The sequence below is a fragment of the Pseudomonas sp. AC242 genome, from assembly GCF_979258655.1.
The window spans coordinates 5,242,806-5,297,352 of sequence record NZ_OZ409873.1 but is presented as its reverse complement, the minus strand read 5'-3'; the positions used below and the strand labels follow the sequence as shown (position 1 = coordinate 5,297,352).

Genomic DNA, 54,547 nt, shown 5'->3' with positions numbered 1-54,547 from the left:
CCAGCGCCACCCACTCCGGCACCAGGCCGAACACGGTTTCGACGTAGCGGTTGAGGCCTTCAGCATCACGGGCAGCTGAGTCGTTCTTGAACAGGATACCGCTTGGCTTGAGCACTTGGGTCAGGGCCGCGATCACGTCATCTTTATGCGCTTCCATGGTCGCCGAGGCGATCTGCACCACAAGAATGTCGCCGAAACGGTCAACGACCAGGCCTGGCAACAGGTCGGAATCACCGTAGACCAGGCGGTAGAACGGTTTGTCGAACAGGCGCTCGCGCAGCGACAAGGCCACGTTCAGACGGTGCACCAGCAGCGATTTGTCCAGCGCAACTTTGGTGTCGCGCGACAGCAGGCGGGCGCAGATCAGGTTGTTCGGGCTCATCGCCACGATGCCCAGCGGCTTGCCGCCAGCGGCTTCGAGGATGGCCTGGTCGCCGGCATTGAAGCCGTGCAGAGGGGTGGCGGCAACATCGATTTCGTTGCTGTAGACCCACAGGTGGCCGGCGCGCAGGCGACGGTCGGCGTTGGCTTTGAGGCGCAAGCTAGGCAGGGACATGACGTCGCTCCGGAAAAAAGAGCGGGAGTATAGCGTGTTGCGACTTGTGCCGGGTTTGGAGTGCGATGAAACGCTAATGGCCTTTTCGCGAGCAGGCTCGCTCCCACAGGGGATTTGTGGCGGACACAAGACCAGTGTGGGAGCGACGGTGCGACGATTCGACTTGCTCGCGAAGGCGGTTTTGACTTCTACGCAGACAGTGCGTCGATCAGCTCTTTGTTGAACGCCGGAATATCATCAGGCTGACGGCTGCTGATCAGGTGACCATCCTTGACCACTTCTTTATCGACCCAATTGGCCCCGGCATTCACCAGGTCATCCTTGAGCGTCTTGTAACTGGTCATGGTCTTGCCGTTGACCAGCCCCGCCGAGATCAGCAGCCAGCCACCATGGCAGATCACCGCAATCGGTTTGCCGGCCGAGGCGCCGGTCTTGACCAGATGCTGGGCATCCTGATCGATGCGGATGGTGTCGGAGTTCTGCACGCCGCCCGGCAGGACGATTGCGTCGTACTGCTCGCTGCTGGCGCTCTGGAATGTCTGGTCGACCTTGAAGTCGTCCGCCGGTTTGTCGTGGTTCCAGCCTTTGACCTTGCCGGCCTCGGCGGAAAGGATGTCGACTTGCGCGCCGGCTTGCTCCAGTGCCTGCTTGGGACCGGTCAGTTCGACCTGTTCGAAACCGTCTGTTACCAAAATGGCGACGCGTTTGCCGTTGAGGGAGGTGGCCATCGATAAGCTCCTGAGTCTGTGGGAGTTTGCCGCCGTAATGGACCGGAGTGATCCGTTGGGCATTACAGATTCCGAAGCCGTGGCCTGAATGAAAGTTCCTGACAATTGCCCACTGGTGTGTCGTCGTGCGGTTTTTAGAGGTTAGAATCGCCGCCTGTCCCAGAGTGTGTACTTATGTCCCAAGAGCTGACCACCGAACAGATTCAACAATCGCTGCAAGGCATCAGTGTGCCGGCGCAACCGCAGATCATGGTGGATCTGCAAATGGAGCAGTACATGCCCGACCCGGATCTGGAGGTGATCGCCAAGCTGATCTCCCAGGATCCCGGCCTGTCCGGTTCGCTGCTGAAAATCGTCAACTCGCCGTATTACGGCCTGAGCAACAAGATCACTTCGATCCAGCGTGCGGTGAACCTGCTGGGCAGCCGTTCGATCATCAACCTGATCAACGCGCAGTCGATCAAGGGCGAGATGAATGACGACACCATCGTTACGCTCAACCGTTTCTGGGACACTGCCCAGGATGTGGCGATGACGTGCCTGACGCTGGCCAAGCGTATTGGCACTCAGGCGGGCGATGAGGCTTACGCCTTGGGCCTGTTCCACGATTGCGGCGTACCTTTGATGTTGCAGCGCTTCCCCAATTACATGACGGTTCTGGAAAAGGCTTACGCCAACGCCAGCGCCGAATGTCGCGTAGTGGACACTGAAAACAGCGAGTTCAATACCAACCATGCAGTGGTTGGTTACTACACGGCCAAGTCCTGGCGTCTGCCGGAGCATGTCAGCGCGGCCATCGCCAATCACCACAACGCCCTGGCGATTTTCAGCGATGAGACGTCACGCAACAGTCAGCTGAAAAACCTGCTGGCGATCCTGAAAATGGCCGAGCATATCTGCGCGTCGTATCGCGTGCTGGGCAACCAGACCGAAGATTTCGAATGGAACGCCGTCGGGCCGTTGGTACTCGATTACGTAGGGCTGTCGGATTACGACTTCGAAACCCTCAAACAGACGATCCGCGACCTCGGCGCGCATTGATTCGAGGACGCTATGCCTGAACTGCCGGAAGTCGAAACCACTCGTCGCGGGATTGCCCCGCACCTGGAAGGCCAGCGTGTCAGCCGGGTGATCGTGCGGGACCGGCGGTTGCGCTGGCCGATCCCCGAAGACCTCGATGTGCGTCTGTCGGGGCAGCGAATCGTGCTGGTCGAACGACGGGCCAAGTACCTGTTGATCAATGCCGAGGTTGGTACGCTGATCAGTCACTTGGGCATGTCGGGCAATTTGCGTCTGGTCGAAGTCGGTTTGCCGGCGCTCAAGCATGAACACGTCGATATTGAACTGGAGTCGGGGCTGGCGCTGCGCTACACCGATCCGCGACGGTTCGGCGCGATGTTGTGGAGCAATGATCCGCTCAATCATGAATTGCTGATTCGTCTCGGCCCGGAGCCACTGACCGATCTGTTCGATGGCGAGCGTTTGTTTCAGCTGTCGCGCGGGCGTTCGATGGCGGTCAAACCGTTCATCATGGACAACGCGGTGGTGGTCGGGGTCGGCAATATTTATGCGACCGAAGCGCTGTTCGCTGCCGGGATTGATCCGCGTCGTCAAGCCGGGGGCATTTCCCGGGGGCGCTATCTGAAGCTGGCCATCGAGATCAAACGCATTCTAGCCGCTGCCATTGAGCGTGGCGGGACGACGTTGCGCGATTTCATCGGCGGTGACGGTCAGCCGGGCTATTTCCAACAGGAACTGTTTGTCTATGGCCGTGGCGGTGAACACTGCAAGGTCTGTGGCACCGGCTTGCGTGAAGTGAAGCTGGGCCAGCGTGCCAGTGTGTTCTGCCCGCGCTGCCAGAGCTGAGGCAAACGACTGAAAAAGTCCTACGGTCTATAGTGAGTTGTCTCACTGTTAAGCCCGAAGGATCGTGCCATGAAATCCTTGCAAGTCCTCTTTGTTACGCTGCTGCTGTGTTCCAGTCTGGCTGTTCAAGCCGCGGAAAATGGCAGTGGCGATCCGCGTTACACCATCCAGAATCCCCCGGCCTACGCGATGATCGGCGACTTGCTGATTGCCCGACCTTTATTGGTGGTGGCGACGGTGATTGGTGCGGGGGCGTTTGTCGTGTCGTTGCCGTTTACCGCACTGGGTGGCGGGGTGGGCGATGCGGGGCAGGCGTTGGTGGTGGATCCGGCGAAAGCCGCTTTTGTGCGGTGCCTGGGGTGTATCGGGGAGGGGTTTGAGCAGCGCGAGTAAGCTGATCAGGGATTTCCTGTGTGGCTGACGGCCTCATCGCGAGCAGGCTCACTCCTACAGTTGAAATGCGTTCCAATGTAGGAGTGAGCCTGCTCGCGATGGCGTCTGTACAGGCGCTGGAAGACTCAAGCCTTGCCGGTAATCTTGCGGTATTTCTCCATCAACTGTTCTTCAGTCTCCGGATGCGCTTCGTCCAGCGGAATGCAATCCACCGGGCAAACCTGTTGGCATTGCGGTTCGTCGTAGTGGCCGACGCACTGGGTGCACAGGTTCGGGTCGATCACATAGATCTCTTCGCCTTGGGAGATGGCGGCGTTCGGGCACTCGGGTTCGCAGACGTCGCAGTTGATGCAATCGTCGGTGATGATCAGGGACATGCTAACTCCAGCCAGGGCGGCAGGCCCGGGCGCTATAAATCAATGCGCGCAATTGTGCCGCATTGGCGCGCGCAGTGCACGCTGCTGCGATCAAGGGCTGTAATCAACAGCCAGGATCGCAGTCCGAGCCTTCGGCAGCGCCTACTTTTTGAAGCGCAGGGTCAGCGCATCGGCCACAGCGGGGTGGACGAACTTGCTGATATCGCCACCCAACGCGGCAATTTCCCGCACCAGCGTCGAGGAAATGAACGAATAACGCTCGGACGGGGTGAGAAACAGACTCTCCACATCCGGAGCCAACTGGCGATTCATGTTGGCCAGCTGGAATTCGTATTCGAAGTCCGACACCGCGCGCAAACCACGCAGGAACACATTGGCGTTCTGCTCTTTGGCGAAATGCGCCAGCAGCGTCGAGAAGCCGACCACTTCCACGTTCGGCAGGTGTTTGGTGACCTCGCGAGCCAGTTCGACCCGTTGTTCCAGCGGGAACAGCGGGTTCTTTTTCGGGCTGGCAGCAACCGCAATGATCACGTGGTCGAACAGGCGCGAGGCGCGTTCGACCAGATCGCCATGGCCCTTGGTAATAGGGTCGAAGGTACCTGGGTACAACACTCGGTTCATCGCGTCGTCCTGGCGGGAGTCCGTTGGGGAGTCGGATGGTATCGCAGCCGTCCCGGTCGGCCAAGTCGCCTGTTGGGTAAGAAAGCACTATAGACGATGGCAATAATCGGTTTTTTCACGGGTTTCTCAGCCGATCGGCGAGGGATGTTGCCAGTTGCGCGGTCAGGCCATACACCGACAGCTGCGGGTTGGCGCCGATGCTGGTGGGGAACAGTGAGCCGTCATGGATCGACAGATTAGCCAGTTGATGATGCCGGCCGAGACTGTCGGTGACCGCACTTTTCGGGTCTTCGCCCATCGCGCAGCCGCCCATGACGTGAGCGCTGCCCAACCGAGTGCGGTACAGCTCAAGGCTCAAACCATCGATCAGCGTGCGCGCTTCGGCCAAGGTTTTCGCGTATCGGGCGTCGGCGTGCATCGGCATTACCGATTTCGCACCGCCGGCGAACTGGATTTCGGCCATGACATGAAAGGCCCGGCGCAGGCCGTCCCAGGCGTAGGGCGAAACCTGGTAGTCGAGCACCGGCGAACCATCGCCCCGTAATTCGACTGCGCCACCCGTGCTGTCCGGGTGAAAACCGTCGCGCAGCAACGCCAGCATGGCGTGGGTGTGCGGCAGGTCCGCCATGTGTTGCGCACTCTCCTCGCCAAAGCCGCCGAGCAGGGTGGCCGCCAGTGCCGGATGCAACGGTGGTACTTCAAGTTTGAAAGCCATCGGCCCGGTGGTGCCGTCCTTCCATTGGAAATGGTCGGAATAGATCGACTGCGGCGCCCCGTAGAACGGGTTGATGACTTCGTCGAAGCGCGCGGCGGACATGTTCACCGGGTGCAGGAAGGTGCGTTTCCCGAGGTTTTTATGCGGATCCGGGGCATCCGAACGCAGCAACAGCGCCGGGCTGTTGATGCCGCCGCCGGCGAGCACGTAATGCCTCGCGTTGACGGTGATTTTGCGGCCGGTCGGTTCAACGCAGCGCTCATCCATCGCCACGCATTGCAGGCCAGTGACTTTGTTGCCGCTGATCAGCAGTTTCTCCGCTCGGGCCAGATAAAGCAGCTCGCCGCCCTTTTCCAGCGTCGCCGGAATAGTCGTGACCATCATTGATTGCTTGGCGTTGGTCGGGCAGCCCATGCCGCAGTAACCAAGGTTCCAGCAGCCGCGCACATTGCGCGGGATCACGTGCCAGCTGTAGCCGAGTTGCTCACAGCCTTTGCGGATTACGTCGTTGTTGGCGTTGGGCGGGACCATCCACGGCGCTACGCCGAGGCGCTGTTCCATTTTCTCGAACCACGGCGCCATCTCGGTGGGGCTATGGCCTTTGACGTTGTGTTCTTTGGCCCAGTGTTCGAGGGTCGGCTCCGGCGTGCGAAAGCTCGAGGTCCAGTTGATCAGCGTTGTGCCGCCAACCGCGCGGCCTTGCAGAATGGTGATCGCGCCGTCCTTGCTCATGCGGCCGATGCCCTCCTGATAGAGGCTGCTGTAGGCCTGGTCTTCGAGCATTTTGAAATCTGAACTGGTTTTCAGCGGGCCTTCTTCGATCAGCAGGACTTTGTAGCCGGCAGCGCTGAGGATTTCCGCAGTGGTGCCGCCACCGGCGCCGCTGCCGATGATAGCGACGTCGGCTTCAAGGGTGAGGTCGTCGCTCAGTTGTGCGCCGTTGTAGGTTTTCCAGCCTCGGGCGAGGCCTTCGCGGAACGGGTCGGGTACGGGCATCGATCAGGTTCTCTTGTTTTTGTTGTTCTGGCGGGCCTCATCGCGAGCAGGCTCACTCCTACATTTGGAATGCAACCCCCTGTAGGAGTGAGCCTGCTCGCGATAGGTGCGACTCGGTCTCAGACCGAAGGCGGCCCTGGATAGCCGCAATGCGCCCACGATTCGGGGCGGGTGTACCAGGCCATCATCACCATCTGCTGCAACGAGCTATGCCCCATGCGTAACAGACTCAACGAGCTGTTTTCCCAGCGATCAAGGAAATGCCGCATCGCCTCGGCACTGGCGTTTTCCCAACTGCCCCAGATCCCGGTGAGTGGCCCGCGCGTCACCGCCATGCCGAGCACGTCGAACAACTGCCGGATGAGTTTGAGCATTTCCGGCGACAGGTGATCGAGGCTGTAGTCCAGCGACTTGAGCGTGCCTTCAACAGCGACCGGCATTTTCTCGGCCGCCAAGGCGCCGTCGAGCATCACCGGAATCAGCGCGCGCAGAAACAGCAGGTCGCCGTCGCGCAGCGAGACAAAACCGTTGGCCGCGACGCTCGACGAGCAGCCGCTAAGGCTGGCGCCGAGTCCGGCGGTGGCGAGGAACGCCGTAGCGCCGAGGCTGAATTTCAGCAGGCCACGGCGGGACAGTGCAGGTGTTTCGGTCAGGCTTGGGTGCATTATTTTTATTACCCGGCGGTGACGAAGGTTTAGCGAATGAACAGCTTCTGGATCAGTTTCTGAATCGATTTGCCGTAGGGTGGATAAATCAGCCTGGCCGCGTTGAACCGCTGTTTGATCAGCACGCCTTTGGCTTTGCTGAAGGTCAAAAAGCCTTCGTGACCGTGGTAGTGGCCCATGCCGGAAGCACCGATGCCGCCGAACGGCATGTCGTCCTGAGCCACATGCAGCAACGTGTCGTTCAGGCACACGCCGCCGGAATGGGTTTCGTGCAGCACACGGTTCTGTTCGCGTTTGTCGTAGCCAAAGTAGTAAAGAGCCAGAGGACGTGGCCGCTGATTGATGTAAGCGAATGCCTGCTCCAGATCCTGATACGGCACGATCGGCAGCAGCGGCCCGAAGATTTCGTCCTGCATCACCGTCATCTCGTCGCTGACATTCAGCAGCACGCTGTGCGGCATGCGCCGGCCCTGGCCCTGCTCGAACAGCGGAATCAACAGCGCACCCTTGCTGGTGGCGTCGCTGACGTAGCCGTTGAGCCGTGCCAATTGGCGTTCGTTGATGATCGCCGTGTAGTCCGGATTGTCAGTGAGTGTCGGATAGAAACCCTGCACGGCCTGGCGATAGGCTTCGACAAAAGCACCGACCCGGTCTTCCGGCACCAGCACGTAATCCGGGGCAACGCAGGTCTGGCCGGCGTTGAGGGTTTTACCGAAGGCGATGCGCTCGGCAGCATCCTTGAGCGGCACATCGTGGGAGACGATAGCCGGCGACTTGCCGCCCAGTTCCAGGGTGACCGGGGTCAGGTTTTCGGCGGCGGCGCGCATCACGTGTTTGCCGATGCTGGTGGCGCCGGTAAACAGCAAGTGGTCGAAGCGCAAGCGCGAGAACGCCACGCCGATGTCGGCTTCACCGAGCACCACGCAGACCAGGTCTTCGGGGAAAATTCTCGCCAGCAACTCTTTCATCAACAAGCCGGTGGCCGGGGTCGATTCACTGAGTTTGAGCATCACCCGGTTACCCGCTGCCAGGGCGCCGACCAGCGGGCCGACGGCCAGATACAGCGGGTAATTCCACGGCACGATGACGCCGACTACGCCCAGAGGCTGATACACCACTTTTGCCGAAGCAGGCTGGAACGCGATGCCGACCTTGCGTCGCGAAGCTTTCATCCAGCCTTTGAGATGACGGCTGGCGTAATGAATGCCGTGCAGGCTTGGCATCAGCTCGGCGAGCAGGGTTTCATCGGCGCTGCGATGGCTGAAATCGGAGCTGATTGCCTCGATCAATGCCTGACGCTCGTTGCTCAGCAAATCACTCAGCGCCTTGAGCCATTGCTGGCGTTGGGCGGCGGGTGGCATCGGGTTCGCGGCATACGCAGCCCGCTGCGCCTCGAACAACCGGTCCAGCTCGGCCAGCGGTTGTTGCAGCGTTTGCAGGTAGGCAATGTCGGCAGTCATGGTCTGCTCCGGATTTATTGTAATGATGAACTTTTTAGAGTCTATGCTCTAGAAAGTCAAATGACTTCCTTGCACAGCATTGTTTTATCCATTTCCGGTTAGGTCGTAAGATGCCCCCCAACGCACTCTGAATTAAAGCTCAAGCCATGGCCCCACGAATAAAAACCAGCGAGCGTATCGTGCTGAACAGCCTTGAGCTGTTCAATCAACAGGGCGAGCGCAGCATCAGCACTAATCACATTGCCGCCCACATGGAGATTTCTCCCGGCAATCTGTACTACCACTTCCCCAACAAGCAGGCGATCATCGCCGTGTTGTTCAGTGAGTACGAAAGCCTCGTGGACAGCTTTCTGCGTCCGCCGCAGGGGCGTGCGGCGACGGTCGAGGACAAGCGTTTCTATCTCAAGGAATTGCTCTCGGCGATGTGGCGCTACCGCTTTCTGCACCGCGATCTGGAGCATCTGCTCGACAGCGATCCGGAACTGGCCGCCCGCTATCGGCGCTTCTCGCAACGCTGTGTGATTCAGGGCGCGGCGATCTACGAAGGTTTTGTCGCCGCCGGGATTCTCGATATGGACCGCGTGCAAATCGAATCCCTGACCCTCAATGCCTGGATCATCCTGACGTCGTGGGTGCGCTTCCTGTGCACCACCCGCGAGAATTCCAACCACCTCAGTGAACAAGCCATTAAACGTGGCGTGTATCAGGTGCTGGTGCTGGAAGCCGGGTTTGTCACCGAGCAGGCGCGAGACGAGGTCAATGCGTTGTTCGAGGAGTTCTACGTGCCGCTGGCCCAGGCCCTCGAAGACGTGAAATAAACCGTTCTGTTGAAATCCCCCAGGAGCCTGTTATGCCGATTGCGCAACTGATCAGCCCCGAAGCACTGGATGCCCGCAGGGCGCAGCCGGGACTGGTGATTCTCGATTGTCGTTTTGCTCTCGAAGACCCGGACTACGGCCAGCGCAGCTATGCCGAAGGGCACATTGCCGGGGCGAGCTTCGCCGATCTTGAGCGTGACCTCAGCGGTAAAGTGGTGAAAGGCGTGACTGGCCGTCATCCGTTGCCCGAGCCGGCGGCGTTGATCGAGCGGCTGCAGGCCTGGGGCATCAACAACGACAGCGATGTGATTTTGTACGATGACGGTCCCGGTGCCTACGCGGCGCGGGCGTGGTGGTTGCTGGCGTGGCTGGGCAAGCGCGATGGTGTGTTCATTCTCGATGGCGGGCTCAAGGCGTGGCATGCGGCGGGGCTGCCGCTGAGCCTGGATGCGCCGACGGTCAGTCGCGGTAGTTTCAGTGCTCAGGCGGATATGAGCCTGCTGATCAGCGCCGAAAAATTGCAAAAGCGCCTTGGCCAACCTGCGTTGACCTTGATTGATGCTCGGGCGTTGCCGCGATTCAAGGGGGAGGTCGAACCAATTGATCCGATTGCCGGACATATTCCCGGCGCGCAATGCGCGGCGTTCACCGACAACCTCGGCAACGACGGGCGATTCCTGCCGGCGGATCAGCTCAAACAACGTTTTGCCGCCAAGCTCGGCGAGCGCTCGCCAGCGGATCTGGTGGCGTATTGCGGTTCCGGCGTGACGGCGTGTCACAACCTGTTTGCGTTGTGCCTGGCGGGTTATCCGTTGGGGTCGTTGTACGCTGGATCATGGAGCGAGTGGATCAACGAGCCTTCGCGCGGTATCGCCACCGGCGAATAAGATCAAAAGATCGCAGCCTTCGGCGGCTCCTGCATTGGAATGCATTTCCCTGTAGGAGCTGCCGAAGGCTGCGATCTTTTAGCTTTCCATCCGGGCGCTACGGTAGGCGGCGGGCCCGACGCCATAAGCCTGCTTGAACTGCCGGCTCAAATGGCTCTGGTCGGCAAACCCCAATTGTGTGGCGACCTCCACCGGCAGGCAGCCGTGCTGCAGAAGTGCGCGCGCCTGAGCGATACGTTGCTGCATCAGCCAGGTGTGCGGCGGCATACCAGTAGCGCGGCGAAACACTCGGGCGAAATGGAACGGCGACAGATTGACCGCCGCCGCGAGCTCTTCAAGTGACGGTGGCGCCGCCAGTTGCGCGTGCAGCAATTCTTTGCCCAACAGCACTGCGCGGTGTTCCTTGCCGGCTCGACCGGGCACCGGCACCGCTGCATGGCGCTGCAACAGCCGCAACATCATCTCGCGCCACAGCGTTTGCTGTTGCAGCGCGGTCGCTGGGCTTTCCAGCAAGCGGTGCAATTGCGCAAAGCCGTTGACCAGATCCGCATCGCGATACAGCGTGGCGCCGAACGCCGGCAGACTCGTGGTGGACAGCTCCAGCTCATCCAGCAACGAAACGATCTGTGAAGTATCGGGATAAAACGCCCGATACAGCCAGCCGTCCTCGGTGCCTTTGTGCCCGGTGTGCAATTCGTCCGGATTGATCAACACCAGTGTGCCGCTGCCGGCCAGATGTTCGGCGCCGCGATAGCGATAACGCTGGGCACCGGCCATGATCATGCCGATCACGAATCCGTCGTGCACATGCGGGGCGAAGCGATGCTCGATGTAGCGCGCCGACAACAACTCGACCCCGGCCAGCGGCGCGGTTTGCCAGAAGCGGATCGACTCGCCCTGATCGCTCATGCGGGCACGCTGGCCAGCCACTGCGGGATGCGTCGTTCCAGGTAATAACCAGGCTGACGTAGCGAGCCGTCGACAAAGCCGACATGCCCGCCGCGTGCCTGCAATTCGAAGGCAATCGAGGCCGACAGCTCACTGGCTTGCGGCAAGCTGTGCGGGAACACGAACGGATCGTCCGCCGCCTGAATGATCAGGGTCGGCGTGCGGATCTCACCGAGGAAGTAGCGGCTTGAAGCGCGGCGATAGTAATCCTCGGCATCATTGAAACCGTGCAACGGCGCGGTTACCCGGCCATCGAAATCCCAGAACGTGCGCATGTTTTCCAGCGAGCCGAGGGCTGCCAGCGCGGCGAGTCCGTCTTCGCGACCGTCATGCTGAAACTGCCGTTGCTTGTTCTTGATGTAAGCGACCATCTCGCGCATGAAGTGCGCCTGATAGACCTTGGAAAATCCCTGGCCGATGCGGTCGGCGCATTGGTCGAGGCGAAACGGCACCGACACTGCGACTGCACCGAGCACACCGCTGGCGCTGCCGGTTTCCCCAAGATGTTTGAGCAGCACGTTGCCGCCCAGGGAGTAGCCGACGGCAAACAACGGTGCCAATGGTCGTTTGGCGCGCAGGTGCTTGATAGTCTCGGCGAGATCTTCGCTGGCGCCGGAGTGATAACTGCGCGGGAGCAGATTCGGTTCACCGGAACAGCCACGCCAGTTCAGCGCCACGCTGGCCCAGCCTTGATCGGCCAGCGCCTTCTGGATACCGGCGACGTAAGGCGAATTGGAGGAGCCGGTCAGGCCGTGCAGTACCAACACCAGGGGCGCATCGGCGGTGTGCGGGCCGTGCCAGTCGAGGTCAAGGAAGTCGCCATCCTCGAGCCACAGGCGTTCACGTTCACGCTCGATATGTACGGTTTTGCGCCACAGCGGCCCCCACAAGGTTTGCAGGTGCGGATTGCCGAGGCCGAGGGCGGGGGTGAAGCGTTCTGAAGAGGTGGACACGATGATTCTCGATGCAGAGCGGCGACCCTGTTGGAAGGGGCGCCGCCTATTCAGACCGGTCGATTAACCGGCGATCTCTGCCGTACGTTGCCACAGCGCGTAGTAAACCCGGCCGGATTTCTGTTCGCGGTGCAGGCGCCAGTTGCCCGGCAGGCCCAGCGTCGATGGCGCCGTTTCGCTTTCAGTGTAGATCCACGAGTCCGGCGCCAGCCACTGACGCTCTTCGAGCAAGGTGCAGACGGCAGGCAGCAGGTTCTGGTTGAACGGCGGATCGAGGAACACCAGGTCGTACGCGCTGGCGGTCTGGGTTTCCAGATAACGCAGGGCGTCGGCAGTCTGCACCTGGCCGTTGGCGCAGCGCAGGGTACCGAGGTGTTCTTTCAGGCTGGACACCGCAATGTTGCTGGCATCCAGTGCCTGGCCCATGGCCGCGCCACGGGACAGCGCTTCGAGAAACAGCGCGCCGCTGCCGGCGAACGGATCGAGTACCTTGGCCCCTTCAACATACGGCGCGAGCCAGTTGAACAGGGTTTCACGCACGCGGTCCGGCGTCGGGCGCAGGCCCGGCGCATCGGGGAAGCTCAGCTTGCGGCTGCGCCATTGGCCGCCAATGATGCGCAACTGGTTCACACCGTTGTGGACGTTGTGCGCAGGCTTTTTAGGGGAACGAGTTGCCATTAATGCTCCGGAACCCCGAGCGGTTGCTCGGTAGGTTTATCAGATGGGGCCGGTAACGGCTTTTGCGGCACGGTCGGGCCAGCGGTGACGATGACCATTTTGTCCGTGCTCAGATGTTTGTTCAGGGCGTCGCGGACTTGTTCCACGGTCAGGCTTTGCGACTGACGCATGAAATCGTCGAGATAGCTCAGCGGCAGATTATAGAAGCCCATCGCGCCGAGTTGGCCGACGATATCGGCATTGCTCGCGGTGGACAGCGGGAAGCTGCCGGCCAGTTCGCGTTTGGCGTCATCGAGCTCTTTCTGCGTCGGCCCGGTTTTCAGATAGTCGGCGAGCACGTCCTGCACCAGTTTCAGGGTGCCTTCGCTCATTTCTGCGCGGGTCTGCAGGTTGATCATGAACGGGCCACGTGCCTGCATCGGGCTGAATGCCGAGTACACGCCGTAGGTCAGGCCGCGTTTCTCACGCACTTCGCTCATCAGGCGCGTGCCGAAACCGCCACCACCGAGGATCTGGTTGCCCATCGACAGCGCCGCGTAATCCGGATCGTCACGGTCGATGCCCAGTTGCGCGAGCATCAGGTTGGTTTGCTTCGACGGGAACTCGATGTGGTTGACGCTGGCTTTCGGTTCCTGCGGCTGAGCGATTTTCGCCAGCGCCGGGCCTTTGGGCAGGGCCGAGGAGACCTGATTGGCAATCGCCTCGGCTTCCGCGCGCGACAGATCACCGACCAGCGCGATGACCACGTTGCCAGCGGCGTAGGCCTTGGCGTGGAACTCACGCAACTGCGCAAGGGTAATCTTCGGCACGCTCTGTGGATTGCCGTCACTCGAATGCGCGTACGGGTGGTCGCCATACAGACGCTTCATCAGCTCAAGGCTGGCGAGTTTGCCGGGGTTCTGTTTCTGGTATTCGAAACCGGCGAGCATCTGGTTCTTGATACGCGCGAAGGAGTCGGCCGGGAAGGTCGGTTTACCGACCACTTCCGAGAACAGATTCAAGGCCGGTTCGCGTTTGTCGGCAGCACTCAGGCTGCGCAGCGAGGCCAACGCCATGTCCTTGAACGCACCGTTGCCGAAATCCGCCCCCAGACCTTCAAAGCCCTGAGCGATGGCGCCGACGTCTTTACCGGCAACACCTTCGTTGAGCATCGCGTTGGTCAGTACCGCCAGACCCGATGCGCTGCCGTCCTGGCTGCTGCCGGCGGCGAAGATCAGGCGCATGTCGAACATCGGCAGCTCATGGGCTTCGACGAACAGCACTTTGGCGCCTGCGGCGGTGTTCCAGGTTTGCACGTCGAGTTTGCGGCTGGCCGGGGCCTTGCCGTCGAGTTCGGCCAGCGATTGCAGCTTCTGGCTGGACTTGGCGTTGTCGAGGGCTTCGCTGGCATTGCTGTCAGCGCCCGGCGACAGGTAGAACGCGGCAGAGCCGATCACCGCCACGGCGATCAGGCCGAGCAGCAGGCGTGGGGATTTGCGCTTACTCATGAGTCGTCTCCAGTGGCAGGACGTGGGCGACGCTGAGACGTTCGCGGGTGAAATACAGCTTGGCGGCGTTCTGGATGTCTTGCGGGGTCACGCTTTCCAGATCGGCGAGTTCGGTGTCCATCAGTTTCCACGACAGGCCTACGGTCTCGAGTTGACCGATGGCGGTGGCCTGGCTGGTGATCGAATCACGTTCGAACACCAGACCGGCGATCACTTGTGCACGTACGCGCTCGAGTTCTTCGGCGGACGGCGCGGTGGTTTTCAGCTGCTCCAGCAACTTCCACAGACCGGCCTCGGCTTGCGCCATGGTCTTTTTCTTCTGCGTGTTCGGCGTTGCCGAGAGGGTGAACAGGCTGTCGCCACGGGTGTAGGCGTCGTAGCTCGACGAACCGCCGGAGACCAGTTCTTCGCCGCGCTCCAGTTGTGTCGGGATGCGGCCGCTGTAACCGCCGTCGAGCAGGGCCGAGATCAGGCGCAAAGCGTTGACCGAGCGTTTGTCATCAGCCGTCGCAATGCTTGGCACGTTGAAACCGAGCATCAAGCTAGGCAACTGAGTCTGCACGTGCAGGGTGATCTGGCGTTCGCCGGGCTCGGCCAGTTCCAGTGGTTTTTTCGCCGGTGGCACGTCGCGCTTGGCGATCGGGCCGAAATAGCGCTGGGCGAGGGTTTTCACTTCGTCTGGAGTGACGTCGCCGACCACCACCAGTGTGGCGTTGTTCGGCACGTACCAGGATTGGTACCAGTGGCGCAGCTCTTCGACCTTCATGCGGTCGAGGTCGGCCATCCAGCCAATGGTCGGCGTGTGGTAGCCGCTGGCCGGGTAGGCCATGGCCTTGTAGCGCTCGTAGGCTTTGGACATCGGCTTGTCATCGGTGCGCAAGCGGCGCTCTTCCTTGATGACTTCGATTTCCTTGGCGAACTCGTCGGCCGGCAGGCGCAGATTGGCCATGCGGTCGGCTTCCAGTTCGAAGGCTACGCCCAGACGGTCGCGAGCCAGCACCTGGTAATAAGCAGTGAAGTCGTCGCTGGTGAAGGCGTTCTCTTCTGCGCCCAGATCACGCAGGATCAAAGAGGCTTCGCCGGGACCGACTTTCTCGCTGCCCTTGAACATCATGTGTTCAAGCGCGTGGGACAAACCGGTCTGGCCCGGGGTTTCGTAGCTGGAGCCGACCTTGTACCAGACCTGCGAGACCACCACGGGCGCGCGATGGTCTTCGCGCACGACGACCTTGAGGCCGTTGTCGAGGGTGAATTCGTGGGTCGGTTGCGGGTCGGCCGCCAGGGCCGAAAGGGGCAGGCAGACTGTGCTGAGCAGCAGGCCTGCAGCGCGGCGGGCTAGAGCATTCATTCGTTTTTTAACCTGTTGGGCTGCCCGCTTGGTCTTAGCCTAGGCGGGCGAGGAGGTGCTAGGATACTGATCCGTTTTACTGGCGGCCACGCCTATCAAGCCACTGTTCGGTCGATAGGTTGTATGGGTTCCCGGAAGAAGCTTTGAGTTTGTCAGCTAAACTCTGCGTTTTCGCCGACGATGCCGTTCCAGTCCTTCGTATTAATCGACCTTTGAGGTGCCTGTGGTGCCTCGACAAAATGTTGCGCGTGAACAAGCTGGATGAAACACAGTCTGTTCTGCATCGAATATTTATTTGCCGGGGCGCCCTTATGGCGCGTCGCTACCGTGAGATAGCCGTCCTCCATGTTTGGTTCCAACGACGACAAGAAGACCCCAGCTGCGGCTGGCGAGAAGAAAAGCCTGTTCGGATGGCTGCGTAAGAAACCGCAGGAACCCGTCGTCGAACAGCCGCCCGCGATTCCTGAGCCTGCACCGGAACCTGCTCCGGTTATAGACGAAGAGCCGGCACCGATCGTTCTGCCGATTGCCGAGCCGGTGCTGCAACCGGTCGAGCCAGAACCCGAGCCTGAAGCGCCTGTAGCGGCGGAATTGCCGCTGACCCCGGCGGCTGAGCCATGGCTGACTTTGCCAGTGGCGGAAGAGCCAGTGGCATTGGTTGAAGAGGCAGCGCCGCACATCACCCCAGACATTCCTGCGCCTGCTGCATTCGTTGCAGAGGTTGCTCCGGCGCCGGTGGTTGAGCCGGTAGTTGAGCCTGCGCCGGTTGTTGTCGAGCCCGTTGCGCCCGTGTTTGTTGCGCCAGTTGTCCAACAGCCCGAGCCTGCACCTGCACCTGCACCTGCACCTGCACCTGCACCTGCACCTGCACCTGCACCGGTTGTCGCTGCTCCTGTTACTCCAGTCGAAGTGGTTGCCGAGGCCCCGGTCGAAGCCCCGCGCACCGAAGAAACCAAAGCCGGTTTCTTCGCCCGCCTCAAGCAAGGTTTGTCGAAAACCAGCGCCAGCATCGGCGAGGGCATGGCCAGCCTGTTCCTCGGCCGCAAAACCATCGATGACGATCTGCTCGATGACCTCGAAACCCGTCTGCTCACCGCCGACGTGGGTGTCGAAGCCACCACGCAAATCATCCAGCGTCTGACCCAGAAGGTCGCGCGCAAAGAGCTGGCCGACGCCGACGCGCTGTACAAATCCCTGCAGGCCGAACTGGCCGCGATGCTCAAACCGGTCGAACAACCGCTGAAAATCGCCTCGCAGAACAAGCCTTTCGTGATTCTGGTAGTCGGCGTCAACGGCGCCGGCAAGACCACCACCATCGGCAAACTGGCGAAGAAGCTGCAACTGGAAGGCAAGAAAGTCATGCTTGCCGCCGGTGACACCTTCCGCGCCGCCGCTGTGGAACAATTGCAGGTCTGGGGCGAGCGCAACAAGATTCCGGTGATCGCCCAGCACACCGGCGCCGACTCGGCTTCGGTGATCTTCGACGCCGTGCAGGCTGCCAAGGCCCGCGGCATCGACGTTTTGATCGCTGACACCGCCGGTCGTCTGCACACCAAAGACAACCTGATGGAAGAGCTGAAGAAGGTTCGTCGTGTGATTGGCAAGCTCGACGCTGACGCGCCGCACGAAGTGCTGCTGGTGCTCGACGCCGGTACTGGCCAGAACGCCATCAATCAGGCCAAGCAATTCAACCAGACCGTCGAACTGACCGGCCTGGCGCTGACCAAGCTCGACGGTACCGCCAAGGGCGGGGTGATCTTCGCCCTGGCCAAGCAGTTTGGCCTGCCGATCCGCTACATCGGCGTCGGTGAAGGCATCGACGATTTGCGTACCTTTGAAGCCGAACCCTTTGTCCAGGCACTGTTTGCCGAGCGGGAGCGTTCATGATTCGTTTCGAACAGGTCGGTAAACGCTACCCGAACGGTCACGTCGGCTTGCATGAGCTGAGCTTTCGAGTCCGTCGTGGCGAGTTCTTGTTTGTCACCGGCCACTCCGGTGCCGGTAAATCCACGTTGTTGCGCCTGTTGCTGGCGATGGAACGTCCGACCAGTGGCAAACTGCTGCTGGCCGGGCAAGACCTGAGCACCATCAGCAACGCGCAGATTCCGTTCCTGCGCCGGCAGATCGGTGTGGTATTCCAGAATCACCAGTTGCTGTTCGATCGCACGGTGTTCAACAACGTCGCCTTGCCGCTGCAGATTCTTGGCTTGTCCAAGGCCGAAATCGCCAAGCGTGTCGATTCGGCGCTGGAACGCGTGGCGCTGTCGGATAAAACCGATCTGTACCCGGGCGACCTGTCCACCGGTCAGCAACAGCGCGTCGGCATTGCCCGCGCCATCGTGCACCGCCCGGCCTTGCTGCTGGCGGACGAACCGACCGGTAACCTCGACCCGCGTCTGGCGGCCGAAATCATGGGCGTGTTCGAAGACATCAACCGTCTGGGCACCAGCGTGCTGATCGCCAGTCACGACCTGGCGCTGATCGCGCGCATGCGTCACCGCATGTTGACCCTGCAACGTGGCCGATTGATCGGCGACGGGGAGGCCGGGGTATGAGTGCGACACGTAGCCCAAAGGTTTCCGAGCGCGTGGCCCCGAAGGCCGCCGATCCGCAGCCGCCGAAGAAGAAAAAGCACGACGAAGACGATGGCCCGGATTTCGCCACGTTGTTCCGTGCCTGGGTCGAAAGCCATCGCGCCAGTCTGCTCGACAGCCTGCGTCGCCTCGGCAAGCAGCCGATTGGCAGTTTCTTCACCTGCATGGTGATGGCCGTGGCGCTGAGCCTGCCGATGGGGCTTTCGCTGTTGCTCAACAACGTCGAACGTCTTGGTGGTTCGTGGCAGCGGGCGGCGCAGATCTCGCTGTATCTGCAACTCGACACCAGCCCGGAACAGGGCGAGTCGTTGCGCGAACAGATCAAAGGCATGCCCGGCGTAGCTGATGCTGAATATGTCGGCCGTGATCAGGCGCTGGAAGAGTTCCAGCAACAGTCCGGACTGGGTGAAGCCCTGCGCGAGCTGCCGGAGAACCCGTTGCCGGGCGTGGTACTGGTCACTCCGAATGAAGTCGACAAGCCAACCCTGGAAGCATTAAGACAAAAACTTTCCGAGCTGCCCAAGGTACAACAGGCGCAACTTGATCTAGTCTGGGTCGAGCGTCTGGCCGCCATCCTCAAGCTTGGCGATCGTTTTGTCTTCGGTCTGACAGTGCTGCTGGTTTCTGCATTACTTTTGGTGATAGGCAATACCATTCGTCTTCATATTGAAAACCGCCGCACCGAGATAGAAGTGATTAAACTCGTCGGCGGCACTGACAGTTATGTGCGTCGCCCTTTCCTTTATATGGGCGCGTTGTATGGCTTCGGTGCGGGGCTACTGTCCTGGGGCGTATTGGCGTTTGGCTTGAACTGGCTGAACGATGCGGTGGTTGGGCTGGCCGGCTTGTACGGCAGTGATTTCGCGCTGGCCGGAGTGCCAGTTGCCGACGGTCTGTCGCTCTTGCTTGGCGCGGTGCTGTTGGGTTATATCGGTGCATGGATTGCAGTCGCACGCCATCTCAGGGAGCTGGCGCCGAAGTAGAATCTTTTTTGCGCGTGATTGACCTCGCGGTTTTTTTGGGAACTTGCACTTGAATTCCCGGTCAATTTTTCGCAGTGCCGAGAGGCACGAGTATGTAAGTGGGAGGTTTTTTCGTATGACCAATTCTTTGCAACCTGCGTATGCGTTGGTTCCGGGTGCGAACCTGGAAGCTTACGTGCACACCGTCAACAGCATTCCATTGCTGACGCCGGAGCAGGAGCGTGAACTGGCCGAGAGTCTCTACTATGAGCAGGATTTGGGGGCGGCTCGGCAGATGGTGCTCGCCCACCTGCGTTTTGTCGTACATATCGCCCGTAGCTATTCCGGCTACGGTCTGGCTCAGGCTGACCTGATCCAGGAAGGTAACGTCGGCCTGATGAAGGCCGTGAAGCGCTTCAACCCGGAAATGGGTGTGCGTCTGGTGTCGTTCGCCGTGCACTGGATCAAGGCGGAAATTCACGAGTTCATCCTGCGCAACTGGCGCATTGTGAAAGTCGCGACCACCAAGGCCCAGCGCAAGCTGTTCTTCAACCTGCGCAGCCAGAAGAAACGTCTGGCGTGGCTGAACAACGAGGAAGTCCACCGTGTGGCGGAAAGCCTCGGCGTTGAACCGCGGGAAGTGCGCGAGATGGAAAGTCGCCTGACCGGCCATGACATGGCCTTCGACCCGGCTGCTGAAGCTGACGACGACAGCGCTTTCCAGTCGCCGGCCAACTATCTGGAAGACCACCGGTACGACCCGGCGCGTCAACTGGAAGATGCCGACTGGAGCGACAACTCCAACAGCAACCTGCACGAAGCACTGGAAGTGCTGGACGAACGCAGCCGTGACATCCTCTACCAGCGCTGGCTGGCAGAAGAGAAAGCCACGCTGCACGACTTGGCGCAGAAGTACAACGTGTCGGCCGAGCGGATCCGTCAGCTCGAGAAGAGCGCGATGAACAAGCTCAAGTTGTCGATCGCCGCATAACCGGCGAGCAGGCAATAAAAAACGCCCCGATCAGCGATGATCGGGGCGTTTTTTTATGCGCATATGTCAGGGCAGCATCAATCCCTGTGGGAGCTGGCTTGCCAGCGATGGCGTCGGGTCAGTCATGTAGATGGTTGCTGAACTACCGCTATCGCGGGCAAGCCCGCTCCCACAGGGATCTTTAGGATTTGGAAGAATCTTGACTGGCTATCGAGACCACGGTGCGCGGCGCGAATCGTTGAGCCCCAACAGATAACTATCCCCACCCAACTGGCTCATCTGCTGCCGAATCCACCCGGCCCGGCGCGACACATAAGCGGTTGGATGACTCGCACTCCAGACACGCGGATTGGGTAGAACGGCCGCCAGATAACTCGCCTGCTGCCGCGACAACGACTTCGCGCTCACGCCAAAGTGATGGCGGGCCGCAGCTTCGGCGCCAAACACCCCGTCATCCCACTCGACGCTGTTCAGGTACACCTCAAGAATCCGCTGCTTGGGCCAGAACACCTCGATCAGCGCGGTAAACCAGGCCTCCAGGCCTTTACGCAGATAGCTGCGGCCGGCCCACAGAAACAGGTTCTTCGACACTTGCTGGCTCAAGGTGCTGGCGCCGCGAATCGAGCCGCCGAGTTCGTTGTGCGCCAGTGCGGCCTGGATCGCACTGAAGTCAAAACCCCAATGCTCGGGAAACTTCTGATCCTCACCGGCCATGACCGCCACTTTGAGATCGTCGGAGATCTCGTCCCACGGCTTCCACGTGCGTTGCAGGTCAATCGGCTCACCGTCGACCCAGGATTCGACCTTGCGTTCGACCATCAGCGCTGTGCCCGGCGGCGGCACGAAGCGAAACACCAGCACCAGCAAGACGCTGCCACCGGCGAACCAGAGCAGGGCCTTCGTGAGACGACGGAAAATAGTACGCAGCATAGAGATGGCTTGGCCGAACCGGTGGAGCGGGCCATTATACAGACCCTGCCGATCGCGTCTGACTGGAGTTCCCAATGCTGCGTGGCTTTTTGATGCTGGCCGCTTTTTTCGGTTTCACCGGTGTTGCGTTGGGCGCATTCGCCGCCCATGGCCTGAAAAGCCGACTGACGCCTGAATATCTGTCTATTTTCCACACCGGCGTCACTTATCAACTGGTGCACACCCTGGCACTGTTCGGAGTGGCGCTGTTGGCCACGCAGATTCAGGGGCGGCTGGTCGCTTGGGCCGGCGTGTCGTTCACCGTGGGCATTCTGCTGTTCTCCGGTAGCCTGTACGTGCTGACCATCACCGGTATCAGCAAACTCGGCATCATCACTCCGTTCGGCGGTCTGGCATTTCTGGCCGGTTGGGTTTGCCTGGGCCTCGCCGCCTGGCGCCTGCAACCAACCGCTTGACGCTTGGTGCTGACCTTTAGGTCATGATCGGGCTAGAATGCCAGCCCCTAAAAATGATGGCGGCGTTGCGCATGCGCATTCAGTTGAACGGTGAATCCCTTGAACTGCCCGACGGCGAGACTGTTGCGGCCCTGATCACCCGTCTGGAACTGACCGGACGCCGGGTGGCAGTCGAACTCAATCTGGATATCGTCCCGCGCAGCCAGCATGCCAGCACCACGCTCAATGACGGTGACAACGTCGAAGTGGTGCACGCCATCGGCGGCGGCTGATCGCCCGGCCCGCAAGGGTACAGAATTCTGCAAGACCCTCACCCCTAAAGAGGATTCCCCATGAGCATCGTTCGTAGCGACAAGCCTTTTGTTCTGGCCGGTCGTACTTACCAGTCGCGTTTGCTGGTCGGTACCGGCAAGTACCGTGACATGGAAGAAACCCGTCAGGCCATCGAAGCCTCGGGTGCCGAGATCGTCACCTTCGCCGTACGCCGCACTAACCTGGGCCAGATCGAAGGCGAGCCGAACCTGCTCGACGTGCTGTCGCCGGAGCGCTACACCTTCCTGCCGAACACTGCGGGCTGCTACGACGCCATCGAAGCCGTGCGCACCTGCCGCCTGGCGCGTGAACTGCTCGATGGTCACAACCTGGTGAAGCTGGAAGTACTGGCCGACCAGAAAACCCTGTTTCCTAACGTGATCGAAACCCTCAAGGCCGCGGAAACGCTGGTCAAGGAAGGTTTCGACGTGATGGTGTACACCAGCGATGACCCGATCATCGCCCGTCAACTGGCAGAAATCGGCTGCATCGCGGTCATGCCGCTGGCCGGTCTGATCGGTTCCGGTCTGGGGATCTGCAACCCGTACAACCTGCAGATCATCCTCGAAGAAGCCAAGATTCCCGTGTTGGTCGATGCCGGTGTCGGCACTGCGTCCGACGCGACCATCGCCATGGAACTGGGTTGCGATGCAGTGCTGATGAACTCGGCCATCGCCCACGCCCAGCAGCCGGTGATGATGGCTGAAGCCATGAAACACGCCATCGTTGCAGGCCGCCTGGCCTACCTTGCTGGCCGTATGCCGAAAAAACTCTATGCCAGCGCCTCTTCGCCGCTGGATGGTCTGATCAAGTAAGAGCCATTGATGACTGAATCGAACGACACGCCTATCCAGACGGAAGAGGGCGACGAGCGCCAACACCGCCGCATCAAGAGTTTCGTGATGCGCGCCGGGCGCATGACCGAAGGCCAGCAACGCGGTCTGGATCAGGGCGCGCCGCTGTACGTGCTGCCGCTGGCTGACGCGCCGGTCGATTACGATCAAGTGTTCGGCCGTTCGGCACCGCGCTCGCTGGAGATCGGTTTCGGCATGGGCCACTCGCTGCTGGAAATGGCCGCGGCGGCGCCGGAGCAGGATTTCATCGGTGTTGAAGTGCACCGTCCGGGTGTTGGCGCGCTGCTCAATGGCGTGCTGACCCAGGGTCTGACCAACCTGCGCGTCTACGATTGCGACGCGATCGAGGTGCTCAACCGCTGCATCGCCGACAATAGCCTTGACCGCCTGATGCTGTTCTTCCCGGATCCGTGGCACAAGAGCCGTCACCACAAACGTCGTATCGTTCAGGCGTCGTTCGCTGAACTGGTGCGCAGCAAGTTGAAGGTTGGCGGCATTCTGCACATGGCTACCGACTGGGAACCGTACGCCGAATACATGCTGGAAGTGATGAACGTCGCCCCGGGCTACCGCAATCTCGCCGAAGACGGCAAGTGCGTGCCACGCCCGGCCGAACGCCCGATCACCAAGTTCGAACGCCGCGGCGAACGTCTTGGCCATGGCGTCTGGGACCTGAAGTTCGAAAAACTCGCCTAAGCATCACGCAATGATCGTTCCCACGCTCTGCGTGGGAATGCTGCCCGGGACGCTCTGCGTCCCACAGCGGACGCAGAGCGTCCATTGAGGCATTCCCACGCGGAGCATGGGAACGATCAAAAGCGGCCGAAAGATCAGCGGCGGTCGGCGACCACGCCGATGAGGACAAGGACTACCAGCAGGACTGGCGCCAGGCTGTAGTTGTTGAACTGGCTCAAACCCTTGATAACCCACGGCGTGGCGTAAATCAGCGCTGCACCGCTGCCGATCACGCACAGCAGCGCCATCAGCGGTACGCGCAGGGCGCCGGCGATGCTGCCCAGGCGTTGCTCGACCCAGCCTTTGAAGTCGGCGCCGAACAGCACCAGCAGGCAGCCGACCAGCGCCAGGGCGATTTCCGAGAGGTTGCTGCGGCTCCAGCGGGAGACGGTGGCGAGCAGGTCGAGTATCAAATCCATGCGTTTTCCCTTAGGACAGAAGTTGAGGGCTGGGCTCAGTTCAGAAATTGTTGCAGCAAGTCGTTGAGAAACAGTTGTCCGCGCTCGGTGGCCGCCAGACGTGACGGTTCGACCTGCAACAGACCGCTTTGTTCTGCCGCGGCCCGGCCTTCGGCGAGGCTTTCCAGCGACAGCCCGGTGCGCTCCGGATACAGGCGCGATTCGACGCCAGCGGTCAGGCGCAAAGCGTTCATCAGAAACTCGAACGGCATCTCGTCATTGGTCAGGGCTTTTTCGCCAGCCTGGAAGCTTTTTGCCGGGTTGAGATAGTCCTTCGGCAGACGGGTCTTCCAGGTACGCACGATGCGTCCGTCAGGATGACTCAACTTGCCGTGCGCACCCGCGCCGATGCCGATGAAGTCGCCGAAGCTCCAGTAATTGAGGTTATGCCGCGCTGGCCGACCGGCCTGGGCATAAGCCGAGACTTCGTACTGCGCGTAACCGTGCTCGGCCAAAAGCGCCTGCCCGGCTTCCTGAATGTCCCACAGCGTGTCGTCCTCCGGCAGCACCGGCGGCTGGTTCCAGAACACGGTGTTCGGTTCCAATGTCAGTTGATACCAGGAGATGTGCGTCGGATTCAGTTCGATAGCCTGGCGCAAATCGCTCAAGGCATCGTCTAGCGACTGATCCGGCAAGCCGTGCATCAAGTCGAGGTTGAAGTTATCGAACCCGGCCTGCCGCGCCATACCGGCAGCACGCACCGCTTCGTCACCGTTGTGAATCCGGCCCAGCGCCTTGAGTCTTTCCTGCTGGAAACTCTGGATGCCAATCGACAGGCGATTGATCCCCAGCTTGCGGTACGCGACGAACTTCTCTTGCTCGAAGGTGCCGGGATTGGCTTCCAGAGTGATTTCGATGTCATGAGCAAATGGAATGCGCTGCTCGACGCCTTCCAGCAGTCGCCCGAGGGCTTCGGCGCTGAACAGGCTCGGCGTACCACCGCCAAAGAAAATCGAGCTGATTTCACGCCCGTAAACCGCGTGCAGGTCCTGATCGAGATCGGCCAGCAAGGCGTCGACGTACTCCTGCTCCGGCAACACCGGGCTGGCAGTGTGCGAGTTGAAGTCGCAATACGGGCATTTGCGCACACACCACGGGATGTGGATGTACAGCGCCAGGGGCGGCAGCGTCGGCAGCGGCGCCCGAGGCGAAGAGGCGGCGCCGCCGACAATCAGCGACGACGCGGAAGAATCACCGGTCATTTCAAGCCCAGACGCTGGCGCAGCAGATCCATTGCACGGGCGCGGTGGCTGATCTGGTTCTTGTCGGCCGGGCTCAATTCGGCGCTGGAGACGTCACGCTCCGGCACCCAGAACAGCGGGTCATAACCGAAACCGTGTTCGCCGCTGGCAGCGGTGAGGATGCGCCCGTGCCACAAGCCTTCGCAGAGGATCGGCAATGGATCATCGGCGTGACGTACCAGCGCCAGTACGCAAACGAACTGCGCGCCGCGCTCGGCTTGCGGCACGTCCTTCAGCGCATCGAGCAGTTTGGCGTTGTTCGCCGCATCGCCCTTGCCATCGGCATAGCGCGCCGAATAGATGCCCGGTGCACCGCCAAGGAAATCCACCGCCAGCCCTGAGTCGTCGGCCAGCGCCGGCAGCCCGGAAATACGTGCGGCGTTGCGTGCCTTGAGAATGGCGTTCTCGACGAACGACAGACCGGTTTCTTCCGGCTCGACCTTGCTCCACTCGCCAATCGAGCGCAGTTGCACCGATTCGCCGAGCATGGCCTGGAGTTCTTTGAGTTTGCCGGCGTTATGGCTGGCCAGTACGAGCTGCTTGATGTTCATCATTCGCCGGGAAAGAGTTCTTGGTTGAAATTGATGGTGTTGATCTTGTCGCCGTTCTGCACCTTGATCTCAAAGGTGCGGGTTTCCTGCTGCTCAACCGGATACTGGGCGATGTAGTAGATCGCGCCCTGTTCGGTGATCTGGCGGAAATTCAGCGGCACGCTCTGGCTGGTCAGGTCTTTGACCGTGCCGGTGACGTTGGCGACCAGCGGTTTGCCGTCCTTGATCACCGAGACATTGATCACGCCCTGATTCTTGCTGCGCACCAGTTCCGCAGCCTTGGCGATGTCCGGCGTCAGAAACGTCGAGTTGAAAGTGTTGTAGTGCACCGTGACGTCGCCGAAGGTTTCCTTGCGTTCGCCCTTGATGACGTCGGCCGCCATAGCGCTGGCGCTCAGGCAGGCAGTCAATAACAACAACGCTAAACGACCCATGATCGTGCTCCTCGAAATGACGGGATTCAGACCGCGACTTTGTGGTCTGCAAGCTGCGGGCTGCTGACGCGGTAGATACCGATCTCACCTAACAGATTAGGCCATAGCTTACTGGCCCACCCGTGACGGTGCTGTTGATCCACGGCAAGCCGATCAATGACCTTCGCATCACGTTCGCGGCAAAGTTCTTCAAAGTCTTCGAAGGTGCAGAAGTGAATGTTCGGTGTGTTGTACCAGGTGTACGGCAAAAACTCGGAGACCGGCATGCGCCCCTTGCTCGCCAGGTACCAGCGGCAGCGCCAGTGACCAAAATTCGGGAAGGTGATGATGCATTGGCGACCGACCCGGAGCATTTCGTCGAGGATCTTGTCTGGGTAGTGCACGGCTTGCAGGGCCTGGGTCATGACGACGATGTCGAAACTGTTGCTGGCAAAGTTGCCCAGCCCCTTGTCCAGATCCTGCTCGATAACGTTGACGCCTTTGGCCACGCACTGGGCAATGTTGTCAGCGTCGTTTTCCAGGCCATAACCGGTGACGTTCTTGTTGTCGCGCAGCCAGGTCAGCAGCTCGCCGTCACCGCAACCGAGGTCGAGGACGCGGCTGCCGGCGGGGATCCATTCCTGGATGATTTCCAGATCAGCTCTCATGGCTTTCTCACAACGTGATGCGGTTCATGTAATTGCCGAACGCCTGCAAGTAGCGCGGGATCGGAATCAGGAAGGCGTCGTGGCCCTGCGGTGCGTCGATTTCCAGATAACTGACGTCTTTGCGCGCCGCCATCAACGCATCCACCAGTTCCCGCGAGCGGGCCGGAGAGAAGCGCCAGTCGGTGGTGAACGACATCACGCAGAACTTGGCCGTGGCGTTCTCGAAGGTTTTCGCCAGGTTGTCGTCGAAGTTCGCCGCCGGATCGAAGTAATCCAGTGCCTTGGTCATCAACAGATAGGTGTTGGCGTCGAAGCGTCCGGAGAACTCTTCGCCCTGATAACGCAGGTAGCTTTCGACCTGAAACTCGACGCTGTGGAAGTCGTAGTTGAGCTTCTCGCTCTTGAGGCCACGGCCGAATTTCTCGCCCATGGAATCGTCGGACAGATAAGTGATGTGCCCGACCATGCGCGCTAGCATTAGCCCGCGCTTGGGGATCACACCCGCTTCCTGGAACGAACCGCCGTGGAATTCCGGGTCCGTGAGGATCGCCTGACGCGCCACTTCGTTGAAGGCGATGTTCTGCGCCGACAGCTTCGGTGCCGAGGCGATGGCCAGGCAATGACGCACGCGATCCGGGTAAGTGATGGTCCATTGCAGCGCCTGCATGCCGCCGAGGCTGCCGCCGATCACGGCTGCCCACTGGCCGATGCCGAGCAGATCAGCGAGACGCGCCTGGCTGTGCACCCAGTCTTCCACGGTGAGTACCGGGAAATCGGCGCCGAACGGTTTGCCGGTCTCAGGGTTGATGCTGCTCGGGCCGGTGGATCCATTGCAGCCGCCCAGATTATTCAGGCTGACCACGAAGAACTTGTTGGTGTCGATCGGTTTGCCGGGGCCGATGCAGCTGTCCCACCAACCGGGTTTGCGGTCGTCGACGCTGTGGTAGCCGGCGGCGTGATGATGGCCGGACAAGGCGTGGCAAATCAGCACGGCGTTGCTCGCTTGCGCGTTCAGCGTGCCGTAGGTTTCGTAGATCAGGTCATAGGCGGCCAGCGAGCGGCCACAGGCCAGCGCCAGCGGATCGCTGAAGTGCGCGGTTTGCGGCGTCACCAGACCAACAGAATCGGGGGGAAAGGCAGTTGGCATCGACCCTGCTCTCGTTGAAATGAGGCGTAAGTCTAAAGACCGGGGGGGTTAGCGGCAAGCGGCCCTCACCCTAGCCCTCTCCCAGAGGTAGAGGGGACCGACCGAGGTGTTCTTTTGAGCTACGCCGACCTGATCTATCCGGGCTGAACTCAGGTTCCGAAAACACCCTGGATCGGCTCCCTCTCCAGGGGGAGAGGGCTGGGGTGAGGGGCGCAGGCGCTGCAAAACTCAAGACAAGCGCCCAACCAACCCAGGCAAATCCGGCAACTTCTTCGGCGAGCAGATCTTCACCCGCTTTTGCCGGTTCAACTCACCACTGAGCAAACTGACCTGGCTCTTCGAAACGCCAAACGCCTTGGCCAGAAAACCCATCAGATAAGCATTGGCCTTGCCCTCGACCGGCGGCGCAGTCAGGCGAATCTTCAAGCGATCCCCATGCAGCCCGGCGAAGTCATCGCTACGGGCTGCCGGTTGCAGGTGACACTCGAGGATCAAGTCGTCACCGTCCCAACGGAACCAGCTCACATCAGCAAGCGCAGGATTTCCGGCATCATCGTCATCGCCGCCAGATTGTTGATCACCAGCATGTCGATCAGCTTCAACGCGAGGAAGGCGAAGATTGGCGACAGGTCCAGACCGCCAAGATTCGGCAGGAAGCGGCGGAACGGCGCCAGCGCCGGCTCGCAGATCTGGTTGACCAGTTCAGCACCCGGATTGTGGCTGCCCGGCGCGACCCACGAGAGGATCACGCTGATGATCAGGGCGAAGAAGAAGATCTTCAGGAACAGCGCGGTCACGCCGATCAGCGACCAGATAAACAGTTGCAGCGGGTTGCCGGTGGTGCCGTAAGTCAGCAGCAGGGTCAGCGCCATCAGCGCCAGTTGCACCAGAATCGCCAGCACCAGCGACGACATGTCCAGACCGAACAGGCTCGGAATGATCCGGCGCAGTGGCTTGAGCAGTGGCTGGGTCGCTTTGACGATGAACTGGCACAGCGGGTTGTAGAAGTTCGCCCGTACCAGTTGCAGTACGAAGCGCAGCAGCACGATCAGCAGGTACAGACTGCCGAGGGTTTGCAGCACGTAAACCGCTGCGGTGTTCAATCCAATCATGTAAGGCTCCTTATTTGCCCAGTTGTTCGGCCATTTCGGCCGAGCGGTGCGCGGCGGCGCCGAGTGCGGTTTCGACCAGGGCTTCAAAGCCATTGGCCTGGAATGATTTGATTGCAGCTTCCGTGGTGCCGTTTGGCGAGGTCACGCGACGGCGCAGTTCGGCGGCGTCGACATCGCTGGAAACCGCCATGTGCGCTGCGCCCAGCGCCGTTTGCAGGGTCAGTTGTTCTGCGACGTCTTTCGGCAGGCCGAGTTTGACGCCGGCGGCAGTCATGGCTTCGATCAGCAGGAAGAAGTAGGCAGGGCCGGAACCGGACACGGCGGTGACGGCGTCCAGTTGCTGTTCTTCATTCAGCCACAGGGCGATGCCGACGGCGGACAGCAGCTCTTCGGCTTGCTGACGCTGCTCGGCAGTCACTTCGCTGGTCGCGTACAAGCCGCTGACGCCCTGGCGCAGCAGCGCCGGGGTATTGGGCATGCAGCGCACGATCGGCTGCTCGCCGAGCCACGCGGTCATGCTGGCACAGGTGATACCGGCAGCAATCGACACCACCAATTGATTGGGTTTCAGGCTTGGGCGAATGGCTTCGCACACGGCTTTCATAGCCTGCGGCTTGACCGCCAGCACGATCACATCGACGCCGTCGATGGCCTGAGCATTGTCGGCGAAAGTTTCGATGCCGTGTTCGGCACTGACCTTGGCGCGGGTTTCTTCACCCGGGTCGCTGGCGCGGATCTGTCCGGCTTCCAGACCCTTGGCGCGCAGGCCGCCAATCAGACTGGCCGCCATGTTGCCCGCACCGATAAACGCAATACGTGTGTTGCTCATGTGTGGTCCTTATCTGGAATGGTTCAAGACTGGGAATAATCACGGGCGCCAAACAGGGCGGTACCGATACGCACCCAAGTGGCGCCTTGGGCAATGGCCGACTCGAGGTCGTGGCTCATGCCCATGGACAGTGTGTCGAGCGGCAGATCGAGGCTGGCCTGCAATTTCTGTACAGCGGCGAAGGCCGCGTCTTGCTCGGCGCGATCTTCGGTCGGCTCGGGAATCGCCATCAGGCCACGCAATTTCAGGCGCGGTAATGCGTTGATGGCCTCGGCCAATGCCGGCAGATCAGCCGGGGTGCAGCCGGATTTACTGGCTTCACCGCTGACGTTGACCTGAATGCAGATGTTCAGCGGCGGCAGCTCGGCCGGGCGCTGTTCGGACAGACGTTGAGCGATTTTCAGGCGATCCACGGAATGCACCCAATCGAAATGCTCGGCAATCGCCCGAGTCTTGTTCGATTGAATGGGGCCGATGAAGTGCCAGATCAAGGGCAGGTCGGCCAGTTCGAGCTGTTTGCCCAAGGCTTCCTGCAGGTAGTTCTCGCCAACGTCACGCAGGCCGGCGGCATACGCCTCGCGCAGGGCTGCGGCGGGCTTGGTCTTGCTCACGGCGAGCAACTGGACGCTGTTTTCAGGACGGTGTGCGGCTTGGATCGCGGTCTGGATGCGCGAACCAACCTGAAGAATGTTGTCTGCTATCGTGGACATCAAGAGGCGCCGGCGGTCTGAAGGTTCGCGGCATTCTACTGGAATTGAGGAGCGCTATGGATATCACTGAACTGCTGGCCTTCAGCGCCAAACAGGGAGCTTCCGACCTGCACCTGTCGGCCGGTCTGCCGCCGATGATCCGCGTCGATGGCGATGTGCGGCGGATCAATCTGCCGGCGCTGGATCACAAGCAAGTGCACGAACTGATCTACGACATCATGAACGACACCCAGCGGGTCGACTTCGAGAAACATCTGGAAACCGACTTTTCCTTCGAGGTGCCGGGTGTCGCGCGTTTCCGGGTTAACGCCTTCAACCAGAACCGTGGCGCCGGAGCGGTATTTCGTACCATTCCGTCGAAAGTGCTGAGCATGGAAGATCTGGCCATGGGCGATGTCTTTCGCAAGATCACCGATGCCCCGCGTGGGCTGGTGCTGGTCACCGGGCCGACCGGTTCAGGCAAATCAACCACGTTGGCGGCGATGATCGATTACCTCAACACCCACCGTCATCACCATATTCTGACCATTGAAGACCCGATCGAATTTGTTCACGAATCGCGCAAATGCCTGATCAATCAGCGTGAAGTTCACCGTGATACCCGCAGTTTCGCCACCGCTTTGCGCTCGGCGCTACGTGAAGACCCGGATGTGATCCTGGTCGGCGAGATGCGTGACCTGGAAACCATTCGCCTGGCACTGACCGCTGCGGAAACCGGGCATCTGGTATTTGGCACCTTGCACACCACATCCGCAGCGAAAACCATCGACCGTGTCGTGGATGTTTTCCCGGGTGACGAGAAGTCGATGGTGCGTTCGATGTTGTCGGAGTCGTTACTGGCGGTGGTCTCGCAGACGTTGATCAAGAAGATCGGCGGCGGACGGGTGGCGGCGCACGAGATCATGCTGGGCACGTCGGCGATCCGTAACCTGATTCGTGAGGACAAGGTCGCGCAGATGTATTCGGCGATTCAGACCGGTGGGTCGTTGGGGATGCAGACACTGGACATGTGCCTGAAGGATCTGGTGACCAAGGGCTTGATCAGCCGCGAGCATGCGCGGGAGAAGGCGCGCACGCCGGATAATTTCTGAGAGAGTGATCGTTCCCACGCTCTGCGTGGGAATGCAGCCCGGGACGCTCTGCGTCCTTGCCGAGGCGGACGCGGAGCGTCCATTGAGGCATTCCCACGCGGAGCGTGGGAATGATCGGTATGGTGTTAGCGCTGAACCACGCGCATCTGCTGCTGTTCTTTCGGCAACACACGCTTGGCAACTACGTAATGCTGCTGCCAGTACGGCTTGTTCAGAGTATCGATGCTCACCGCTTTGCCACGACGCGGTGCGTGGATGAAGCGGTCGTTGCCCAGGTAGATGGCAACATGGTTGACCCGGCGGCTCTTGATGTTGAAGAAAATCAGGTCGCCCGGCTTCAGATCCTTGCGCTCGACTTTCTCGCCGTGGCCGCTGGCCATGGCATTCGAGGTACGTGGCAGGTCGAACGTAGCGTCGTTGAACGCGTATTTCACCAGACCGCTGCAATCGAAGCCTTTACTTGGGCTGCTGCCGCCCCAACGATAAGGTGTACCGAGGACGTTCACCGCACGGCTCAGCACATTGCTGCTTTCCTTGCTCGCCATCGGTGGCACCAGCTTGCTGTGGCTCTTGCTGCTCAGCGTGGTGGTTTTGCTTTTGCTGCTTTTGCTCGAAGGAGCCGAAGCATGGGATTTAGGGGTGAAGCCGTTAACGTTAGGAAGACGTTGCTCACGATTGGTGGCGTGGGCGGCCAGTGGCATTAATAGGCAGATGGTTAGCCATGTCTTGAAAAATGGTCGCATTAGGCGTGGCTCTTTAGTGATAGCGCGCAACTTTATAACAGAGTTTTTTTTCATTCCGAGTCCGTTGGTCGATTCAGTTGGCGGCCAACGGAACCAAATAAGCGGCAAATGGACGCAATTGTCGGACAGAAGTCAGGTGCTATAAGGCTTTGACGGTAGCAACGGTAACATTTGCCGTACGTCGGCTACCTGTAAAAAAGTCACAAAGAATTCAAGAATATTTATCTATCGTGTGAATCGAGGTCTTCATGAACCCCTATCAACAATTTGTTCAGCAGCAAGATACGCACAGCAAAATCATCGGTTATCTGCTGTGGATTTTCGGTTTTACCGGTGCTCACCGCTTCTATTACGGCAAGCCGGTGACCGGGACGATCTGGTTTTTTACCTTCGGATTGCTGGGCATTGGCTGGCTGATCGACCTGTTCCTGATCCCGGCGATGGATCGCGAGGCGGATCTGCGTTTTACCGCCGGGCCGATCGAGTACAACGTAGCGTGGATTCTGCTGACGTTCCTCGGAGCATTGGGTGTGCACCGGATGTATCAGGGCAAATGGATCAGTGGGCTGATCTATCTGCTGACGGGCGGGTTGTTCTTTCTGGGGGTGCTGTATGACTTCTGGACGCTGAATGATCAGGTGTCCGTACGCAACGCCGAAGGCAGAGGCGCCTTCCAGTAAGCCATCGCTGGCAAGCCAGCTCCCACAGGTTTTTGCGCTAACCCAAAGATAGCGCAAGACCTTGTGGGAGCTGGCTTGCCAGCGATTGGGGGCAACCCGGTATCAAGCCTGGTGACTGATCCGCCCATCCACCAAGGTGTAGCGAACCACACCCGGCAAAGTGTGCCCAATGAACGGGCAGTTCTCACCCTTCGACAACCAGCCTTCACCGGCCACCGTCGAAGCCTGCGGATCGAACAGCACGATATCCGCCGCACCACCCACTGCCAGTTTGCCTGCCGGCAGTCGCAGCGCTTCAGCCGGGCCAGCGCTCAAACGCGCCAGCAAGGTAGGCAGATCCAGCAACCCATCCTCAACCAGCGTCATCGCCAGCGGCAGCAGCAACTCAACACTGCTGATGCCAGGCTCTGTCGCGCCGAACGGCGCCAGTTTGGCGTCACGCTCGTGCGGCTGGTGATGGCTGGAAATCGCCGACACAACGCCGGACTTCACCGCTTCACGCAGGCCATCACGGTCGGCACGCGTACGCAGCGGCGGCTGCACGTGATACAGGCTGCTGAAGTCGATCAGCGCTTCGTCGGTCAGAATCAGCTGATACAACGCCACGTCCGCCGTCACCTTCAAACCACGGGCCTGAGCCTGAGCAATCAGGGCAACACCGCGAGCGCTGGTCAACTGACTGAAATGCGCACGCACGCCAGTCTGCTCGACCAGCAGCAGATCACGGGCCAATGCCACGGTTTCAGCGGTTTCCGGAATCCCCGGCAAGCCGAGGAAACTGGCGACGGCGCCTTCGTGGGCCAAGCCACCTTCAGCCAGATCATGATCCTGCGAGTTGAAAATCACCGTCAGGTCGAAGGTCGCTGCGTATTCCAGCGCCCGGCACAAGGTGCGAGTGTTGCGGAAACTCTCCAGACCGTTGCCAAACGCCACGCAACCAGCGTCGCGCAACGCCACCAGCTCAGCCAGTTGCTCGCCGTCCAGGCCTTTGCTCAGCGCGCCAATCGGAAACACCTTGGTGTTGCCGGCTTCGCGGGCGCGGTCGAGGATCAGTTCGGCCACGGCGGAGGTGTCGAGCACCGGTTTGGTTTTCGGCGGGCAGCACAGGCTGGTCACACCGCCGGCCGCTGCCGCGCGGGTTTCGCTGATGATCGAGCCTTTGCGGCTGTAGCCCGGCTCGCGCAGGGCAACGTTCAGATCGACGAGGCCCGGAGCGGCAACAAGGCCTTGGGCATCAATGGTTTCTACGGCCGTGAAACCCGCCGGGGCCGCGCCGAGGGCGACGATCTTGCAGGCTTCAACGTGAATGTCGGTGACTTGATCCAGGCCGCTGCTTGGATCGATGACGCGTGCGCCGAGAATGCTGAGCTTCACTGGGCGTTCTCCTGCTCGAATTGACGCTGCGCGGTTTGTCCGCTCATGGCCATGGACAGCACAGCCATACGAATCGCGATGCCGTAGGTGACCTGATTGAGGATCACCGAGTGCGGGCCGTCGGCCACTGCTGACTCGATTTCCACGCCACGGTTGATCGGCCCCGGGTGCATGACGATGCAATCGGGTTTGGCCCCGGCCAGACGCGCGGTGGTCAGGCCGAACAGGCGGTAGAACTCGCCTTCGCTCGGCAACAGGCCGCCGGTCATGCGTTCACGCTGCAGGCGCAGCATGATCACCACGTCGACATCCTTCAGGCCTTCGGTCATGTCGGTGTAAACCTTCACGCCGTATTGCTCGATGCCGATTGGCAGCAGGGTTTTCGGCGCGATCACGCGGATGTCCGGGCAACCGAGGGTTTTCAGCGCGAGCATGTTCGAGCGCGCGACCCGCGAGTGCAGGATGTCGCCAACGATGGCTACCGAGAGGTTTTCGAAACCGCCCTTGTGCCGACGGATGGTGAGCATGTCGAGCATGCCCTGCGTCGGGTGGGCGTGACGGCCGTCGCCGCCGTTGATGATCGCCACTTGCGGGCAAACATGTTCGGCGATGAAGTGCGCGGCGCCGGAATCACCGTGGCGTACGACGAACATGTCGGCGGCCATGGCTTCAAGGTTGCGCAGGGTGTCGAGCAGGGTTTCACCCTTGCTTGCCGACGAGGTCGACACGTTCAGGGTGATCACGTCCGCCGACAGTCGCTGGGCCGCCAGTTCGAAGGTGGTGCGGGTGCGCGTGGAGTTTTCGAAGAACACGTTGCACACGGTCTTGCCGCGCAGCAACGGGACTTTCTTCACCGCCCGGGCACCGACTTCGAGGAACGAGTCGGCAGTGTCGAGGATTTCCGTCAGCAACTCGCGGCGCAGGCCGTCGAGCGAGAGGAAGTGGCGCAGCTGGCCCTGATCATTGAGCTGCAGCGGGCGCTTGGTATCTAGAGGCGTCATCGCGAAGGGGACTCTCAATAGGGCGGATTAAAGGTTGAAGTCTTGCAGTTCGAGCGTCAGCGGTTCGGGGCCGGACAGCTTCACCCGTTCGTGAGCGGCCAGCGACAGCGTCGCGCCCACGACATTCGGGCGGATCGGCAGCTCACCGGCGTCGAGGTCCAGCAGGCAGACCAGTGTCACGCTGGCCGGGCGGCCGTAGTCGAACAATTCGTTCATGGCGGCGCGGATGGTGCGGCCGCTCATCAATACATCGTCGATCAGCACCAGATGCTGGCCTTCGATCTCGAAGGGCAGGGCGGACGGGCGCACTTGCGGGTGCAGGCCGTTCTGGCTGAAGTCGTCACGGTAGAAGGACACGTCCAGCGTGCCCAGTGGCGCGTCGCTGCCCAATTCCTTGAGCAAGGCCTGCGCGACCCAGATGCCGCCGGTGCGGATGCCGATGTAACGCGGTTCGGTGATTTCACGCTGGGCAAGGTGCGCCTTGAGGCGGGTCGCCATCTGGCTGATCAGATCGGCGGGATTTGGCAGGCTCATGGTTGCTCCTTGTTGGGGGCGAATCGGGTCCTTGGACACGACTCGGTTTTTCACTCAAAAGAAAAGCGCCGAAGCGCTTGTCAGGATTCAAACAATGCAGTGTTTTCATCGAGCCAGCCCTGCAACAGCAGAGCGGCGGCGATGGCGTCCACCGGGTTGTCGCGGTAACTGCCCTTTTGGCCGCCTCGAACCAGTCGCTCGCCTTTGGCCTCGAAGGTGGTCAGACGTTCGTCGTGGGTATAGAAGGGCACATTGAAACGGCCGTTGAGGCGGCGGGCGAATTTCTCCGCGCGCAGGCACATTTCACTCGGCGTACCATCCATGTTCAGCGGCAGACCGACGACCACGGCGTCGGGTTTCCATTCCTTGAACAGCGCTTCCACCTGATTCCAGTCGGGAATGCCGTTTTGCGCTTTCAGGGTGCACAGCTCACGGGCCTGGCCGGTAATCACCTGGCCGACCGCGACGCCGATCTGTTTGGTGCCGTAGTCGAAGCCGAGAATCAGGCGCAGGGCCATCAGGCGTGACCTGCCTGGCTGGTCAGCAGGCTGAGGTTGATCCCCAGGTGCTTGGCCGCCGCTTCGAGGCGCAGTTCGCTGCTGGTGTTGAAGAGGATGTCGGCGTCGTACGGGCAGGTCAGCCAGGCGTTGTCGGCCAGTTCGGCTTCCAGTTGCCCGGCTTCCCAACCGGCGTAACCGAGGGCAATCAGGCTTTTCGCCGGGCCGACGCCGTCCGCGATGGCGAACAGCACATCCTGCGAGGTCGACAGGGCCAGATCACCGTCCAGTTGTGCGGTGGCCTGGAAGGTCTTGCCCGCCGGATGCAGAACAAAACCGCGATCGGTCTGTACCGGGCCGCCGATGAAAATCGGTACGTGCTGGCACAGTGCTGGCGGGTCGATGTCCGGGCGCAGTTGCTCAAGAATGTCGGCCAGATTCAGCTCTTGCGGCCGGTTGACCACAATCCCCATAGCGCCATTGGCCGTGTGCTCGACGATGTAGGTCAAGGTGTGGGCAAAGTTCGGGTCGGCCATGTGTGGCATGGCGATCAGGAAGTGATGCTTGAGGTAGCTGGGGCTGACGTTTTTCATGTGCGCTAGTGTGGCGTTCGGGGGGCCAACTGACAAGCTGAAGCCGCCAAAAGATCGCAGCCTTCGGCAGCTCCTAAATGTGAATGCAGGCCAATGTAGGAGCTGCCGAAGGCTGCGATCTTTTGATCTTGCCCTTAATTGCTCGAGAGCTTGTCACCGCGGGCGAATTTCCAGGTGCGAATGATTTCCAGACGATCGATATCCGACAAGTCCCCGGTAAACGGCGCAAACGGTGCCGCCAGTCGAACAATGCGCTGCGCCGCCTGATCCAGCAGCGGCTGGCCGGACGATTCCAGCACCAGCACTTCATACAGCGAGCCGTCGCGATTGATCGAAACCATCAGGCGCAAATTGCCGTAGATCTGCTTGCGCCGTGCTTCCTCGGGGTAATTGAGGTTGCCGATGCGTTCGACCTTCTTGCGCCAGTCGTCTTTGTACCAAGCGCCCTTGTCGCGCATGGTCGACGCCGCGCTCAAGCGGTGAATGCGCGGGCGCTTGGCGTACAGCTGTTGTTCTTTGGCCAGTTCGGCTTCGAGGCTGGCGATGTCGCTGGACAGCTGCGAGCTGTCGAATTCCGGCGCGTCGACCGTCGGTTTGACTTCGGTTTTGCTTTCTTCTTTCTTGGTTGGTGCTTTTTTCGGCTTCGGCGCAACCGTAGTCACCGCTGCCTTGGGCGCGGCTTCCTGCACTTGCGGCTTGGCGGCCGGTGGCGGGGTGACTTTCTTGACCTGATTGTCCTGGAATGGCGCCACTTCAGTGGTCTTGGGGATCGCCTTCTTGTCCAGCGTGCCGCTGCCTTCCTGATTTTCCTGCGCGAGAAAGTCAGCCTTCTCCGGCTTCTTTTCGCTTTTGAAGGTGGCGAGGGTGATTTCCAGGGTTTTGCTGATTTGCTTGGGCTCGACCATCGTGAAGCCGACGCCGAGCAGCAGCGCCAAATGAATCAGCGCCGCGAGAAACAGGGTAAATCCGAGGCGATCGGCCGGGCGCACGCCACGGTGGGCGAGTTCTGCGGGCAGATCGGACGGGAGGGTCATGACAAGAAAACCAACATCGCGTTTTTCAGAGGCTGCGCATGATAACGCAATGTTGGTTTCACGCCTTGGGCTTCACGCTTCAAGCGACAGACTGCATGTGACGTGCATCAAGCTTGTGGCTTTTTGCCGGCGGCTTGCAGCTTCTTGGCGATCGCGTCCATCAGCATGCCGCCGATGTCAGTGCCAAAGGCATTGTCGATTTCACGGATGCAGGTCGGGCTGGTGACGTTGATTTCGGTGAGGCTTTCACCGATCACATCGAGACCGACAAACAGCAGGCCTTTCTCACGCAGGGTCGGGCCGACCTGAGCAGCGATCCAGCGATCCTTGTCCGTCAGCGGACGCGCTTCACCCCGGCCACCGGCAGCGAGGTTGCCACGGGTTTCGCCCTGCGCCGGAATCCGCGCCAGGCAGTAATCCACCGGCTCGCCGTCGATCATCAGGATGCGTTTGTCGCCGTCCTTGATTGCTGGCAGGTAAGCCTGGCCCATGATCTGCTGGCCACCGAGGGCGGTCAGGGTTTCCAGAATCACCGACAGGTTCGGGTCGCCTGCGCGATGGCGGAAGATCGAGGTACCGCCCATGCCGTCTAGCGGCTTGAGGATCACGTCGCCGTGCTTGGCGGCGAATTCACGCAGCACGTCGGCGCGGCGGCTGACGATGGTCGGCGGCGTGCACTGCGGGAACAGCGTGGCGAACAGTTTTTCATTGCAGTCGCGCAGGCTCTGCGGCTTGTTCACCACCAGCACGCCAGCGGTTTCGGCCTGTTCGAGCAGGTAGGTGGAGTAGACGAACTCCATGTCGAACGGCGGATCCTTGCGCATCAGGATCACGTCCAGATCACTCAGCAGGTTGTCCTGCTCGGCGTCCAGTTCGAACCATTTTTCCGGGTTGGCGAAGACTTTCAGCGGCTTCATGCGCGCCCGGGCCTGACCTTCACCCTGATACAGGTCGCGTTGTTCCATATAGAACAGTTCCCAGCCACGCCTCTGCGCGGCCAGCAGCATGGCCAGCGAGCTATCCTTTTTATAGGAGATGCTGGCGATAGGGTCCATGACAATCCCGACGCGAACGCTCATTGGGTTTTCCTCGAAAATTGGCTACCGGATCGGTATTGAAAAAGTGCCGCCAGAGTGGCGCCGGGCGGGTTTTCGGTCAAGGAAAAACCCGTCGATAGATTGCATCTGGAGACTGTGCTAAAAAGGCTGGCGTAGCGTGCTGGCCCTTGAGCATCAAGGGTTTCGAGCCATTGATAACCGCAAAACGGACAAATTGATTCGCAAAGGCGACGGTAGAGCCCTCTTATGGAACAGCAGTCCAGCGCCTTGAAGGTCATGGTCATCGACGACTCGAAAACGATTCGTCGTACCGCCGAAACCTTGTTGAAGAATGTCGGCTGCGAAGTGATCACGGCGATCGACGGTTTCGACGCTTTGGCGAAGATCGCCGACAACCATCCCGGGATCATTTTTGTCGACATCATGATGCCGCGTCTGGATGGTTATCAGACCTGCGCTTTAATCAAGAACAACAGTGCGTTCAAGGCCACGCCGGTGATCATGCTGTCATCGCGTGACGGGCTGTTCGACAAGGCCAAGGGGCGGATTGTCGGTTCTGATCAATTTTTGACCAAGCCTTTCAGCAAGGAAGAACTGCTCAACGCGATCCAGGCCCATGTTCCGGGCTTCGCCGCCGTTTTGCCGCAGTAAGACACGTACAGTGACGCTCGGCCAGCGGGCCGGGCGTCGACAAGAAAAATGGGGAAAACCATGGCACGTATCCTGATCGTCGATGATTCGCCGACTGAAATGTACAAACTGACCGGCATGCTCGAAAAGCACGGCCATGAAGTGCTGAAGGCCGAAAACGGTGCCGACGGCGTGGCCCTGGCCCGTCAGGAAAAACCCGACGCGGTGCTGATGGATATTGTCATGCCCGGTCTCAACGGTTTTCAGGCCACCCGCCAGTTGACCAAGGACGCCGACACCAGCCATATCCCGGTGATCATCATCACCACCAAGGATCAGGAAACCGACAAGGTCTGGGGCACCCGCCAAGGCGCCAAGGACTACCTGACCAAACCGGTCGACGAAGACACCCTGATCAAGACCCTGAACAACGTGCTCAAAGGCTGATCGCGCAACCATGAGCGAATCGCTGACCGCGTTCGAACTGCTCTGGCAAATCGACCAGCGCTGCCGCTTGCTGGCGGCGGACCTGCCGTCGCAACCGGCGCGCCAGGATCGCTGGAGCGGCATCGGCTTTCGCCTCGGCGAGCATTGGTATGTGGCGCCGATGGGTGAAGTCAGCGAAGTGCTGCACGAACCGCGCTTCACTCAATTGCCCGGGGTCAAACCGTGGGTCAAAGGTGTGGCTAACCTGCGCGGGCGGCTGCTGCCGATCATGGATTTGTGCGGATTTTTCGGCCACGAACTGTCGCCGTTGCGTAAACAGCGGCGGGTCTTGGTGGTTGAGCATGGGGACGTGTTTGCCGGGTTGATGGTCGATGAGGTGATTGGTCTGCAGCATTTCGAACAGGACAGCTTCGAACCGATCTCGATCAGCAAGCGCCAGGGATCCAAAGCCGAATTCGTCAAAGGCTATTTCCGCCGCGAGCAGAACTGGCGGGTGTTCAGCCTGTTTGCGCTGGCGAAATCCCCGGTGTTCATGAGCGTCGCGATATAGCTGTTACAACAAAGATCCCTTGTAGGAGTGAGCCTGCTCGCGATTCAGGCACCGCGGTGTATCAAGTACACCGCGTTATCGTTCAATCGCGAGCAGGCTCACTCCTACAGGTTCTACCGGTGAGCTTCAAACAGGCGAGGACCGATGACAAAAGCAAAAACAGGCAAGCCGGCGGAAGGCTCGCGCAGTCGCTCGCAGATCATCGTGCTGTTCATCGCACTGATCGTGTTCATCATGCTGCTGTTCGCCAACTTCGCTTATCTCAACACCCAGGCGAACTACGACAAACAGTACATCGGCCACGCCGGTGAACTGCGCGTGCTCTCGCAACGCATCGCCAAGAACGCCACCGAAGCCGCCGCCGGCAAGGCGGCTGCGTTCAAGTTGCTCAGCGATGCGCGCAACGATTTCGCCCAGCGCTGGGGTTACCTGAAAAAAGGTGATCCGGCCACCGGCCTGCCGCCGGCACCCGCCACCGTGCGCCCGGAAATGCGCGCTGTGCAGTTGGATTGGGAGCGCCTGCTGAAAAACACCGACGCGATTCTTTCCAGCGAGCAGACCGTGCTGTCGCTGCATCAGGTCGCCGCGACCCTGGCCGAAACCGTGCCGCAGTTGCAGATCGAATACGAAAAAGTCGTCGAAATCCTCCTCCAGCGCGGCGCCCCGGCGGCGCAGGTGGCGATGGCTCAGCGTCAGTCGCTGCTGGCCGAACGTATTCTTGGCGCGGTCAACACCGTGCTCGCCGGCGACGAAAACTCCCAGCAAGCCGCCGACGCCTTTGGCCGCGACGCCACGCGTTTCGGCCAAGTGCTCAACGGCATGCTGCAAGGTAATCCGGCGCTGAAAATCAGCCAGGTCGAAGACCGTGATGCCCGCGCGCGTTTGAGCGAAATCTCCGAGCTGTTCCAGTTTGTCTCCGGTTCCGTTGATGAAATCCTCGAAACCTCGCCAGAGCTGTTCAAGGTTCGCGAGTCGGCGAGCAATATCTTCAGCCTCTCGCAAACCCTGCTCGACGAGGCCTCACATCTTGCGACCGGGTTCGAAAACCTTGCCGGCGGGCGCAATACCGACACCATCGGCGGTTATGTCCTCGGTCTGCTGGCGTTGGCGTCGATCATCCTTATCGGTCTGGTGATGGTCCGGGAAACCAATCGCCAGTTGCGCGAAACCGCCGAGAAGAACGAGCGCAACCAGAACGCGATCATGCGCCTGCTCGATGAAATCGAAGACCTCGCCGACGGCGACCTCACCGTGACCGCCTCGGTGACCGAAGACTTCACCGGCACCATCGCCGACTCGATCAACTATTCCGTCGACCAATTGCGCGATCTCGTCGCGACGATCAACCTCACCGCCGGCCAGGTCGCCGCCGCCGTGCAGGAAACCCAGGCCACCGCGATGCACCTGGCACAGGCCTCGGAACATCAGGCGCAGCAGATTTCCGAAGCTTCGACGGCGATCAGTGACATGGCCGAGTCCATCGATCAGGTCTCGGCCAACGCCGCCGAGTCTTCGGCAGTCGCCGAGCGCTCCGTGGAAATCGCCAACAAGGGCAACGAGGTGGTGCACAACACCATCCACGGCATGGACAACATTCGCGAACAGATTCAGGACACCGCCAAACGCATCAAGCGTCTGGGCGAGTCGTCGCAGGAAATCGGCGACATCGTCAGCCTGATCGACGACATTGCTGACCAGACCAACATACTCGCCCTCAACGCGGCGATTCAGGCGTCGATGGCCGGTGATGCCGGGCGCGGTTTTGCCGTAGTCGCCGACGAAGTGCAGCGCTTGGCCGAACGCTCGTCCGCCGCCACCCGGCAGATCGAAACCCTGGTGCGGGCGATTCAGACCGACACCAACGAAGCCGTGATTTCCATGGAGCAAACCACCACCGAAGTGGTGCGCGGCGCGCGACTGGCGCAGGATGCCGGTGTGGCCCTGGAAGAAATCGAAGGCGTATCGAAGACCCTCGCGGCGCTGATTCAAAGCATCTCCAACGCAGCGCAGCAGCAGACGACTTCCGCCGGGCAGATCTCGCTGACGATGAACGTGATCCAGCAGATCACCTCGCAGACTTCGTCCGGCTCCACGGCCACCGCCGAGAGCATCGGCAACCTGACGAAAATGGCCAGTCAGCTACGGCGTTCGGTGTCCGGATTCACCTTGCCGGCGGCGACAGATAAAGCGTGAGTGGAGTGGTTATGGGTGATCGGCACGACTATGTGGCCCTCGAATGGGTCAAAGGCGAAATTGCCGAAACGCTGAGGCTGGCGCATCAGGCGATTGAAGCCGTGCTCGATGATCCGCAAGCCTTTCCCGGGCTGGACGAGTGCCTGGATTACATCCATCAGGTCCACGGCAGTTTGCAGATGGTCGAGTTCTACGGCGCAGCCTTGCTCGCCGAAGAAATGGAACATCTGGTCGAAGCCTTGCAGCATGAGCGCGTCAGCCACCGCGACGAAGCGCTGCATCTGTTGCTGCAAGCCCTTGGGCAATTGCCGATCTACCTCGACCGCGTGCAGAGCGCCCGCCGCGATTTGCCGCTGGTGGTGTTGCCGCTGATCAACGATCTGCGTAGTGCTCGTGGCGAAAGCCTGCTCTCGGAAACCAGTTTGTTCAGCCCGCAACTGCCTGAGTTACCGCCCTTGAGCGCCGAAGCACTGGCGCTGCTTGAGCCGGCAGAGTTGCCGAACGTGCTGCGCAAATTGCGCCAGATGCTGCAAATGGCTTTGGTCGGTTTGTTGCGCGAACAGAATGACCAAACGCATCTCGACTATCTGGCGAAAGTCTTCACCCGCCTCGAAGCGCTGAGCGGTGATGCGCCCCTGAGCCCGCTGTGGCAAGTCGCCTCGGCGCTGGTCGAAGGCATGCGCGAGGGCGTGATCGCCAACAGCCCGGCGCTGCGCAGCCTGTTCAAGGACGCCGACAAAGAGCTCAAACGCCTGCTCGAACAAGGCATGATCGGGCTCAACCAAGTGCCCCCGGCAGAGTTGCTGAAAAGCCTGTTGTTCTATATTGCCAAAGCCGAACATCCCACCGGGCAGATGCTGACCATGAAAGATCGCTACTCCCTGGACGACGCGTTGCCCGACAGCGCGATGGTCGACGAAGAACGTGCGCGCCTGGCCGGCCCCGACCGCGATGCGATGCGCTCGGTGCTGGCAGCGCTGTGTGAGGAACTGGTGCGGGTCAAGGAACGCCTCGACCTGTTCGTGCGCAGCGACCGCCAGCACACTTCCGATCTGGAAAGCCTGCTGGCACCGCTGCGGCAGATCGCCGACACGCTCGCCGTGCTCGGTTTTGGCCAACCGCGCAAAGTGATCATCGATCAACTGGCGGTGGTGCTTAGCCTCGCCCAAGGCCAGCGCGAACCGAATGACGCGATCCTGATGGACGTTGCCGGTGCGCTGCTTTACGTCGAAGCGACGTTGGCCGGAATGGTCGGCACCGTCGAGCCGGAAAGCCCGGAAGATTCGCGCCTGCCAACCACCGACCTGACGCAGATCCATCAGATCGTCATCAAGGAAGCGCGCATCTGCCTGCAACAGGCCAAGGACATGATCGTCGACTACATCGACGCCGATTGGGATCGCCAGCAACTGCAACCGTTGCCGGCGTTGCTGACGCAGGTGCGCGGTGCGCTGGCGATGATTCCACTCAGCCGCGCGGCGAGTCTGGTCGAAGCCTGCAACGGTTTTATCCGCGAACATCTGCTGCTTGATCCGCACGAGCCGGGTTGGGAACAACTCGATCATCTGGCCGATGTCATCAGCAGCCTCGAGTATTACCTCGAACGCTTGAGTGACGACCCGCAGGCACCGGGCGAGCAATTGCTCGATGTCGCGCAGAAGTCCCTCGCCAGCCTCGGGTTCTTTCCAAATGAACCGCATGTGCCCGTGCTCGACGACGTGCTCAGCCCCAGCGAAGCGCTGGTGATGCAGGACATGCAGGCGCTCGACGATCCGGAAACCGTACAGTCGCTGGCCGACGTTCTGGCCAGCCCGGTTTCTGCGCTCAACCCGCCGGCGCTGATCACTCCCGGCAGCCTGATGCCGCCACCGGCCGATGAAGAGCCGGTCGACGATGAACTGCGCGAAGTTTTCCTTGAAGAGACCGATGAGGTCCTCGAAGTTCTCCACGAATACCTGCCGCGCTGGTCGGCCAATCCGCAGGATCGCGACGCGCTGACTGAGCTGCGCCGCGCTTTCCACACCTTGAAGGGCAGCGGGCGCATGGTCCGCGCGCTGATCCTCGGTGAACTGGCCTGGGCGGTGGAAAACCTGCTCAACCGCGTGCTCGAACAGAGCGTCGAGCCCGGTTCGGTGGTGCAGCAACTGCTCACCGACACGGTGTTGTTGCTGCCCGAGTTGATCAACGAATTCGCCACCAACAGTCAGCGTCAGCGCAGCGATGTCGATCAACTCGCCGCACGCGCACATGCCTTGGCCAAGGGTGACGAACCACTGGCGGCCGAAGACGTCGACGATGTGGCGGCACTCGATCCGTTGTTGCTGGAGATCTTCCGCAACGAAGCCGAAACCCACCTCGCCAGCCTCAACCGTTTCCTCGATCAGGCCGCCGAGCATGTGCCGTTGCAGGCCAGTGACGAGTTGCAGCGCGCCTTGCACACGCTCAAGGGCAGCGCCTCGATGGCCGGCGTATTGCCGATTGCCGAACTCGCTGCACCGCTCGATCAACTGGCCCGCGAGTTCAAGGCGCACCAGTTGCCGCTGGACCTCGACGAAGTGGAATTGCTCCTCGAAGCCGAGGGCCTGTTCCGCGTCGGTCTGCGTCAGCTCAAGCATGATCCGCTGGCGCCGATTGTCGGTGCGCAGTCGCTGATCAAACGCTCGGAAACCCTGCTTGCCGAGCGTCTGGCGTCGATCCTCGATGCGCCCAATACCGGCCTGCGGGTCAAGCGCGATCCGCAACTGATCAATAACTTCCTCGCTCAAGGCATGGACATCCTGCTGGATGCTGAGAGCCTGCTACAGCGCTGGCAGCAACACCCCGGCGAGCGTCAGGAACTCAGCGCCTTGCTGGATGAACTGACCACCCTTGGCGAAGGCGCGCATTTGGCGGATTTGCTGCCGGTGGATGTGTTGTGCGAAGCCTTGCTCGATCTCTACGGCGCCGTTGAAGAAAGCAGCCTGGCGGTCAGCGAGCAGTTTTTCCAGGAAGCGCAGAACGCCCATGAAGCGCTGATCAACATGCTCGATGAACTGGCTGCCGGTCAGGAAGTCACGGCGCAGCCAGAGCGGATTCGGGCGTTGCATGATCTGCTCGATCAGAGCCTCGATCCTTCTTCCATGGGCCTGATTCGCAGCGATGGCAGCCGCACCCTGAGCATCCGTGAACTGGGCAGCGCCACCGCTGAGTTGCAGCAAAAGGCAACGGCGCTTGAGCCCGATGACGAGATTGTCGAGATCTTCCTCGAAGAGGCGGTGGACATTCTCGACAGCTCAGGCCAGGCCTTGCAGCGCTGGTTGAGCGACCCGGACAACACCGCGCCACTGTCCTCGTTGCAGCGCGATTTGCATACGCTCAAGGGCGGCGCGCGGATGGCCGAAGTCGAGGCCATCGGCGATCTGGCCCAGGAGCTGGAAAGCCTTTACGAAGGTCTGGTCGATCGTCGCTTCAACTACAGCGAAACCTTGAGGCGTCTGCTGCTCAAGAGTCATGAGCGTTTGGCGCTGCTGCTTGAACAACTGCAACAACATCAGCCACTGACCCCGGCGCAGGATTTGATCGAAACCCTGCGTCAGGTGCGTCAAGGCCAGGCCGTCAGCGAAACGCCCCAGCCAGCGGCCGACCATGACAGCGCTGGCCACGACCCGGAGCTGCTGGAGATCTTCCTCGAAGAAGGTTTCGACATCATCGAAAACTCCGGCGCCGCACTGCTGCGCTGGCAGGCCGAGCCGGGCAATCGCCAGGAAGTGGAAACCCTGCTGCGCGATCTGCACACCCTCAAGGGCGGCGCGCGGATGGTCGAGATCGGCCCGATCGGCGACCTCGCCCATGAGCTGGAATACCTTTACGAAAGTCTTTCCAGCGGCGCGTTGCAGCCGTCTGCAGAGCTGTTTGCACTGGTGCAGCGCGGTCATGATCGCTTGGCACAAATGCTCGATGGCGTGCGCGCCGGGCAACCGTGTCCGCCGGCGGATCGGTTGATCAATGCGATCCAGAATTTCAGTCACCCGGTTGCAGTAGAAACACCGCCAGTGCTGTCTGTTCCGGTTAAGACTGACGCGGCGCCGCCGGCTGCCGAGGCTGGCGCGGACATGGTCAAGGTCTCCGCCGAACTGCTTGATGAACTGGTCAATCTGGCCGGCGAAACCTCGATCTTCCGTGGTCGTATCGAACAGCAAGTCAACGACGCGCAGATCGCCCTGAACGAGATGGAAACCACCATCGAACGGATGCGTGATCAGTTGCGCCGCCTCGACACTGAAACTCAGGGGCGGATTCTCAGCCGCCAGCAAGTCGATGCCGAACGCCTTGGCTACGAAGAATTCGACCCGCTGGAAATGGACCGCCATTCGCAGTTGCAGCAATTGTCGCGGGCGCTGTTCGAATCCGCCTCTGACTTGCTCGACCTCAAGGAAACCCTCGACCGCCGTAATCACGACGCCGAGAACCTGTTGCAGCAACAGGGCCGCATCAACACCGAATTGCAGGAAGGCCTGATGCGCACGCGCATGGTGCCGTTCGAGCGCATGTTGCCGCGCCTCAAACGCATCGTTCGTCAGGTCGCTGAAGAGCTGAACAAAGACGTCGCCTTCGTCGTCGGCAACGCTGAAGGCGAGATGGATCGCAACGTCCTCGAACGCATGGCCGCGCCGCTGGAACACATGCTGCGCAACGCCGTCGACCACGGTCTGGAGTCCGCCGAGGTGCGGCTGGCGGCGGGTAAACCGGCGCAAGGGCAGATCAGCCTCGACCTGTCCCGCGAGGGTGGCGACATCGTTTTCGACATTCGCGACGACGGCGCCGGGGTGCCGCTGGAGGCGGTGCGGCGCAAGGCGATCAAACGCGGCATGCTCGCGCCGGAAGCCGAGATCAGCGACCGCGACGTGTTGCAGTTCATCCTCCAGCCGGGATTCTCGACCGCCGAAAAAATCACGCAGATTTCCGGGCGTGGCGTCGGTATGGACGTAGTGCACGAAGAGGTGCGGCAGCTCGGCGGCAGCATGAGCATCGATTCCGTGCCGGGGCAGGGCGTGCATTTCCGTATTCGCTTGCCGTTCACCGTGTCGGTCAACCGCGCGTTGATGGTGCAGTGCGGTGAGGATCAATACGCGATTCCGCTGAACACCATCGAAGGCATTGTTCGCGTGTTACCGAATGACCTGGAAGCTCACTTTCGTGCTGATCCGCCGCGTTACCAGTACGGCGGCCAGACCTATGAACTGTGCTACCTCGGCGAACTGCTGAAAACCGCGCCACGGCCGAAACTGCTGGGGCAGAACCTGCCGTTGCCGGTGCTGCTGGTGCACTACAACGACCGGCGTATCGCCGTGCTAGTAGATACCATGGCCGGAACGCGCGAGATCGTGGTCAAAAGCCTTGGCGCGCAATTCGCGGCGGTGCAGGGCGTGTCCGGCGCGACGATTCTCGGCGATGGCCGGGTGGTGCTGATTCTCGATTTGCTCGCACCAATCCGCGCCATGCAGGCACGCATTGCGCCGACATCAACGCTGCCGGAGATCGACAACGAACCGCACAAACCACTGCTGGTGATGGTGGTCGACGACTCGGTCACTGTGCGCAAGGTCACCAGCCGTTTGCTCGAACGTCACGGCATGAACGTGCTGACCGCCAAGGACGGTGTCGACGCCATGTTGTTGCTCGAAGAACACATGCCCGACCTGATGCTGCTCGACATCGAAATGCCGCGCATGGACGGCTTCGAAGTCGCCACCCAGGTGCGCAACGACGAACGCCTGCAACACCTGCCGATCATCATGATCACCTCACGCACCGGGCAGAAACACCGCGACCGCGCCATGGCCATCGGCGTCAACGACTACCTCGGCAAGCCGTATCAAGAGTCGGTGCTGCTTGAAAGCATTGCCCAGTGGAGCAAGAAACATGCATGAGCGCCGGCATAATCAGCGCAGCAGCCAACTGACCGGGTTGCTGCTGCCGCTGGCGGATCGCAATCTGATCCTGCCTAACGTCGCTGTCGCTGAGTTGATCGATTACCAGGCCAGTGCCTTCGATCTGGACACGCCGCCGTGGTATCTGGGCAAAGTTACGTGGCGTGAGCGGCAGATTCCGTTGCTGAGTTTTGAATCGGCCTGCGGGCAGAAAGTCGTCATTGGCGAGCGCGCGCGGATCGTGATTTTGAATGCGCTGGGCGGGTTGCCGGAGTTGAAGTTCATTGCACTGCTGGTGCAGGGGATTCCACGGTCGTACAAGCTTGATAGTCAGTTGAGTTATGTCGACGTGCCGTTGTGTGCGCTGGAGCAGGCGGCGGTGCAGGTCGGGGAACAGGTGGCTAAGGTGCCGGATTTGTTGGGGCTGGAGAAGTTGTTGGTGGAGGCGGGGCTGGTCCATTGATCCAGAATTTGTGTTGCTCTGACTGGCCTCATCGCTGGCAAGCCAGCTCCCACAGGGTTTTGTGTGGTTCACAGAATTCGAATACAACTCGGACACTGTGGGAGCTGGCTTGCCAGCGATGGGGCCAGTAGCACCAGCAAATTCTTACAGGCAAATCCTCAATTTCTGCAGTGCAATAAACACCCTTTAACCCCGTTGTTTAAAGACACTCTGTGTTACGGCTCCCTGGCCTACAAATCCTTGCGCCGCTGCCTACGCATGCACCAGAATCCGCCGGCTTGTGCGCCTTGGGCATGCTGCGTAACTTGATTCCGTCACTGATTTCCAGTGATCGGGTTTAGCAGCCCGTGGTTAATCTAAGGGTGCACATACATCATCGTCAGGCTCAGCGCCTGCATTCGATGGCGGCTGTGCGCAGGGCGCTTCGGCGCGCCGGCTTCCTTAGGTTCCCCGGTCTGCTAACCTGCGTTCAGCTGCCACCCCTTCTTTTAGCAGAGAAGCGGTTCCAGCTTTATTTCGGAACCTGAAGATGATTAAACCTACGCCTAACCCCCCGCTCACAGATCCCGCATCCCCCTACGAATCCCCCGACTCCAAGAAATTCCACGAAGCCGCCGAACGCGCCCTCGACCATTATCTCGGCCCTACCAACGCCGATCTGATGGCCACGCCTTACACCCCCAACACGCTGTACATGGCCAATCCCAATGCCGACACCGAATCCCTGCTGGCTGACGCTAGCGAAACCCTTGGCTCGGCCACGGTGATGCTCAACAACCATGCGGCAATGGTGGAAGGTACGCATCGCAAGACTGTGCAAGGTATTGCGCAGGTAGTGATGGTGGCGGAGATGGCTGTTAACCGTTTGTTGGATAGGTTGGTGCCGACGGAGTGACTTAAAAGCTGACCCTCACCCCAGCCCTCTCCCGTAGGGAGAGGGGGCCGACCGAGGTGTCTGGCGTCATACATCGACCTGAAAAACCGAGTCGATTATGGATCTGGTGAACCTGGTAAATTCTGGATTCAGTACAACATTCCCAGGTCGGCGCAATTCCCGAATATCCCCCAATCGGTCCCCTCTCCCTCCGGGAGAGGGCTAGGGTGAGGGTGCTCTTGATCGTTACGCTCAGCGTAATGATTCACCTCTGCGCTTGATTGATGCCCCCACCCCACACGCCTACCTTAGCTCCACGACAGCGAACCCCGTGGAGTGAGCATGACAACAACAATTTCCCCCGACTCGCGCTGGACGCGGCGGCGCGATGAGAAGCAGCGCCGCCTCGACAAGGTGCGCGGGCTGGCCGACGGTGTGGTGTTGCCCACCGACAAGATCGTCGCCGCGCTCGAAGCGCTGATTCATCCCGGCGACCGTGTGGTACTCGAGGGCAACAACCAGAAGCAGGCGGATTTCCTCTCCCGTTCGCTGGCCAAAGCCGACCCGGAAAAGCTCCACGACCTGCACATGATCATGCCCAGCGTCGGCCGCTCCGAGCACCTCGACCTGTTCGAGCGCGGCATCGCCCGCAAGCTGGATTTCTCCTTCGCCGGCACGCAGAGCCTGCGCATCAGCCAGTTGCTGGAAGACGGCCTGCTGGAAATCGGCGCGATTCATACCTACATCGAACTCTACGCGCGGCTGGTGGTGGACCTGATCCCTAACGTCGTGCTCTCGGCCGGGTTCATGGCTGACCGCGCCGGCAACATCTACACCGGCCCGAGCACCGAAGACACCCCGGCACTGATCGAACCGGCCGCGTTCAGCGACGGCATCGTCATTGTCCAGGTCAACCAGTTGGTCGACGACGTCAGCGAACTGCCGCGCGTGGACATCCCGGCTTCATGGGTCGATTTCGTCGTGGTCGCCGACAAGCCGTTCTACATCGAACCGCTGTTCACCCGTGACCCGCGCCACATCAAGCCTGTGCACGTGCTGATGGCGATGATGGCGATCCGTGGCATCTACGAAAAACACAACGTGCAGTCGCTCAACCACGGCATCGGTTTCAACACCGCCGCCATCGAATTGATCCTGCCGACTTACGGCGAATCCCTCGGCCTCAAGGGCAAGATCTGCCGGAACTGGACGCTGAATCCGCATCCGACGCTGATCCCGGCGATCGAGAGCGGCTGGGTCGAAAGCGTGCATTGCTTCGGCACCGAGCTGGGCATGGAAAACTACATCGCCGCGCGCCCGGACGTGTTTTTCACCGGCCGTGACGGCTCGCTGCGTTCCAACCGGATGTTCTGCCAACTCGCCGGGCAATACGCGGTGGATCTGTTTATCGGCGCGACGTTGCAGGTCGATGGCGATGGCCATTCCTCGACCGTGACCCGTGGCCGCCTCGCCGGTTTCGGTGGCGCGCCGAACATGGGCCACGACCCGCGCGGTCGGCGTCACGGCACCCCGGCGTGGCTCGATATGCGTCATGACGATGCGCAGCAACCGATGCTCGAACGTGGCAAGAAACTCGTGGTGCAAATGGTCGAGACCTTCCAGGAGGGCGGCAAACCGACCTTCGTCGAAACCCTCGACGCGGTGGAAGTGGCAAAGAAAAGCGGCATGCCGCTGGCGCCGATCATGATTTACGGCGACGACGTCACCCACCTGCTCACCGAAGAAGGCATCGCCTACCTGTACAAGGCGCGCTCGCTGGAAGAACGCCAGGCGATGATCGCCGCCGTCGCGGGTGTCACCGCTATCGGCCTGCGCCACAACCCGAAAGACACCGAACGTATGCGCCGCGAAGGCCTGATCGCCTTGCCCGAAGACCTCGGCATCCGCCGCACCGACGCCACTCGCGAATTGCTCGCGGCGAAAAGCGTGGCCGATCTGGTCGAGTGGTCCGGCGGCCTGTACAACCCGCCCGCCAAATTCAGGAGCTGGTAATGCACGCACTTAATCTGCAAGCGAAACCGCTGTCCCTCGCTGATCGATTGGCCGACCTGGCGGTGGACGCGCTGATCGACGAAGCCGATCTGTCGCCGAAACCGGCGCTGGTCGACCGTCGCGGCAATGGCGCGCACACCGATTTGCACCTGGGCCTGATGCACGCTTCGGCGCTGTCGTTGTGGCCGGCGTTCAAGGAAATGGCTGAGGCAGCGGTTGCAATCGGCGAAGTCGATTTAACATTGCGCGAAGCGATTGGCCGGATCGGACGTGAGGGCGAGCAAGCCATGCTCACAACCACCAACGGTGTGAACACGCATCGCGGTGCAATTTGGGCGATGGGATTGTTGGTGACGGCCGCTGCACTGGAACCGCAATCCTCCAGCGCCAATGCCGTCACCCTGCGTGCTGCACGTCTGGCCTTGCTGGATGATCGCCACGCACCAAAACCCTTGAGCCACGGCGCCCAAGTCGCCCTGCGTTTCGGCGCACGCGGTGCTCGTGAAGAAGCGCAACTCGGCTTCCCTTCGGTGCTGCAACGCGGTCTGCCACAACTCAAGCGCAGTCGCGCCAATGGCCACGGCGAACAGAACGCCCGGCTCGACGCCTTGCTCGCGATCATGACCGACCTCGCTGATACCTGCGTGCTCTACCGCGCTGGCGAAGAGGGCCTGCACGCCATGCAGTCCGGCGCGCAAGCGGTGCTCGACGCCGGTGGCAGCGCCAGCCTCGGCGGTCGCCGTCGCCTGCATGAACTGGATCAACAACTCATCGCGTTGAATGCCTCGCCCGGTGGCGCCGCCGACTTGCTCGCCGCGACGCTGCTGCTCGACCGTATCGAGCGCGACGGCATCCTTCAGGGAGCGTTTTGATGGAAACCCTATCGTTTGAATTCCCCGCCGGGCAGCCGCCACGCGGTCGTGCGCTGGTCGGTTGTGTCGGCTCGGGTGATCTGGAAGTGCTGATCGAACCGGGCCTGGCCGGCAAGCTGACGATCAATGTGCAGACCTCGGTCAACGGCGCGCAACTGCGCTGGCAGCACCTGTTTGCGCGGATGTTCGACGGCACCACGCCGCCGGCGATGGCCATCGATATCCACGATTTCGGCGCGACGCCGGGGGTGGTGCGCTTGCGACTGGAACAAGGTTTCGAGGAGATCGGCCATGACTGACAGCGCAGCGTTGCTCAACAAACACAGCTTCGTCGAACTCGGCGCGCGGCAACGGGCGCAAGCCCTGCTCGATGCCGGCAGTTTTCGCGAACTGCTCGACCCGTTTCAACGCGTCATGTCGCCGTGGCTCGAACTTCAGGGCGTGGTGCCGCAGGCCGATGACGGTGTGGTGATTGCCAAGGGCAGCCTCGACGGTTTGCCGGTGGTGATCGCCGCGATTGAAGGCGCGTTTCAGGGCGGCAGCCTCGGCGAAGTCGGCGGGGCGAAGATTGCCGGCGCGCTGGAACTGGCGGCGGAAGACAACCGCAAAGGCATTCCGACGCGCGCGGTGTTGCTGCTGGAAACCGGTGGCGTGCGCTTGCAGGAAGCCAATCTCGGGCTGGCGGCCATTGCCGATATTCATGCGGCGATTGTCGATTTGCAGCAGTACCAACCGGTGGTCGGTGTGGTTGCGGGCAGCGTCGGTTGCTTCGGTGGTATGTCGATTGCGGCGGCGTTGTGCAGTTATTTGCTGGTGACTCAGGAAGCACGCCTCGGCTTGAATGGCCCGCAGGTGATCGAGCAGGAAGCCGGGATCGAGGAATACGACTCCCGCGACCGGCCTTTCATTTGGAGCCTGACCGGCGGCGAGCAGCGTTTCGCCAGTGGTCTGGTCGATCGGTATGTCGCCGATGACGTGGCGAAGATTCGTCAGCAGGTTGGTGAATTGCTCCAGCAAGGTTTGCCGAAGCAACCGCGCAGCCAACGTGCCGAATGGTTTCTGCAACGCCTGAGCAGTCTGAATACTGACCCGCAAATCGAACCGTCGGTGGTTCGCGATCTGTATCAAGGAGAGCGCTCATGAGCGGTTATTCGCTGCGCGGTTTGCACTGGTTCGACGCCTTGAGCGCGGGCGCTAAAAGTGTCGAAGGGCTGCCGCCATCGTTGAAGGTTGCCGACGCTGAGCTGGGGCGTTTTATCGCTGTGGTCGCTGATCCGGACAATCGTTTCCCGCGTGCTCGTAATGGCGAAGTCGGCTTGCTTGAAGGCTGGGGGCTGGCCAAGGCTGTGGATGACGCGATCACGGCCGACCGCGACAAACCGCAGAAGCGCCCGATCATCGCCATCGTCGATGTGCCGAGCCAGGCTTACGGTCGTCGCGAAGAAGCACTTGGCATTCATCAGGCGCTGGCCGGTGCAGCGGACAGTTATGCCCGCGCACGTTTGGCTGGGCATCCGGTGATTGCGTTGCTGG

General features: G+C 60.8%; 59 protein-coding genes (2 of these 59 only partly in view). 27 read left to right on the top strand and 32 right to left on the bottom strand.

Annotation, left to right across the window (positions count from 1 at the left end):
• Both ACZZ0A_RS23840 and ACZZ0A_RS23835 read right to left on the bottom strand, forming a co-directional pair.
• A protein-coding gene (locus tag ACZZ0A_RS23840) for a class I SAM-dependent rRNA methyltransferase (RefSeq protein ID WP_007913577.1) crosses the window boundary here: on the bottom strand, positions 1-556 show its beginning. Its footprint begins 641 nt before the window's first position; the window shows 556 of its 1,197 coding nt (coding positions 1-556); it begins with the start codon at positions 554-556; the stop codon falls past the left edge of the window.
• A gap of 188 nt (positions 557-744) precedes the next feature.
• A complete protein-coding gene (locus ACZZ0A_RS23835) occupies positions 745-1,284 on the bottom strand; it encodes a type 1 glutamine amidotransferase domain-containing protein (RefSeq protein ID WP_007913579.1) in 540 nt (179 codons plus the stop codon).
• A 228-nt stretch (positions 1,285-1,512) separates the two neighbouring features.
• Between ACZZ0A_RS23835 and ACZZ0A_RS23830 the strand changes: the two genes are divergently transcribed.
• From ACZZ0A_RS23830 to ACZZ0A_RS23820, 3 genes are all read left to right on the top strand, one after another.
• Positions 1,513-2,325: an HDOD domain-containing protein gene (locus ACZZ0A_RS23830; RefSeq protein ID WP_162131202.1), complete on the top strand. Its 813-nt coding sequence runs from the start codon at positions 1,513-1,515 to the stop codon at positions 2,323-2,325.
• Positions 2,326-2,337: 12 nt separating this feature from the next.
• Complete coding sequence (mutM, locus tag ACZZ0A_RS23825; protein ID WP_463543810.1) at positions 2,338-3,150, top strand: bifunctional DNA-formamidopyrimidine glycosylase/DNA-(apurinic or apyrimidinic site) lyase; 813 nt, start codon at positions 2,338-2,340, stop codon at positions 3,148-3,150.
• A gap of 69 nt (positions 3,151-3,219) precedes the next feature.
• Positions 3,220-3,543 (top strand): hypothetical protein, encoded by a 324-nt coding sequence (locus ACZZ0A_RS23820; RefSeq protein WP_007913584.1) that lies wholly within the window; start codon positions 3,220-3,222, stop codon positions 3,541-3,543.
• A gap of 125 nt (positions 3,544-3,668) precedes the next feature.
• On the opposite strand, the gene ACZZ0A_RS23815 is transcribed toward ACZZ0A_RS23820, so the two are convergent.
• The 5 genes from ACZZ0A_RS23815 to ACZZ0A_RS23795 form a co-directional block, all read right to left on the bottom strand.
• Complete coding sequence (locus ACZZ0A_RS23815) at positions 3,669-3,920, bottom strand: YfhL family 4Fe-4S dicluster ferredoxin (RefSeq protein ID WP_003195146.1); 252 nt, start codon at positions 3,918-3,920, stop codon at positions 3,669-3,671.
• Between the two features lie 141 nt (positions 3,921-4,061).
• On the bottom strand, positions 4,062-4,541 hold the full coding sequence (gene coaD, locus ACZZ0A_RS23810; protein WP_003229157.1) for a pantetheine-phosphate adenylyltransferase: 480 nt from the start codon (positions 4,539-4,541) through the stop codon (positions 4,062-4,064).
• 115 nt (positions 4,542-4,656) lie between these two features.
• On the bottom strand, positions 4,657-6,252 hold the full coding sequence (locus ACZZ0A_RS23805) for a GMC family oxidoreductase (RefSeq protein WP_463543809.1): 1,596 nt from the start codon (positions 6,250-6,252) through the stop codon (positions 4,657-4,659).
• 119 nt (positions 6,253-6,371) lie between these two features.
• Complete coding sequence (locus ACZZ0A_RS23800; RefSeq protein ID WP_123376166.1) at positions 6,372-6,917, bottom strand: twin-arginine translocation pathway signal protein; 546 nt, start codon at positions 6,915-6,917, stop codon at positions 6,372-6,374.
• A gap of 29 nt (positions 6,918-6,946) precedes the next feature.
• Positions 6,947-8,377, bottom strand: coding sequence for a coniferyl aldehyde dehydrogenase (locus ACZZ0A_RS23795; RefSeq protein WP_095112803.1), 1,431 nt, complete (start codon positions 8,375-8,377; stop codon positions 6,947-6,949).
• A gap of 146 nt (positions 8,378-8,523) precedes the next feature.
• On the opposite strand from ACZZ0A_RS23795, the gene ACZZ0A_RS23790 reads away from it, so the two are divergent.
• Together ACZZ0A_RS23790 and ACZZ0A_RS23785 are read left to right on the top strand one after the other, a co-directional pair.
• On the top strand, positions 8,524-9,195 hold the full coding sequence (locus ACZZ0A_RS23790) for a TetR/AcrR family transcriptional regulator (protein ID WP_007913599.1): 672 nt from the start codon (positions 8,524-8,526) through the stop codon (positions 9,193-9,195).
• 32 nt (positions 9,196-9,227) lie between these two features.
• A complete protein-coding gene (locus tag ACZZ0A_RS23785; protein WP_463543808.1) occupies positions 9,228-10,082 on the top strand; it encodes a sulfurtransferase in 855 nt (284 codons plus the stop codon).
• A 78-nt stretch (positions 10,083-10,160) separates the two neighbouring features.
• On the opposite strand, the gene ACZZ0A_RS23780 is transcribed toward ACZZ0A_RS23785, so the two are convergent.
• The 6 genes from ACZZ0A_RS23780 to ACZZ0A_RS23755 all read right to left on the bottom strand — a co-directional run bounded on the left by ACZZ0A_RS23780 (position 10,161) and on the right by ACZZ0A_RS23755 (position 15,843).
• Entirely contained in the window at positions 10,161-10,991 is an 831-nt protein-coding gene (locus tag ACZZ0A_RS23780; RefSeq protein ID WP_463543807.1) for an AraC family transcriptional regulator, read from the bottom strand.
• Entirely contained in the window at positions 10,988-11,983 is a 996-nt protein-coding gene (locus ACZZ0A_RS23775) for a hydrolase (protein ID WP_463543806.1), read from the bottom strand. The genes ACZZ0A_RS23780 and ACZZ0A_RS23775 overlap by 4 nt, the downstream gene beginning before the upstream one ends.
• A gap of 63 nt (positions 11,984-12,046) precedes the next feature.
• The gene (gene rsmD, locus ACZZ0A_RS23770) at positions 12,047-12,661 is read right to left on the bottom strand and encodes a 16S rRNA (guanine(966)-N(2))-methyltransferase RsmD (RefSeq protein WP_414916456.1); all 615 of its coding nucleotides are present in this window, start codon (positions 12,659-12,661) and stop codon (positions 12,047-12,049) included.
• Positions 12,661-14,148, bottom strand: a complete 1,488-nt coding sequence (locus ACZZ0A_RS23765; protein ID WP_463543805.1) for a M16 family metallopeptidase — start codon at positions 14,146-14,148, stop codon at positions 12,661-12,663. Before ACZZ0A_RS23765 ends, rsmD begins: the two co-directional genes overlap by 1 nt.
• On the bottom strand, positions 14,141-15,496 hold the full coding sequence (locus ACZZ0A_RS23760; protein WP_414916458.1) for a M16 family metallopeptidase: 1,356 nt from the start codon (positions 15,494-15,496) through the stop codon (positions 14,141-14,143). The genes ACZZ0A_RS23765 and ACZZ0A_RS23760 overlap by 8 nt, the downstream gene beginning before the upstream one ends.
• A 152-nt stretch (positions 15,497-15,648) precedes the next feature.
• Positions 15,649-15,843, bottom strand: a complete 195-nt coding sequence (locus ACZZ0A_RS23755; protein WP_025112092.1) for a hypothetical protein — start codon at positions 15,841-15,843, stop codon at positions 15,649-15,651.
• On the opposite strand from ACZZ0A_RS23755, the gene ftsY reads away from it, so the two are divergent.
• From ftsY to rpoH, 4 genes are all read left to right on the top strand, one after another.
• Positions 15,842-17,383, top strand: a complete 1,542-nt coding sequence (gene ftsY, locus ACZZ0A_RS23750) for a signal recognition particle-docking protein FtsY (protein ID WP_463543804.1) — start codon at positions 15,842-15,844, stop codon at positions 17,381-17,383. The two genes, ACZZ0A_RS23755 and ftsY, sit on opposite strands and share 2 nt — an antisense overlap.
• Positions 17,380-18,051 (top strand): cell division ATP-binding protein FtsE, encoded by a 672-nt coding sequence (gene ftsE, locus ACZZ0A_RS23745; RefSeq protein WP_003229148.1) that lies wholly within the window; start codon positions 17,380-17,382, stop codon positions 18,049-18,051. Before ftsY ends, ftsE begins: the two co-directional genes overlap by 4 nt.
• A complete protein-coding gene (gene ftsX, locus ACZZ0A_RS23740; protein WP_463543803.1) occupies positions 18,048-19,073 on the top strand; it encodes a permease-like cell division protein FtsX in 1,026 nt (341 codons plus the stop codon). The genes ftsE and ftsX overlap by 4 nt, the downstream gene beginning before the upstream one ends.
• Before the next feature lie 115 nt (positions 19,074-19,188).
• On the top strand, positions 19,189-20,043 hold the full coding sequence (gene rpoH, locus ACZZ0A_RS23735) for an RNA polymerase sigma factor RpoH (RefSeq protein ID WP_007913617.1): 855 nt from the start codon (positions 19,189-19,191) through the stop codon (positions 20,041-20,043).
• A gap of 207 nt (positions 20,044-20,250) precedes the next feature.
• On the opposite strand, the gene mtgA is transcribed toward rpoH, so the two are convergent.
• Entirely contained in the window at positions 20,251-20,973 is a 723-nt protein-coding gene (gene mtgA / locus ACZZ0A_RS23730) for a monofunctional biosynthetic peptidoglycan transglycosylase (RefSeq protein WP_007913618.1), read from the bottom strand.
• A gap of 74 nt (positions 20,974-21,047) precedes the next feature.
• Between mtgA and ACZZ0A_RS23725 the strand changes: the two genes are divergently transcribed.
• From ACZZ0A_RS23725 to trmB, 4 genes are all read left to right on the top strand, one after another.
• Complete coding sequence (locus ACZZ0A_RS23725; protein WP_007950170.1) at positions 21,048-21,428, top strand: DUF423 domain-containing protein; 381 nt, start codon at positions 21,048-21,050, stop codon at positions 21,426-21,428.
• A gap of 71 nt (positions 21,429-21,499) precedes the next feature.
• Positions 21,500-21,700 carry a sulfur carrier protein ThiS gene (gene thiS / locus ACZZ0A_RS23720; protein ID WP_123454333.1) on the top strand — a complete coding sequence of 67 codons (201 nt, stop codon included), beginning with the start codon at positions 21,500-21,502 and terminating at the stop codon, positions 21,698-21,700.
• 60 nt (positions 21,701-21,760) lie between these two features.
• Complete coding sequence (locus ACZZ0A_RS23715; protein WP_007913621.1) at positions 21,761-22,555, top strand: thiazole synthase; 795 nt, start codon at positions 21,761-21,763, stop codon at positions 22,553-22,555.
• Between the two features lie 9 nt (positions 22,556-22,564).
• Complete coding sequence (gene trmB / locus ACZZ0A_RS23710; protein WP_007913622.1) at positions 22,565-23,290, top strand: tRNA (guanosine(46)-N7)-methyltransferase TrmB; 726 nt, start codon at positions 22,565-22,567, stop codon at positions 23,288-23,290.
• A 134-nt stretch (positions 23,291-23,424) separates the two neighbouring features.
• Here trmB and ACZZ0A_RS23705 read toward each other — a convergent pair whose 3' ends face one another.
• The 10 genes from ACZZ0A_RS23705 to ACZZ0A_RS23660 all read right to left on the bottom strand — a co-directional run bounded on the left by ACZZ0A_RS23705 (position 23,425) and on the right by ACZZ0A_RS23660 (position 30,458).
• The gene (locus ACZZ0A_RS23705) at positions 23,425-23,748 is read right to left on the bottom strand and encodes a DUF3392 domain-containing protein (RefSeq protein ID WP_007913629.1); all 324 of its coding nucleotides are present in this window, start codon (positions 23,746-23,748) and stop codon (positions 23,425-23,427) included.
• 35 nt (positions 23,749-23,783) lie between these two features.
• On the bottom strand, positions 23,784-24,989 hold the full coding sequence (hemW, locus tag ACZZ0A_RS23700) for a radical SAM family heme chaperone HemW (protein WP_463543802.1): 1,206 nt from the start codon (positions 24,987-24,989) through the stop codon (positions 23,784-23,786).
• The gene (rdgB, locus tag ACZZ0A_RS23695) at positions 24,986-25,582 is read right to left on the bottom strand and encodes an RdgB/HAM1 family non-canonical purine NTP pyrophosphatase (RefSeq protein ID WP_007913634.1); all 597 of its coding nucleotides are present in this window, start codon (positions 25,580-25,582) and stop codon (positions 24,986-24,988) included. Before rdgB ends, hemW begins: the two co-directional genes overlap by 4 nt.
• The gene (locus tag ACZZ0A_RS23690; protein ID WP_007913636.1) at positions 25,579-26,013 is read right to left on the bottom strand and encodes a DUF4426 domain-containing protein; all 435 of its coding nucleotides are present in this window, start codon (positions 26,011-26,013) and stop codon (positions 25,579-25,581) included. Before ACZZ0A_RS23690 ends, rdgB begins: the two co-directional genes overlap by 4 nt.
• A gap of 26 nt (positions 26,014-26,039) precedes the next feature.
• Entirely contained in the window at positions 26,040-26,660 is a 621-nt protein-coding gene (gene metW, locus ACZZ0A_RS23685; protein WP_007913638.1) for a methionine biosynthesis protein MetW, read from the bottom strand.
• A 7-nt stretch (positions 26,661-26,667) separates the two neighbouring features.
• A complete protein-coding gene (metX, locus tag ACZZ0A_RS23680; protein ID WP_093429832.1) occupies positions 26,668-27,807 on the bottom strand; it encodes a homoserine O-succinyltransferase MetX in 1,140 nt (379 codons plus the stop codon).
• Between the two features lie 228 nt (positions 27,808-28,035).
• Complete coding sequence (locus ACZZ0A_RS23675) at positions 28,036-28,332, bottom strand: DUF167 domain-containing protein (RefSeq protein WP_007913642.1); 297 nt, start codon at positions 28,330-28,332, stop codon at positions 28,036-28,038.
• The gene (locus tag ACZZ0A_RS23670; protein WP_007913643.1) at positions 28,329-28,919 is read right to left on the bottom strand and encodes a YggT family protein; all 591 of its coding nucleotides are present in this window, start codon (positions 28,917-28,919) and stop codon (positions 28,329-28,331) included. The genes ACZZ0A_RS23675 and ACZZ0A_RS23670 overlap by 4 nt, the downstream gene beginning before the upstream one ends.
• A gap of 10 nt (positions 28,920-28,929) precedes the next feature.
• Complete coding sequence (proC, locus tag ACZZ0A_RS23665) at positions 28,930-29,748, bottom strand: pyrroline-5-carboxylate reductase (protein WP_007913644.1); 819 nt, start codon at positions 29,746-29,748, stop codon at positions 28,930-28,932.
• 23 nt (positions 29,749-29,771) lie between these two features.
• The gene (locus tag ACZZ0A_RS23660) at positions 29,772-30,458 is read right to left on the bottom strand and encodes a YggS family pyridoxal phosphate-dependent enzyme (RefSeq protein WP_463543801.1); all 687 of its coding nucleotides are present in this window, start codon (positions 30,456-30,458) and stop codon (positions 29,772-29,774) included.
• 56 nt (positions 30,459-30,514) lie between these two features.
• Between ACZZ0A_RS23660 and ACZZ0A_RS23655 the strand changes: the two genes are divergently transcribed.
• Entirely contained in the window at positions 30,515-31,549 is a 1,035-nt protein-coding gene (locus tag ACZZ0A_RS23655) for a type IV pilus twitching motility protein PilT (RefSeq protein WP_007953348.1), read from the top strand.
• Positions 31,550-31,674: 125 nt separating this feature from the next.
• Here ACZZ0A_RS23655 and ACZZ0A_RS23650 read toward each other — a convergent pair whose 3' ends face one another.
• Entirely contained in the window at positions 31,675-32,292 is a 618-nt protein-coding gene (locus tag ACZZ0A_RS23650) for a C40 family peptidase (protein ID WP_007913648.1), read from the bottom strand.
• A gap of 248 nt (positions 32,293-32,540) precedes the next feature.
• Here ACZZ0A_RS23650 and ACZZ0A_RS23645 point away from each other — a divergent pair, with 248 nt between their 5' ends.
• On the top strand, positions 32,541-32,972 hold the full coding sequence (locus ACZZ0A_RS23645; protein WP_007913651.1) for an NINE protein: 432 nt from the start codon (positions 32,541-32,543) through the stop codon (positions 32,970-32,972).
• Positions 32,973-33,074: 102 nt separating this feature from the next.
• Here the strand turns inward: ACZZ0A_RS23645 and ACZZ0A_RS23640 are convergent, their stop codons facing one another.
• The 7 genes from ACZZ0A_RS23640 to gshB form a co-directional block, all read right to left on the bottom strand.
• Positions 33,075-34,346, bottom strand: coding sequence for a dihydroorotase (locus tag ACZZ0A_RS23640; protein ID WP_007913658.1), 1,272 nt, complete (start codon positions 34,344-34,346; stop codon positions 33,075-33,077).
• Positions 34,343-35,347, bottom strand: a complete 1,005-nt coding sequence (locus ACZZ0A_RS23635; RefSeq protein WP_007913665.1) for an aspartate carbamoyltransferase catalytic subunit — start codon at positions 35,345-35,347, stop codon at positions 34,343-34,345. Before ACZZ0A_RS23635 ends, ACZZ0A_RS23640 begins: the two co-directional genes overlap by 4 nt.
• 27 nt (positions 35,348-35,374) lie before the next feature.
• Positions 35,375-35,881: a bifunctional pyr operon transcriptional regulator/uracil phosphoribosyltransferase PyrR gene (gene pyrR / locus ACZZ0A_RS23630; protein WP_034153653.1), complete on the bottom strand. Its 507-nt coding sequence runs from the start codon at positions 35,879-35,881 to the stop codon at positions 35,375-35,377.
• A gap of 80 nt (positions 35,882-35,961) precedes the next feature.
• Complete coding sequence (gene ruvX, locus ACZZ0A_RS23625) at positions 35,962-36,399, bottom strand: Holliday junction resolvase RuvX (RefSeq protein ID WP_007913667.1); 438 nt, start codon at positions 36,397-36,399, stop codon at positions 35,962-35,964.
• Positions 36,399-36,971: a YqgE/AlgH family protein gene (locus ACZZ0A_RS23620; protein ID WP_007913668.1), complete on the bottom strand. Its 573-nt coding sequence runs from the start codon at positions 36,969-36,971 to the stop codon at positions 36,399-36,401. Before ACZZ0A_RS23620 ends, ruvX begins: the two co-directional genes overlap by 1 nt.
• A gap of 134 nt (positions 36,972-37,105) precedes the next feature.
• Positions 37,106-38,005: an energy transducer TonB gene (locus ACZZ0A_RS23615; RefSeq protein ID WP_007913669.1), complete on the bottom strand. Its 900-nt coding sequence runs from the start codon at positions 38,003-38,005 to the stop codon at positions 37,106-37,108.
• A 107-nt stretch (positions 38,006-38,112) separates the two neighbouring features.
• Positions 38,113-39,084, bottom strand: coding sequence for a glutathione synthase (gene gshB, locus ACZZ0A_RS23610; RefSeq protein ID WP_463543800.1), 972 nt, complete (start codon positions 39,082-39,084; stop codon positions 38,113-38,115).
• 225 nt (positions 39,085-39,309) lie between these two features.
• On the opposite strand from gshB, the gene pilG reads away from it, so the two are divergent.
• From pilG to mdcE, 12 genes are all read left to right on the top strand, one after another.
• Entirely contained in the window at positions 39,310-39,714 is a 405-nt protein-coding gene (gene pilG / locus ACZZ0A_RS23605; protein WP_007913673.1) for a twitching motility response regulator PilG, read from the top strand.
• 60 nt (positions 39,715-39,774) lie between these two features.
• Positions 39,775-40,140, top strand: a complete 366-nt coding sequence (gene pilH / locus ACZZ0A_RS23600) for a twitching motility response regulator PilH (protein WP_007913674.1) — start codon at positions 39,775-39,777, stop codon at positions 40,138-40,140.
• Between the two features lie 10 nt (positions 40,141-40,150).
• Positions 40,151-40,690: a chemotaxis protein CheW gene (locus ACZZ0A_RS23595; RefSeq protein WP_007913675.1), complete on the top strand. Its 540-nt coding sequence runs from the start codon at positions 40,151-40,153 to the stop codon at positions 40,688-40,690.
• Positions 40,691-40,834: 144 nt separating this feature from the next.
• A complete protein-coding gene (locus ACZZ0A_RS23590) occupies positions 40,835-42,883 on the top strand; it encodes a methyl-accepting chemotaxis protein (RefSeq protein WP_194935184.1) in 2,049 nt (682 codons plus the stop codon).
• A gap of 11 nt (positions 42,884-42,894) precedes the next feature.
• A complete protein-coding gene (locus ACZZ0A_RS23585) occupies positions 42,895-48,792 on the top strand; it encodes a hybrid sensor histidine kinase/response regulator (RefSeq protein ID WP_463543799.1) in 5,898 nt (1,965 codons plus the stop codon).
• Positions 48,785-49,255 carry a chemotaxis protein CheW gene (locus tag ACZZ0A_RS23580; RefSeq protein WP_123376176.1) on the top strand — a complete coding sequence of 157 codons (471 nt, stop codon included), beginning with the start codon at positions 48,785-48,787 and terminating at the stop codon, positions 49,253-49,255. Before ACZZ0A_RS23585 ends, ACZZ0A_RS23580 begins: the two co-directional genes overlap by 8 nt.
• A 529-nt stretch (positions 49,256-49,784) precedes the next feature.
• Positions 49,785-50,150: a DUF6124 family protein gene (locus ACZZ0A_RS23575; protein WP_034153647.1), complete on the top strand. Its 366-nt coding sequence runs from the start codon at positions 49,785-49,787 to the stop codon at positions 50,148-50,150.
• A gap of 321 nt (positions 50,151-50,471) precedes the next feature.
• Positions 50,472-52,142: a malonate decarboxylase subunit alpha gene (gene mdcA, locus ACZZ0A_RS23570; RefSeq protein WP_098966058.1), complete on the top strand. Its 1,671-nt coding sequence runs from the start codon at positions 50,472-50,474 to the stop codon at positions 52,140-52,142.
• Complete coding sequence (locus ACZZ0A_RS23565; protein ID WP_463543798.1) at positions 52,142-53,014, top strand: triphosphoribosyl-dephospho-CoA synthase; 873 nt, start codon at positions 52,142-52,144, stop codon at positions 53,012-53,014. The genes mdcA and ACZZ0A_RS23565 overlap by 1 nt, the downstream gene beginning before the upstream one ends.
• Positions 53,014-53,313 (top strand): malonate decarboxylase subunit delta, encoded by a 300-nt coding sequence (locus ACZZ0A_RS23560; protein ID WP_007913697.1) that lies wholly within the window; start codon positions 53,014-53,016, stop codon positions 53,311-53,313. Before ACZZ0A_RS23565 ends, ACZZ0A_RS23560 begins: the two co-directional genes overlap by 1 nt.
• The gene (locus tag ACZZ0A_RS23555; RefSeq protein ID WP_463543797.1) at positions 53,306-54,157 is read left to right on the top strand and encodes a biotin-independent malonate decarboxylase subunit beta; all 852 of its coding nucleotides are present in this window, start codon (positions 53,306-53,308) and stop codon (positions 54,155-54,157) included. The genes ACZZ0A_RS23560 and ACZZ0A_RS23555 overlap by 8 nt, the downstream gene beginning before the upstream one ends.
• A protein-coding gene (gene mdcE / locus ACZZ0A_RS23550; protein ID WP_463543796.1) for a biotin-independent malonate decarboxylase subunit gamma crosses the window boundary here: on the top strand, positions 54,154-54,547 show its 5' portion. It continues 392 nt past the right edge of the window; only the first 394 of its 786 coding nucleotides appear in the window; its start codon is at positions 54,154-54,156; its stop codon lies off the right edge, out of view. Before ACZZ0A_RS23555 ends, mdcE begins: the two co-directional genes overlap by 4 nt.

Excerpts from the sequence above, each read along its gene's own strand:
- ACZZ0A_RS23835 (WP_007913579.1), bottom strand. The coding sequence starts at position 1,284 with ATGGCCACCTCCCTCAACGGCAAACGCGTCGCCATTTTGGTAACAGAC.
- mutM (WP_463543810.1), top strand. The coding sequence starts at position 2,338 with ATGCCTGAACTGCCGGAAGTCGAAACCACTCGTCGCGGGATTGCCCCG.
- ACZZ0A_RS23820 (WP_007913584.1), top strand. The coding sequence starts at position 3,220 with ATGAAATCCTTGCAAGTCCTCTTTGTTACGCTGCTGCTGTGTTCCAGT.
- ACZZ0A_RS23815 (WP_003195146.1), bottom strand. The coding sequence starts at position 3,920 with ATGTCCCTGATCATCACCGACGATTGCATCAACTGCGACGTCTGCGAA.
- coaD (WP_003229157.1), bottom strand. The coding sequence starts at position 4,541 with ATGAACCGAGTGTTGTACCCAGGTACCTTCGACCCTATTACCAAGGGC.
- ACZZ0A_RS23805 (WP_463543809.1), bottom strand. The coding sequence starts at position 6,252 with ATGCCCGTACCCGACCCGTTCCGCGAAGGCCTCGCCCGAGGCTGGAAA.
- ACZZ0A_RS23800 (WP_123376166.1), bottom strand. The coding sequence starts at position 6,917 with ATGCACCCAAGCCTGACCGAAACACCTGCACTGTCCCGCCGTGGCCTG.
- ACZZ0A_RS23795 (WP_095112803.1), bottom strand. The coding sequence starts at position 8,377 with ATGACTGCCGACATTGCCTACCTGCAAACGCTGCAACAACCGCTGGCC.
- ACZZ0A_RS23790 (WP_007913599.1), top strand. The coding sequence starts at position 8,524 with ATGGCCCCACGAATAAAAACCAGCGAGCGTATCGTGCTGAACAGCCTT.
- ACZZ0A_RS23785 (WP_463543808.1), top strand. The coding sequence starts at position 9,228 with ATGCCGATTGCGCAACTGATCAGCCCCGAAGCACTGGATGCCCGCAGG.
- ACZZ0A_RS23780 (WP_463543807.1), bottom strand. The coding sequence starts at position 10,991 with ATGAGCGATCAGGGCGAGTCGATCCGCTTCTGGCAAACCGCGCCGCTG.
- rsmD (WP_414916456.1), bottom strand. The coding sequence starts at position 12,661 with ATGGCAACTCGTTCCCCTAAAAAGCCTGCGCACAACGTCCACAACGGT.
- ACZZ0A_RS23765 (WP_463543805.1), bottom strand. The coding sequence starts at position 14,148 with ATGAGTAAGCGCAAATCCCCACGCCTGCTGCTCGGCCTGATCGCCGTG.
- ACZZ0A_RS23760 (WP_414916458.1), bottom strand. The coding sequence starts at position 15,496 with ATGAATGCTCTAGCCCGCCGCGCTGCAGGCCTGCTGCTCAGCACAGTC.
- ftsY (WP_463543804.1), top strand. The coding sequence starts at position 15,842 with ATGTTTGGTTCCAACGACGACAAGAAGACCCCAGCTGCGGCTGGCGAG.
- ACZZ0A_RS23755 (WP_025112092.1), bottom strand. The coding sequence starts at position 15,843 with ATGGAGGACGGCTATCTCACGGTAGCGACGCGCCATAAGGGCGCCCCG.
- ftsE (WP_003229148.1), top strand. The coding sequence starts at position 17,380 with ATGATTCGTTTCGAACAGGTCGGTAAACGCTACCCGAACGGTCACGTC.
- ftsX (WP_463543803.1), top strand. The coding sequence starts at position 18,048 with ATGAGTGCGACACGTAGCCCAAAGGTTTCCGAGCGCGTGGCCCCGAAG.
- rpoH (WP_007913617.1), top strand. The coding sequence starts at position 19,189 with ATGACCAATTCTTTGCAACCTGCGTATGCGTTGGTTCCGGGTGCGAAC.
- mtgA (WP_007913618.1), bottom strand. The coding sequence starts at position 20,973 with ATGCTGCGTACTATTTTCCGTCGTCTCACGAAGGCCCTGCTCTGGTTC.
- ACZZ0A_RS23725 (WP_007950170.1), top strand. The coding sequence starts at position 21,048 with ATGCTGCGTGGCTTTTTGATGCTGGCCGCTTTTTTCGGTTTCACCGGT.
- thiS (WP_123454333.1), top strand. The coding sequence starts at position 21,500 with ATGCGCATTCAGTTGAACGGTGAATCCCTTGAACTGCCCGACGGCGAG.
- ACZZ0A_RS23715 (WP_007913621.1), top strand. The coding sequence starts at position 21,761 with ATGAGCATCGTTCGTAGCGACAAGCCTTTTGTTCTGGCCGGTCGTACT.
- trmB (WP_007913622.1), top strand. The coding sequence starts at position 22,565 with ATGACTGAATCGAACGACACGCCTATCCAGACGGAAGAGGGCGACGAG.
- ACZZ0A_RS23705 (WP_007913629.1), bottom strand. The coding sequence starts at position 23,748 with ATGGATTTGATACTCGACCTGCTCGCCACCGTCTCCCGCTGGAGCCGC.
- hemW (WP_463543802.1), bottom strand. The coding sequence starts at position 24,989 with ATGACCGGTGATTCTTCCGCGTCGTCGCTGATTGTCGGCGGCGCCGCC.
- rdgB (WP_007913634.1), bottom strand. The coding sequence starts at position 25,582 with ATGATGAACATCAAGCAGCTCGTACTGGCCAGCCATAACGCCGGCAAA.
- ACZZ0A_RS23690 (WP_007913636.1), bottom strand. The coding sequence starts at position 26,013 with ATGGGTCGTTTAGCGTTGTTGTTATTGACTGCCTGCCTGAGCGCCAGC.
- metW (WP_007913638.1), bottom strand. The coding sequence starts at position 26,660 with ATGAGAGCTGATCTGGAAATCATCCAGGAATGGATCCCCGCCGGCAGC.
- metX (WP_093429832.1), bottom strand. The coding sequence starts at position 27,807 with ATGCCAACTGCCTTTCCCCCCGATTCTGTTGGTCTGGTGACGCCGCAA.
- ACZZ0A_RS23670 (WP_007913643.1), bottom strand. The coding sequence starts at position 28,919 with ATGATTGGATTGAACACCGCAGCGGTTTACGTGCTGCAAACCCTCGGC.
- proC (WP_007913644.1), bottom strand. The coding sequence starts at position 29,748 with ATGAGCAACACACGTATTGCGTTTATCGGTGCGGGCAACATGGCGGCC.
- ACZZ0A_RS23660 (WP_463543801.1), bottom strand. The coding sequence starts at position 30,458 with ATGTCCACGATAGCAGACAACATTCTTCAGGTTGGTTCGCGCATCCAG.
- ACZZ0A_RS23655 (WP_007953348.1), top strand. The coding sequence starts at position 30,515 with ATGGATATCACTGAACTGCTGGCCTTCAGCGCCAAACAGGGAGCTTCC.
- ACZZ0A_RS23650 (WP_007913648.1), bottom strand. The coding sequence starts at position 32,292 with ATGCGACCATTTTTCAAGACATGGCTAACCATCTGCCTATTAATGCCA.
- ACZZ0A_RS23645 (WP_007913651.1), top strand. The coding sequence starts at position 32,541 with ATGAACCCCTATCAACAATTTGTTCAGCAGCAAGATACGCACAGCAAA.
- ACZZ0A_RS23635 (WP_007913665.1), bottom strand. The coding sequence starts at position 35,347 with ATGACGCCTCTAGATACCAAGCGCCCGCTGCAGCTCAATGATCAGGGC.
- pyrR (WP_034153653.1), bottom strand. The coding sequence starts at position 35,881 with ATGAGCCTGCCAAATCCCGCCGATCTGATCAGCCAGATGGCGACCCGC.
- ruvX (WP_007913667.1), bottom strand. The coding sequence starts at position 36,399 with ATGGCCCTGCGCCTGATTCTCGGCTTCGACTACGGCACCAAACAGATC.
- ACZZ0A_RS23620 (WP_007913668.1), bottom strand. The coding sequence starts at position 36,971 with ATGAAAAACGTCAGCCCCAGCTACCTCAAGCATCACTTCCTGATCGCC.
- ACZZ0A_RS23615 (WP_007913669.1), bottom strand. The coding sequence starts at position 38,005 with ATGACCCTCCCGTCCGATCTGCCCGCAGAACTCGCCCACCGTGGCGTG.
- gshB (WP_463543800.1), bottom strand. The coding sequence starts at position 39,084 with ATGAGCGTTCGCGTCGGGATTGTCATGGACCCTATCGCCAGCATCTCC.
- pilG (WP_007913673.1), top strand. The coding sequence starts at position 39,310 with ATGGAACAGCAGTCCAGCGCCTTGAAGGTCATGGTCATCGACGACTCG.
- pilH (WP_007913674.1), top strand. The coding sequence starts at position 39,775 with ATGGCACGTATCCTGATCGTCGATGATTCGCCGACTGAAATGTACAAA.
- ACZZ0A_RS23595 (WP_007913675.1), top strand. The coding sequence starts at position 40,151 with ATGAGCGAATCGCTGACCGCGTTCGAACTGCTCTGGCAAATCGACCAG.
- ACZZ0A_RS23590 (WP_194935184.1), top strand. The coding sequence starts at position 40,835 with ATGACAAAAGCAAAAACAGGCAAGCCGGCGGAAGGCTCGCGCAGTCGC.
- ACZZ0A_RS23585 (WP_463543799.1), top strand. The coding sequence starts at position 42,895 with ATGGGTGATCGGCACGACTATGTGGCCCTCGAATGGGTCAAAGGCGAA.
- ACZZ0A_RS23580 (WP_123376176.1), top strand. The coding sequence starts at position 48,785 with ATGCATGAGCGCCGGCATAATCAGCGCAGCAGCCAACTGACCGGGTTG.
- ACZZ0A_RS23575 (WP_034153647.1), top strand. The coding sequence starts at position 49,785 with ATGATTAAACCTACGCCTAACCCCCCGCTCACAGATCCCGCATCCCCC.
- mdcA (WP_098966058.1), top strand. The coding sequence starts at position 50,472 with ATGACAACAACAATTTCCCCCGACTCGCGCTGGACGCGGCGGCGCGAT.
- ACZZ0A_RS23565 (WP_463543798.1), top strand. The coding sequence starts at position 52,142 with ATGCACGCACTTAATCTGCAAGCGAAACCGCTGTCCCTCGCTGATCGA.
- ACZZ0A_RS23560 (WP_007913697.1), top strand. The coding sequence starts at position 53,014 with ATGGAAACCCTATCGTTTGAATTCCCCGCCGGGCAGCCGCCACGCGGT.
- ACZZ0A_RS23555 (WP_463543797.1), top strand. The coding sequence starts at position 53,306 with ATGACTGACAGCGCAGCGTTGCTCAACAAACACAGCTTCGTCGAACTC.